The following is a 57,671-nucleotide window of genomic DNA, read 5'->3' as shown; positions in this document are numbered from 1 at the left end:
TGACCGTAACGCCGATATTAGTACCATTTATTCTCGGCTATACACAGCTCGTGCAAGCGGCGCTGCCGGAACAAGCAATTAAAACGAGCGGGGCAAAAGTTATTGGTCTGGGTGTAATTGTGTTAGCTGCTGCTGTAGCGAGCATTTGGATACCTCTGTTATCTATTATTGCTGCTGCTATGGCAATTTTAGTACGGGAGTTTCTTTACCATAGTGACCGGAATGCTGAAATACGCTCTACTTTTTACTTTACGAATAAAGACCACGGTGTGTTTATTTTAGGAATCATTCCCGGGTCTCCAGCTTACAAAATGGGCTTGCAGGTCGGTGAAGTCATTACGAAAGTGAACGGCAAAAATGTAATAAGCGAATCGGAGCTATATGAAGCGCTGCAAACAAACCGAGCGCATTGCAAACTTGAGGTGCTGGATACAAGCGGTGAAGTCCGCCTTGTGCAAAAAGCAGTCTACCAAGGTGAGCATCATGAGTTAGGGATACTATTTATTCCGGAAAAAACGGCTGTTTCGATGGTCAGTTAAATTTGTTGTTACTTCTCAAAATAAATTAGAACGATTTTTCATAATTAATTGTTATAAAAATGGTACCTCTAAAAGAGCGGTACCATTTTTATTTAAACTTTATGGAGTTAATTATGAAACAGAAATTATTAAGATCTCTAGAACCAAATAAAATAACGTACACTTTTGAGTTTAATGAAGGATTAATTAACAGTGGTTCATTTATTGACAGACATTATGTCACTAAAAGGACCTCTATTAAGAGATTCAGGTCAATTTTTTAATAAACTAAAGCTTCGTTAGCTCAACAAGAAAAAGAGGAGCTTATTCACCAATCGCACACGATTGGTGAACAAGTCTAACTAAGATTATCAAACTAAGCTGCGCCGTTAGCTAAATAACTTCAACAAATAAATCTTTAATCTTTTTTTAGACAGCAAGAAAAACGAATTTCAAATTCGGAATCCGTTCTTTGCTAATTATTTTATTACCTCTAACCAAGCGACTGCTTCGCAATGTGTTGGGTACTGAGCATAGACAACTATTTACTTTTACATCTGTTACTTTAAATCGATATTTAACTATACCTATCATTTCTATTTTTGTTTTCTTTACTTGTCTAAAAACCAATTTATCTTTACAAATTTTTCCCTTAAAATTCGTGGATAGATTTTACTATCGTAATTTTTTCGGATGAATTTAAATTGATTGTCACTTATTTTTCTTACGCCTGTAATCTTATAACTCCATTTAGGCTCCAAATTAAATTGTTTAGCAATTGTTGTTGTTTTTACTCTTCCTGTATAATCAAATCCCCCGTACTCTTCATTCCAATACGGCAATAATTGCGTTTCCTTTTTTCCTCTATTTTTATCGAATAATTTGCAAGTGATTAAAAATTTAATTCCTTTAACCCCTATTGTACGCTGCTTCGCTATATCCTCATGGGCAGTTTTCCAAGTGATTGCTTTTTTCAATCTCATTTCAGCACCTTTAGGATATTTAGGGAACATCTTTCTATCAAATAATTCGATAACTATATAATTAAATGCTATTTTATCTCCTCGTGTCCCATATGAGTCAAAACTCACTACATCGATCCATTTCCTATTTGTATCAACATCTGCAATTAGATTTTTTACAATAAATACAACCGTAGCTTCCTCTGATTTCATATAGTCGAAATACTGCGCTAATACATCTTCATTGTTGTAGTTTTCCATTCTTCTTAATCCCTCCTAAATAATAAAAGCCACCAGTAGATAAATACGGAATCCTAAATAAGGAATATCGTATCAATCTACTGGTGGCTATAAAATTGAATTTTATTTATCAAATAAGTAACTTATTTGAACGCCATCTTTAGCAGAAAACTAAAGAAAATTTTCATTTGTTATTTCTAAGATAACACATTTGTTAATTTATAGCAATTTGAAATTACTTTTTATTTCAACAAATATTAAACGAGCTACCAAGCTATTGCTTCACAATGTATGGAGCATATTAACATATTGGTGCTGGTAGGTTTAATTATATTGGTCTGGTTCCTATTAATTGTGGTTTTTAATCATTTTAAGGTAACCTTTCATTTGCTCAATTCAACAAAAGGATATAACTCCCTGTAACAACCAAAAATAAATAGAACACTTCTGAAGTTATAAATTAGGTTGCAAATGACCCAACTGCAAAGAGTAAAACAGTTCTGATAAATCCGCCCAATGCATATCTAGTATCACTTCGTAATAAACTACTGCATAATATTGGGCACCTGAGCTTGCTGTTCCTGTAGAAGTATTTATTGTTCTTTGTAGTATAGGAATCCTGGGAGAATTGCTGATAGACATAGAGGCTAAAAGAAGATAATCAATTATAGTTATCTTCTTTTTTCATTCTTCCAATTATCAAATCAATCTCTCAAATGCAACACGCTCACCGTCCGAAACATGAATAATCCCGCAATAAGAGAAAAGGTTTTTCTCAAGCAGTTTGCACATTGGTATATTTTCTTCATGCGTATCGACTTTAATGCTATGTATTCCTTTTTGGCGGCACAGATCGAAAATATGCTCCATCACAATTGTGGAGAGACCTGAGCCCTTCAGTTCATTGTTGATTGCGAGGCGGTGAATGACGGCATAAGGTTGATTGCTTAACCATTCTCCCTCAAAAATTTTGTCATACGTTTCTTCATCGTCGAATGAAACAGCCACCGTCGCAGCAACACAATTTTCCTTCAGCAAAACATACCCATACTCTTTTGAGATGTCTTCACGAATTGTTTCAGCATTCGGATAGTCTCCTTGCCACTGATCAATTCTTTGTTCTTTAAAATAGCTTTGCGCCTGTTGAATAATAGCAAGAATTTCCGGGATATCGTGCTCGTTTGCTTTCCTGAATTTCATCACAACACCTCTTTTTCTACCATTATATAAAAAAGAATCTGCCTCATGAGACAGATTTTAAATAAACAATAATAAGCTGACAGCCATAACCGCCATCCCTGCAATTAGACCGTAAATGGAGTCGTGTGCTTCATCATATTCTTTTGCGGCCGGCAACAGTTCATCCAGTGATATGAACACCATAATTCCGGCAACAGCGGCGAAGATGACACCGAACATGATATCATTCAAGAACGGCATCAGAATCAGAAAGGCGAAAATCGCGCCGACCGGTTCGGCCAAGCCTGATAGGAATGAAAGCTTGAAGGCTTTTTTCTTACTTTTGGTCGCATAGTAAATCGGTACCGCTACAGCGATGCCTTCCGGAATATTGTGAATCGCGATTGCAATCGCAATGGCGATACCAAGACCCGGATCTTCCATCGCGGAAATGAAAGTTGCAATTCCCTCCGGAAAGTTATGAATGCCGATAGCAAGTGCTGTAAATACGCCCATTCGCATTAATTTCTGTTCTTTAATTTCTGAAGGCGGTCTATTCATATCCTCGACTTTTTTCAATTCATGGGGATTTCCTTGCTTCGGAATGAACTTATCAATTAAGGTGATAACAAGCATCCCTCCGAAAAACGCAATAACTGTTACCCAATAACCGGGCTGCTCACCCATTTCTGAAACAAGCGAATCCTTCGCTTTTACAAAAATTTCAATCATCGATACGTAAATCATGACTCCGGCAGAGAAACCTAAGCTGATAGATAAAAATTTCTTATTAGTTGTTGATGTGAAAAAAGCAATCAAACTGCCAATCCCAGTTGCCAGACCGGCGAATAATGTAAGGGATAAAGCGAAAATTACGTCTCCCATATTTAGGCTCCTTTCATAATGAATGGTTTCATCGAGTTAGCATCGCAAATGCCGGCAATGTTACTATTCTATAAATTATCATTTGATAAATGGTTGCGAACAAAATAGTTTCCTTAACTCAACATTTTCGCATGCTTCCACAACTATGTCAAAAGAAAAAGCGTTTGACGCATTTTTTGTTAAAGTATGCAGTCACACATTATCAGTTGCATGGCCTAGAAAGAATTCAAATCTTCATATTTTTACTGAATAAATTGAGGAGGGTTATATTAAAATAGTTATTATATATAGAAGAGGAGATGAAACAGGATGCTTCAATTTATCGGGATTGGCAGTGCTTTTCATACAGCGTTAGGGAACAATAATGCATTTATTAAAAAAGGGGAAAATCTGTTTTTAATTGATTGCGGCAGTACTAATTTCAGTCGCATAATTGAGAAAGGTGTCTTAAATGGCGTGAAGCATATCACCATATTGCAGACACATCTGCATGCAGACCACGTTGGATCTTTAGGAGATTTAGTAGGATACGCCTTTAATGTGATGGAGCCGAAGCAATCTAATAAAGTAACAATTATCACACCAAAAGCTTTGACGGAGGATGTGAAGGTTATTTTGGCTAAGGAAGGTGTGCCGGAAAACCAATATACGAGCATTGAAATCGAAGACTCATATTCACCGGAAAACCTTCTCGGCATTACATATATAAAACCATATCAAGTGCAGCATGTGCCACATTTAAAGTGTTTCGCTTACCTGCTTGAAATCGACGGCCGGAAAGTATATTACAGCGGCGATTGTAATATGGTACCGGATGACATATTGGAAGAAATGCTTGCCGGAAATATTGATTTATTTTATCAAGATACGAGCAAAGCTGATTTCGAAGGCAATGTTCATCTATCATTGCGAAAACTGACAGAGCTTATCCCGGAGCAGCTGCGCAATCGTGTTTACTGCATGCATCTTGACCAAGCTTTTTCAGTGGAAGAAGCAAATGAGCTTGGCTTCCGTGTCGTTCAATCTATTTAACAGACAGGAGGGTCTTTAAGGCCCTTTTTTTTTCCTATCCATTGTACTTTTTTTTAGTTAACGTGGTAAAATGTTGCGAGGACTATTTTACTAGGTGGATATTACAGGGGTGACAGGATGAAAAAGGTAAACCGAATTGATCAAATCGGGCAGCCGCGGTTTCGTATTGCTGTACATACTTTAGTATGGCTGGCCGAGAAGGAATGTGTTTGTTCGAGTAAGGCGATTGCAGAGCAACTTAATTCGCACGCTACTTTTCTTAGGCGAGTGTTAGCGACCTTAAGCCAAGCGGGAATTGTCGAGGCGAGAGAGGGAAGAGAAGGCGGTTATTGTTTGAAAAAATCTGTTGAAGAAATTTCGTTGTCGGAAGTTTATTTGGCTATCAAGAAGCAAGAGTGTGAAGAGGCCAAGAGTAAAGCACAAGCGGATTGCGATGAACTTGGTTTACAGCTCGATCAAAGATTGGAAGAGATTATGATTGTCGGTGAGCAACTAATTATCGACTACTTGAAGCAATTCACTTTGGCGGACATAATAAGTGACCTTCCATGTAAATAGTAAGAAAGAGCAAACAGATTTTTTTGCAAAGGAATCTGTTTCGTGTATAATGTGTTTGTATTGATTGCAGTTTAAATTTTAACTGTGATTAAATTTTTCTATTTAACTGTGCTAAATTCAAGCTCAGATATTTTTTAGTATTTTAACTGTGCTTATTACAGTTTCAGTAAACTTTATACACAATGGAGGGACTAAATAGTATGTCAAAAGTATTATTCATCAAAGTAAACGATCGTCCGGCAGATCAATCAATGAGTGTGAAAATGTACGAAACATTTTTAGCGTCATATAAGGAAAGTCATCCAAACGATGAAATTATCGAATTGGATTTATTTGAAGAAAACCTGCCTTATTACGGAAACGCTGCAATTACAGCTATGTTCAAGAAAGGTAAAGGTATGGAACTGACTGCAGAAGAAGAAAATTTATCTTCTTTAATTGAAAAATACTTAAATCAATTCTTAAGCGTAGATAAAGCTGTATTTGCTTTCCCATTATGGAATGCGACAGTACCGGCTCCGCTTGTAACATATATCTCTTACCTTGCGCAAGCAGGTAAAATGTTCAATTACACAGCAAATGGCCCTGTTGGTTATGCGGGTGATAAAAAAGTTATGCTGTTGAATGCTCGAGGCAGCGATTATTCTACAGAACAAATGGCGCCATATGAAATGGCTGTAAACTATGTAAAAGCAGCTATCTCATTATGGGGAATCCACAATCCGGAAACTGTTGTCATTGAAGGCCATAACCAATATACAGACCGTGCAGAAGAAATCATTGCAAGCGGCTTACAGGAAACTGCTAAAGCAGCTGCTGCATTTTAATAGTGGGGAGACTTCATTGTGAAGTCTCCTTTTCCTTTATTTGGTAATTTTGTACAATAAAGGGGAGGGGTGGATTTGGATGATGTATGAAGATACGATGTTTAGCATCGCACCAATATTCATAGGTATTGTTTTTGTGATTGTCATCGGCGTTATTGTTGTTTCAATGGTGAAAGGGGTAGCGACTTGGAGCAAAAACAACAATTCTCCTATTCTGGAGGTCCAGTCGAAAGTTGTCACGAAACGGATGAGTGTTCGTGGAGGCGGGGGAGACTCTCATGCCCATACGAGTTATTTTGTGACATTCGAAGTAACGAGTGGAGACCGAATTGAGCTGCAAGTGAATGGTCAACAATACGGGCTGCTAGTAGAAGGCGATTATGGCAATTTGAAATTCCAAGGTACGCGCTACTTAGGTTTTTCTCGTTCCGTTGCTTGAATCGGTGGAAATGTGGATAATTTTTCGAAAAAAGTAACGAGAAATTTAAAAATTCATCCACATTTCAATTTATTCATCCACAAAGTTGGGATAGGTTGCCTCAATAGTCCACATGTCCACAATTATTTTGAGCGAGCACGTGCTCTTGTTAAAGAGTGCGCAATTAGAAATTGGGCGCCATAATAAGTCAACATAATAATTTCTCCAGAATACGTAACATCTCCAATAAACAAATTCCATGCTAAAACGGCATCTGAAATGATGAATAAGATACTCCCAAAATATAAATATTTGTTGCCCGTCTGGAATGCGGCAAAGCCCATGAAGCTGATGACGATCAGGTAGAGGATAACGGGTATAATGAATGCCTCCCCACCGCTACTATTTAACGCTGAAATGAGCGAGTTCCCCATAAAAGCGCCGAAAATGATGAGTGGTACAGTCACAGATAAACGAAGCCAGCTAAACTGCCGTTGTTTCATAAAGGCATAAATATAAAATAAATGTCCGACCAAAAAGGCAGCCAGCCCAGGTAGAAATGAAAAGAAGATGAGTGCATCGCCAAGTGCGCAGAACGAAAGCCCGATTAAGATACTCTTGTCTACAGGTCTTTGCCGAGCTGCATAAAAAATAATCAGCAGCATTGGAATCAGCTTTGTTGTAAGCACGAGAAATAAAAGACTTGTATCGACGAAAAAAAAATATATAATGCCGGACAAAAGAATGCTAATCGGAAAAAAATACTTCAAACTATCACCTCCCTTGCTTAAATATATTCAGCATCTGTCGGTTAACCCCTGCAAACAAAGATAGGATGTTAATAATATTGGCACTTTATTCGAAAAAAGCCTTTCGAGTGAACGAAAAGCCAGCTGATTTGCAGGAATTTTTATTGATGATGATAAAAAATGTCCTCATATTTAAAAGAATGATAGAAAAATAGGCGCTAGAGTCTGGGGATAGAGCGCGAAACGAAATTTTAGAGCGCGAAATGAAAAAATAGAGCGCGAGCGGCCAAAGATAGAGCGTGAAACAAAAAAATAGAGCGCGATCCATCCGGATAGAGCGACAACAAGCGGAATAGAGCGCCGAACCCGGTAATAGAGCGTCAGGCAAACAGTATAGCACTATAAAAGCCTGCCCCATCATACGGGACAGACCATCCAATTATTAAAAATCAACTGCCCGAGCTTGTCTTCGCTCAAAACTGAACAAAGATTTGAACCCGCATTCCTTCGCTAACTCATAGGCGTCGGCAATATTGGCACCTACCGTTTCAGCAGCATGTGAATCAGAGCCGATTGTCAAAATTTCTCCGCCGAGCTCCTTATACAGCTGCAAAATTTGCTTCGATGGCATCGTGTCTTGCAGTGAACCGCGCAATCCTGATGTATTGATTTCAATACCGATGCCGCGCTCAATCGCTTTTTTCAAAATGGCATGCAGTATATCACGATGTTCGTTGAAATCATAAATGCCGATTGTGTCATGGCTGTATCGTTTAATCAAATCAAGATGAGCAATCACATCGATATCAGCTCCGCAAACCATTTTATAAACTTCTTCAAAATAGCAGGCATTAGCAGCTGCCCCCTGCTCCGCGACAAAAAGTCGTAGTTTTGTGTTATCAATGTTGTGAACCGATCCCATAATGAAATCAAGTGGCAATGGTCTCAACGTTTTTGCATATTCTGCTTTCATTAAATGAGGCTCGCATAACTCGATGCCTGCTCTTATCGTCAGCTTGTGACTGAACGTTTGCAGGCATGATTCAATATCGTTGAAGTAGCGGTCAAATTTCATATGTCCGTAAGTTGGTGCGAGCGGGTTGACGGAAAAATGCTCGGTGAAACACATTTCTTTGACACCGTTTTTGATTGCTTGCCGGCAAATGTCTTCCATAACAGCTTTGCTGTCGAAAGAATGAAGGCTATGATGATGATAATCCATGAGTTGTTGCATAACTAGTCCCTCCGGTTGAATGAATTTTTCAGTTTATGGAAGCAAAGGAAGAAACAATTCTTCTATGTGAATTGCGGATATTTATATTTTAATTGAAATCGGTAATGTCCGTTTAGTACAATTAAGTTACACATATTTTGAATTCTATGAAAAAGAGAGTAGTAAGCAGTCGATGCACGAAGCGAGTCGGGGATGGTGTGAGCCCGATTGTCATGTTGCTTATGAAGCGCACTTTGGAGAAGATTGCCTGAGTCAGTAGGGCAATCCGGGGAATCAGTACCTCGTTAACAAACAAAGCCGGTTCAATTACGAACAATTAGAGTGGTACCGCGGGAATTCAAGCTCTCGTCTCTTCATTATAGAGACGGGGGCTTTTTTATATAAAGGAGGAAATCGAATGAAATACGTTCAAGAATTTGCAACTGTACTTTATCCGAATATGAAAGATGAGCTGACAATGGAACAAATTGAACAGCTGATTGAAAAACCGAAATACAGCAACCAAGGTGACTTGGCTTTCCCTTGCTTCTCATTGGCGAAAACACGAAGAAAAGCACCGCAAATGATTGCAGCAGAGATTAGCGAGCAGCTTTCATCACCTTTATTTGAAAAAATTGAAGTCGTTGGCGGGTATTTGAATGTGTTCTTGAAAAAGGATGCGGTTCTTCAAGAAGTACTGCACACAATTTTAAAAGAAAAAGACCAATACGGAAAAAATCATGACGGTGACAACAAAGTTGTGACAATTGACATGTCGTCTCCGAACATTGCGAAGCCGTTCTCAATGGGGCACTTGCGCTCAACTGTTATTGGTAACGCATTGTCGCTTATTTTCCAAAAAAACGGCTATGAAACTGTGAAAATTAATCACTTAGGAGATTGGGGTACACAGTTCGGTAAGCTAATTACGGCTTATAAAAAATGGGGCTCTGAAGAAGCGGTTCGAGAGCATCCAATTAAAGAGCTGTTAAAGCTGTATGTACAATTCCATGATGAAGCTGTAAATGATCCTTCACTAGAGGATGAAGCGCGAAAATGGTTCAAACTTCTTGAAGATGGCGATGCTGAAGCGAAAGAGCTTTGGCAATGGTTCCGTGATGAGTCATTAAAAGAGTTCTCAACGATTTATGACTTGATGGGTATTGAATTCGATTCATTTGCTGGTGAGGCTTTCTATAACGACAAAATGGATGTCATTATCGATTTACTTGTCGAAAAGAACCTACTGACATTATCAGATGGCGCAGAGGTTGTTAACTTGGATGACCAAGAACTGCCGCCTGCTTTAATCAGAAAATCAGATGGTGCGACATTGTATGCAACACGTGATTTGGCAGCAGCTTACTACCGTCAAAACACATATCATTTCAGCAAAGCGCTTTATGTAGTCGGCAATGAGCAGTCGCATTACTTTAGACAATTGAAAGCTGTATTGAAAAAAATGCAATTTGATTGGGCAGATGATGTCGTGCACATTCCATTCGGCATGATGCTAAAAGACGGCCGCAAAATGTCGACGCGTAAAGGGAAAGTCGTGCTTCTTGAGGAAGTACTTAGAGAGTCCATCGATACAGTGCTGAACACAATTAATGACCGTAACCCAGACCTTGCAGATAAAGAAAAAGTCGCTGAAACAGTCGGTGTCGGCGCTGTTGTTTTCCATGATTTGAAAAACTATCGTTGCAATGACATCGAATTTTCACTAGAAGATATGCTTCGTTTTGAAGGGGAGACAGGACCTTACGTGCAATACACACACGCACGAGCATGCTCGCTTTTAAGAAAAGGCGATTGGCATGAGGAAAGCGACATTAATCTGAACGGTGAAGAAGAATGGTCAATCATTAAAGATCTTCAAGAGTTCCCTGAAGTTGTTCGCAAGGCATGTGACAAGTACGATCCATCACTTGTGGCAAAATATGCGATCAACTTGGCGCAAACGTTCAATAAATACTATGGCGAAGTTCGTATTTTAGCGGACGATGCGCAAAAAAACTCACGTTTGACGCTTGTATATTGTGTGACGGTTGTACTGGAAGAAGCACTTCGTCTGTTAGGATTAGGTGCTCCGAAAGAAATGTAATTAAGAGGCTGCCGCAAGCTTTGTGCTGCGGCAGTTTTTTTTCTTCTTGGTGTGCAAATTTAGGGAGAAATAAGCGTGTTTTGCACGACGAATCAACTCAAACGATGGGTTTTAGTTAACAAACTGCCAGTTTTTATGGAAAAGAATTGGATTTGGAACAAGGATTGCGCGGTGAAGAAGCAGATAGCGCCGTGGCAAGGATGGATAGCGTCGTCGCGGCGAATAATAGCGCGGTATTTGAAATTATAGCGTCGTCGTCATCAAAGATAGCGCGGTCCGAAAAGTGGATTGCGTTCTCGTAGACTGGATAGCGCTGTGTACAAGTAAATAGCGCTCTCAGCCTTCAAAAGCAGGAGACCCCAAATGTTAAAAATCGAGGTGCGGATTCATAAATGAAAAAGGACCGGCGCCAGTTTTTAAAAAGATAAGTTAATTTATTTTTCTTGAACTTGGATAGCTGTCTAACCTTACACCTGCCATGCTTGGTCCTAAGCTGCCTCCCCCAAGAAACCAAGTTCGGGTTTCTTGTGTGATTCATCTTAGTCCTCCCGCATGTCTCCTTTTTCATCGAGGCGTATCAAAGTAGTGTTATCATGATGAAAAAGGACCGGTGCCGGTTTTTCGTATTAGAACCAATGTCGAAAAATTTTCATATACTGACTATTACAATCAATGGAGGAACTGGAGGCAGAGGAGTATAATATAATCAAATATATATTAGAATGTGCATGTAGGCAGAGGTGAGACTATTGAAAGACCAATGTGAAATTGAACATATTAATAATAGCGTCGAGCAGATTACAACGCTTAAAGACACGATGAAAGACAAAGATTTTGCAGATGCAGCCAGTCTTTTCAAGGCGTTGTCTGATCCGACACGTGTTAAAATCGCGTATTTGCTGACAATAAAAGAACAGTGTGTGTGCGATGTAGCGGAAGTTGCAGAAGTTTCAACGGCGACAGCTTCTCACCATTTGCGTCTGCTGCGGGACATTGGGATTGCTTCTTATCGTAAGAGAGGTAAACAGGCTTTTTATTGCATCATGGATGAAACAATTAAACAATTGTTAAATTTGACGATTGAAGAAAAGGTCGGTGAACAAAGATGAGCCATGCCAAAACATTCGAGCAAGAGAAACAAGTTTACCGGATTCAAGGGTTGGATTGTGCCAACTGTGCGCGAATATTTGAGCAAAATGTCAAAAATATAGATGGTGTCGAGGATGCAAAGGTCAACTTCGGCGCTGCGAAGATTACAGTCATCGGAGATCATAAATTAGAGCAAGTACAAGAGGCCGGCGCATTTGAGAAGCTGCAAATCAGTCCGGTCAAAGCAAAACAAGAAATGCCGGAAAAAAGCTTTTGGCAAAAATATGGTGTGCTGATTATTTCCTTTATGTTTTTAGTCGCGGGTTATGTCTCTAACTATACAATTGGTGAAGACAGTCTGGTAACAATCGCCTCATTCTTTTTGAGTATCGCAATCGGAGGTTACTCCATTTTTAAAGTTGGTTTGAGAAATTTAACAAAGCTGCAGTTCGATATGAAAACCTTGATGACGATTGCTATTATTGGGGCGGCCATCATCGGTGAATGGAGTGAGGGCGCGGTTGTTGTCATCCTGTTTGCGATTAGTGAGGCGCTTGAGCATTACTCAATGGAAAAAGCTCGTAAATCAATCACTTCGCTTATGGATATAGCACCGAAAACAGCATTAGTGCGCCGAAACGGAAAAGAGATGGAAGTATCCGTTGATGATATCGTCTTGAAGGACATCATGCTTGTCAAACCGGGACAAAAAATTGCGATGGACGGCAAAGTGGTAAAGGGGCATTCCAATGTTAATCAATCGGCGATTACAGGAGAATCGATTCCTGTTGAAAAGAGCATAGGTGATGATGTATACGCCGGAACTTTGAATGCAGAAGGAATGCTTGAGATTGAAGTAACGAAACTAGTCGATGATACAACAATCGCGAAAATGATTCATCTTGTTGAAGAGGCGCAAGGTGAAAGAGCACCGGCACAAGCATTTGTTGATGTGTTTGCGAAGTATTACACTCCGGCCATTATCGTGGTGGCATTTTTGGTAGCGATTATTCCGCCTTTGTTCTTTGGCGGTGAGTGGGTTTCCTGGATTTATCAAGGTTTGGCTGTACTCGTTGTCGGCTGTCCTTGTGCGCTAGTAATTTCAACGCCGGTCGCAATTGTCACAGCTATAGGCAACGCGGCAAAAAAAGGTGTTCTCATTAAAGGCGGTATTCATCTTGAAGAAGTCCGAAAAATAAAGGCGATCGCTTTTGATAAAACAGGCACATTGACTAAAGGTGTTCCTGCAGTGACAAATTATGATGTGCTAAGCGGCGATAATCGGGAAACACTGTTCGGAAAAATTGCTGCACTGGAGGCATTTTCTCAACATCCGCTTTCGCAAGCATTCATAAAAAAAGCCGAGCAAGATACGATTGCATACAAATCTTATGAAATAGAAGCCTTCACATCTGTAATCGGAAAAGGAATTCAAGGGAAAATTGACGGTGAGCAATATTATATCGGCAATGCGGCTTTATTGAAGGAAACTGTCGGAGTTGAACAAGTTGATGCGATTGAGCAACGGTTGAAAGTGTACCAGCATCAAGGTAAAACAGCGATGCTAATCGGCAAGGAAAATCAAATTGTTGCAATTGTTGCGGTCGCTGATGAAGTACGCGAAAGCAGCAAAGAGGTTGTGTCTGCACTGCATGCGCAAGGAATTGAGCATACAATCATGCTGACCGGTGATTCTGCCGAGACGGCATTCAGCATTGCAGATGCTGTCGGAGTCAGTCGAACAGAAGCCAATCTGCTTCCGCAACATAAGCTTGAGAAAATGAAAGAGCTAAAACAGCAATATGAACATGTTGCGATGGTCGGTGATGGCGTCAATGATGCGCCGGCATTAGCGGCTGCCAATATCGGTATTGCCATGGGAGGAGTCGGCTCTGATACGGCGCTGGAAACAGCAGATATCGCTTTAATGGGTGATGATTTGCATAAGCTTCCGTTCGTCATTAAGTTAAGCAAGAAAACTATGAGCGTCATTAAACAAAATATCACGTTCGCGCTTGGATTAAAGCTAATCGCTCTGTTGCTGGTAGTTCCAGGCTGGCTGACATTATGGATCGCCATTTTCGCTGACTTAGGCGCTACCCTATTGGTAACGCTGAATAGCTTGAGATTATTGCGTGTGAAAGAATAGGGAGAAAACTGTACCGGTTCCGGTACAGTTTTTTATTTGGATATAAAGAAATGGAATACCGTTCCCGCACACCGGCTGGCTTAAAGAACTTGAGAATTTTTATTGATTTAACCTCCATATAACAATATACTACCCGAATGAGGAAGACCGTGTGATTTCAATCCGAGCAAATAAATAGGTCAACGGTAATTTAAGCGTTTGAAATCAACAAAAAGCAGAAACTTATGGCTCTGCTTTTTTATTGAACATCAGACCTCGATAAGGGTTATTTTACCAGACGTGTGCTATAATAAAGATGGCAATTCTGTAACAGAAGTCTCGAAGAATCATAAGGAGATGATTTTTATGACTTGGTATTTAGCTGCTATTATATTGCCGGCCCTACTAGTCTATATTTTCACTAAAGTCACTTATAATCATTTCGTCGGGTTGGCATTGAGTGTCGCACTAATCAGTGCATCCGCCTATGCGGGCTATACAGAAACTTGGCCGATCATCATTTTGGATGCTTGCTCATTAACATTCGGCTTATGGCTGTCCATTCGTTACATTAAGCATACTTCATCGCACCAGAGCGCTTAGCTTGGTGCTTTTTGTCATGATTTTAGAGGAAATGAGTTCGAAATAATTTTAAATGGGAAGAAAGTGACGATAAATAGATCGGAAATTGAAAAAATAAGAGTTTGGAGCTGAAAATAGACTGCCGAATCAGCAAGATAGAACGCCAAGTCAAGAAGATAGGGCGCGAAACGAAAAAATAGAGCACCGAGTCGAGTGAGAGAATAGAGCGCTGCCTTGTATAACCGAAAACGAATAAGTGTTCGCTTTTCAGTGGTTAGCTTTCTATTATTTGTGGTACACTGTCTATAAATGAGTACGTTCGTTAATGATATATAAAAAGCAAGATGGAGGTAAGCGTATGAATGAGTTTCAGTTAGTCTCAAAATATTCTCCTAGCGGGGATCAGCCGCAAGCAATCGAAACCCTTGTCGAAGGGATTAAAGCGGGGAAGCGGATGCAGACTTTGCTGGGTGCGACAGGAACTGGGAAGACATTTACGATATCCAATGTCATCAAAGAAGTAAATAAACCGACCCTGGTTATTGCGCATAATAAGACGCTTGCCGGCCAGCTATACAGTGAGTTTAAAGAATTTTTTCCGAACAATGCTGTTGAGTACTTTGTCAGCTACTACGATTACTATCAACCGGAGGCATACGTACCACAGACGGATACGTTCATCGAAAAGGATTCGAGCGTCAATGATGAAATCGATAAGCTTCGGCACTCGGCGACATCTTCATTATTTGAAAGAAAAGATGTCATCATTATCGCCAGTGTATCGTGCATTTACGGCTTAGGTTCGCCGGAAGAATACAGCGAGATGGTTGTTTCTTTGCGCACCGGTATGGAAATTGAGCGCAATCAATTGTTAAGAAGACTAGTAGATGTCCAATACGAACGCAACGATATTGATTTCAAACGCGGAACATTTCGGGTTCGCGGTGACGTTGTGGAAATATTCCCGGCTTCTCGGGATGAGCACTGCATACGCATCGAGTTTTTTGGAGACGAAATTGACCGCATCCGGGAAGTCGACGCGCTAACCGGGGAAGTGTTGGGCGAACGCGAGCATGTTGCAATTTTTCCGGCATCCCACTTCGTAACCCGTGAAGAGAAAATGCGAGTCGCGATTCAAAATATTGAAAAAGAGCTGGAAGAACAGCTGATTTATTTCAGAGAAAATGGCAAGCTTCTGGAAGCGCAACGTCTTGAGCAGAGAACACGTTACGATTTGGAAATGATGAGGGAGATGGGCTTCTGCTCCGGCATCGAGAACTACTCACGTCATCTGACATTGCGTCCGCCGGGATCAACACCTTATACGCTACTTGACTACTTGCCGGAAGACTTCCTGCTAGTCGTCGACGAATCACACGTAACTCTTCCGCAAGTGCGTGGCATGTACAACGGCGACCAAGCCCGTAAAAAGGTGCTGGTTGATTACGGTTTTCGTTTGCCTTCTGCAATGGATAACCGACCGCTGACATTTACTGAGTTTGAAAAGAAAGTCAGCCAGGCGATTTTCGTATCGGCAACTCCGGGCCCATATGAATTAGAGCATACACCGGAAATGGTCGAGCAAATCATCCGTCCGACAGGTCTTCTTGATCCGACAATTGATATTCGCCCGATTCAAGGACAGATTGATGACCTGATTGGCGAGATTCAAGATCGTGTATCGAAAAATGAGCGTGTACTTATTACGACATTAACAAAAAAAATGTCGGAAGATTTGACGGATTATTTAAAAGAAATTGGCATAAAAGTGCAATACTTGCATTCGGAAATCAAAACATTAGAGAGAATTGAAATTATCCGCGAGCTGCGGCTTGGCACATATGATGTATTAGTCGGCATTAACTTGCTGAGAGAAGGTTTGGACATTCCAGAAGTATCGTTAATTGCGATATTGGATGCCGACAAAGAAGGCTTCCTCCGTTCCGAGCGTTCGCTTATCCAAACAATCGGACGTGCAGCGCGAAATTCGAATGGTCACGTTATAATGTATGCGGATAAAATTACGAATTCAATGGATATAGCTATTAAGGAAACGAAGAGACGCCGGGCAATTCAAGAAGAATATAACGAGATTCACGGCATTGTTCCAAAAACAATCCAAAAAGAAGTACGCGACGTCATTAGAGCGACACATGCTGCTGAGGAGCAAGAAGAGCAAGATACAAATGTGAAACTTGATCATTTAAGTAAAGAAGAGAAAGAAAAAGTAATAGCGGATATGGAGAAGGAAATGAAGGAAGCGGCAAGAGCGTTGGACTTCGAACGGGCTGCAGAATTGCGCGATCTCCTATTAGAACTGAAACTGGAAGGATGACAGAAATATGGCAATTGATAAGATAGAAATAAAAGGCGCCAGAGTCCATAATCTGAAAAACATCGATGTTACCATTCCGCGCGATAAGTTGGTTGTTCTGACCGGTCTATCCGGTTCGGGGAAATCTTCATTAGCCTTTGATACGATTTATGCGGAGGGGCAACGCCGATATGTGGAATCTCTTTCCGCCTACGCGCGCCAATTTTTAGGGCAAATGGATAAGCCGGATGTCGACTTGATTGAAGGTTTGTCCCCGGCCATCTCCATCGATCAAAAAACGACGAGCCGTAACCCGCGGTCGACAGTCGGAACGGTAACGGAAATCTATGACTATTTGCGTCTCCTATATGCGCGTGTCGGCAGACCAACATGTCCGACGCACAATATTGAGATTTCATCACAAACGATTGAGCAAATGGTTGACCGTATTATGGAATACCCGGAGAAGACACGCTTTCAAATTCTTGCGCCAATTGTTTCCGGCAAAAAAGGTGCCCACGTCAAAACGTTCGAGGATATTAAGAAGAAAGGTTATGTCCGTGTCCGTGTCGACGGAGAAATTTATGATATTAATGATGAAATTGAATTAGATAAAAATAAGAAGCATAGCATTGAAGTGACAGTTGACCGAATCGTCATGAAGGAAGGTGTGGAAGCACGTCTTGCTGATTCATTGGAAAATGCTTTAAGGTTGGGCGATGGAAAAGTCATCATTGATGTCATCGGTGAAGAAGAACTGTTGTTCAGCGAAAATCATGCATGTCCGATTTGCGGCTTTTCCGTTGATGAACTGGAGCCTAGATTATTCTCATTCAACAGTCCGTTTGGTGCATGTCCGGATTGTGATGGTTTAGGTTTTAAGCAGGAAGTTGATATTGATCTCGTTATACCGGACCGGTCGCTGAGCCTGCATCAGCATGCGATTGCGCCGTGGGAACCGACAAGCTCACAATATTATCCTTCGTTGCTTGAATCAGTGGCGAACCATTATGGAATTGATATGGATACGCCGATTGAGGATATTCCGGAGCATTTATTGGATAAAATTTTATACGGATCAGGTTCAGAAAAGATTTATTTCCGCTACGAATCGGAGTTTGGCCAAGTTCGCGAAAACTATACGGAATTTGAAGGTGTTCTTCGTAATGTTGAAAGACGGTATAGAGAGACGTCTTCAGATTGGGTGCGCGAGCAAATGGAGAAATACATGGCCGATAACCGCTGTCCGACATGTAAAGGCTATCGCTTGAAAAAAGAAGCGCTCGCAGTGCTGATAAACGGCAAACATATCGGAAAAGTAACGGAAATGTCTATTGCTGAAACTAACCAATGGGCAAATAACTTAAAGTTGACTGAAAAAGAAGCCCAAATCGCACATATGATTCTTCAAGAAATTCGAGAACGCCTTGGTTTTCTGGAGAATGTCGGGTTGGATTATTTGACGCTAAGTCGCGCAGCCGGCACATTATCAGGCGGCGAGGCGCAGCGTATTCGCTTGGCGACTCAAATAGGTTCAAGGTTGACCGGCGTGCTTTATATTTTGGACGAGCCATCCATCGGGCTTCATCAGCGCGATAATGATCGACTCATTCATACGCTGCGAAACATGAGGGATATCGGCAATACGCTCATTGTCGTTGAACATGATGAGGATACAATGCTCGCAGCTGATTATTTAATCGACATCGGTCCGGGTGCCGGTGTGCATGGCGGCTCAATTATAGCGGCCGGAACGCCGAAGGAAGTCATGAAGCATCCGGATTCTCTAACGGGACAATATTTATCAGGCAAGAAGTTCATTCCGCTTCCATTGGAACGCCGTCAATCGGACGGGCGTTACTTGGAAATCATCGGAGCAAAAGAGAACAACTTGAAAAATGTCGATGTTAAAATTCCGCTTGGGATGTTCATTAGCGTAACCGGTGTTTCCGGATCAGGAAAAAGTACGATAATCAACGAAATTTTGCATAAGTCATTAGCGCAAAAACTGAACCGTGCAAAAGCAAAGCCTGGTCAGCATAAGAAAATAATCGGAATAGAGCAGCTCGATAAAGTTATCGACATTGATCAGTCGCCAATCGGCAGAACACCGCGTTCAAATCCTGCCACTTATACCGGTGTGTTCGACGATATTCGCGATGTATTTGCTTCTACAAACGAAGCGAAAGTAAGGGGCTATAAGAAAGGCCGCTTCAGCTTCAATATTAAAGGCGGGCGCTGCGAGGCATGTCGCGGTGACGGAATCATCAAAATTGAAATGCACTTCCTGCCGGATGTTTACGTTCCTTGTGAAGTTTGTCATGGTAAACGTTACAACCGTGAAACTTTGGAAGTGAAATATAAAGGTAAGAGCATTTCGGATATTTTGGAAATGACGATTGAGGATGCAGTGACATTTTTCGAAAATCATCCGAAAATTAATCGCAAATTGCAAACCATTAAAGACGTCGGCTTAGGTTATGTGAAGCTTGGTCAGCCTGCAACAACATTGTCAGGCGGGGAAGCGCAACGTGTGAAGCTTGCTTCTGAATTACATCGTCGTTCAACTGGTCGTTCGATGTACATTTTAGATGAGCCGACAACAGGTCTGCATGTAGATGATATAGCACGCTTGCTCGTTGTTCTTCAGCGCTTAGTGGAGAATGGCGATACGGTTCTTGTCATTGAGCACAACTTAGATGTCATTAAAGCAGCGGATTACATCATTGACCTCGGTCCTGAAGGCGGAGATAAGGGTGGTACAATTGTCGCAGCCGGAACGCCGGAGGAAATTGTTCAAGTAGAGGCATCGCATACAGGGAAATATTTAAAACCAGTATTAGAACGCGACCGCGCTCGCATGAAAGAATTACTGGCTGAAAAGACAAAAGCATAATTGGGATAAACATCGAAGAAAAGTCGCAGGCATAGTTTGCGGCTTTTCTTGTTTTCGACAAAATAAAAGATGCCGCAACATATTTCTCAGGAAATAAAGACGAATAATCAAGAATAATGTCTAAAGCACGAAATATAGGGAATTAAAAAGGAATGAAACTTTTTGAATAAACAGCCGTATGATTACTATGAAGATTTAGAGAGGCAGGTTTTGATGGTGGAAGAGAACAAAATACTTTCGTTTTTTAGCTACATCAGTGTGTGTTTCGCACCAGTCATCATACCTTTTATCATTTTACTGGCCAGTTCCAATCAAGCTGTTAAAAAGAATGCGAAATCTAGTCTGATTTCTCAGCTGATTCCGCTCGCTTTTATTCCGTTTATTTTCTTTAGCATTTTCACATCATCAACAGTAACGGATGAAGTGCCGGTTCTAATGATAGTGCTATTTGTTCTATACGGCATTACTAGTTTGGTGGTTTTTATCTGGAACATTGTCAAAGGAATAAAGATATTGGCAAACTAATTATTTGATTTGAGTGGAGGGTTTTTAATGCAAGATGAAAAAAAACGTATACTTAAGTTAGTGGAGGAAGGCAAAATCACCGCTTCAGAGGCGCTGTCTTTATTGGAGTTGCTTGAGGATGAGGCAAAGCAAAACAGTGCGAAAGAGAAAGAAATCGTTAATGATTTATCGACAGTTGTTATTTTAGATGAGGAAGAAAAGAAAGAGCAAGACACGAAGAAGAAAATAGCATCCGCGAAAGATATGATCTTTGATTTTGTTGATAATGTCATGACCAAAGTGAAAGATTTGGATCTGAACCTATCTAAAAGCGCTAACGTCAACCATGCTTTTCAACATACGTATGAGCCTTTCAAAGAAATCGATATTGAGGTTGCGAACGGTAATGTTGAGATTGCAGTGTGGGAGCAAGACGATATAAAAGTGGAATGCGAAGCAAAAGTCTATCGGACAGACAATACTGATGAAGCACGAAAAACGCTTTTGGATGAAGTGACCTTCTCAATTAAGGATAATAAGCTCTACTATATTGTCGGCCAAAAATGGATGCGTGTTAACAGCAAGTTATACTTACCGAAAAATCACCTTGATAAACTTAAAGTGCGTTTATTCAACGGAAATATTTTAGGGAACACATTGGATGTTGACCAATTAAAAATCAAGACGGCTAACGGTAAAATCACGCTGAATGATTTAACGAGCTTGAAAGTCGATTTGGAAACAGCGAATGGCAATATCGAATTGAACGAGCTCAATGCGATTAAAGTGGAATGCGATACGATTAATGGTGCGATTAAGAGCAATGGCTCATTCCAAGAGGCAGATTTTGAAACGTTTAACGGTTTAATCTCGGTAGAAAATTGCGGGGAGAATGTGAAACTATTGAAGGCGAAGTCAGCATCAGGTGCAATTCTTATTACTGTTCCGCAAAACATCCATGCATCCGGAGAAGCCAAATCGTATTTAGGCGGGCTTAAGGTCAATCTGCAAGGCATGAAAATTGTTGAAGAAAAGAATGAAGTTGTTCAAAAAGCTATTAAATTCACGAATGAGCTGGATTCGCAAACAAGCATTTATGCTGAATCAAAAACAGCTTCTGTTTCAATCAAACATAACTAAAATTAACCCGTTTGCCTATACAAGAATGAAAAAATAAATTAAACTTTAAAGAGGCGATTCTTCCAAAGAGGAATCAGCCTTTTCTTATATCATTAATGAAATTTGATAGATAACGTATTGGCTAAAAAGGGTGAAAATAATGAAAATAGGTTTTTTTGATTCGGGTATCGGCGGAATGACCGTCCTTCATCAAGCAATGAAATATCTTCCTAATGAAGATTACATATTTTATGCCGATACCTTGCATGTCCCATATGGTGAAAAACCAAAGCATGAAGTAAGAGAGTATATTTTTCAAGCAGCAGATTTCATTGCGCAGCAAGGTGTAAAGGCGTTAGTGATTGCTTGCAATACAGCGACCAGCATTGCTGTCGAAGACCTTCGCAAAAAATATGATTTCCCGATAATAGGCATTGAACCGGCAGTGAAACCGGCCATCCAAAGTTGTGAGAAAAAGCATAAAAAAGTATTGGTAATGGCAACAGAATTGACGTTGAAAGAAGAGAAGTTTTGTAACTTAGTCAACAGACTGGATCATCAGGATGTTGTTGAAAGCATGCCGATGCCGGGGCTTGTTCATTTAGCGGAAAGATTTGAGTTCAGCGAGGAAGTGGTCGAGTCGTATTTGCAAGAATCGCTAGCTCATCTTGATTTGAATCAGTATGGAACAGTGGTGCTTGGTTGCACTCACTTCCCGTATTTCGAGAAAAACATCCGAAACATTTTTCCGAATGGAACAGATGTAATTTCAGGCAGCATCGGCACAGCCAAAAATCTAAAAAGGATCTTAGAAGCAAACGGCCAAACGAACGACGGAACAGGCCAAATAACCTTCTATCAGTCCGCTAACCTAGTCGAAGACGAATCACTACTGGAAAAATACCGGGGCCTGTTTCGCAGACTAGAAGAACCAAACTACAAAAATAACGCACTCAACCATAAAATCGCTCAATAATTAGCGGTATAATGTGAAAGTGTGAACATAAAGAAAATTCGGGTGGTGCCTGTCACCACCCGTTTTATTTTTCGACAGTAAACGAGAGATTTCGGGTGGTGATAGGCACCGATATTCACCCCTGTTCAAAAACAATATAGGTTTTATACCCCTTTTCTTCTAGGGTGAGGGCTAGTTGTTCGGCTTTTTTCTTTTCTTTGAAGGCACCTGTTTGGACTTTGTATAGTCCGCCGGTTGGGGATTGGGAGACTGCGGGTTCGTTCGTTTTCTTTTTCAACCGGTATTTTTCAGCTATTCCTTTGGCAATGGCTTCTGCACATGCCCGGCGGAACGTTTCAGTTTTCAGAAGTCTCATTTCCCCCTCATTTGTCATAAACCCGCACTCTACTAAAATAGCAGTCATTTTTGTTTCACGGAGGACGTGAAAATTGGCTTGTTTGACGCCGCGGTTGCGCAAGCCTGTTGAGATGAAAAGCTGTCTTTGCACGAGCTCTGCCAATGTGATGGTCTCGCTGTCAGCATCCGGATGAACATACGTTTCAATGCCATGCGCGCTATTCCAAGACTTTCCGTCACCATACGCATTAGCATGAATCGACACAAAGCAATCAGCCTTCAAGGAATTAGCTTGATCGGTTCTTGCTTTTAGAGGGACATCCCGTTTGTCGCTGTGGGTAAAATATACGGAAACATTTTGATAAGCGGTAAGCAGATCTCTCGTATAGATTGCGATAGCCCGATTAATTTCATATTCTCTTACTCCGTTAGGACTTCTTTTGCCGGCAGTTTCATAGCCATGACCAGCATCTAAAACGATTTTCATCCTCTTTCCCCCTTGTAAATAGTTCAATCTATAATATGACTGCTCGTACAAAAGGGAACAAATTAACGAATAAAAGTCGGAAATTTGAGGTATGCGCAATACAGACTCCATAATTCACCTTGTTATAGAATACAAATAAAGAGAATAGAGAAAGTTAATGATGAAATGTTATGAATATCCAAAATTGACATATTCGGTTCTTATGTAATTAGTGCTAAAATAAAAAAAACATCTTGTTTTGTGAAGAAGGAGGGCTTTTCATTGCCTAAAGTTCGTACAAAAGATTTATTATCAAAATTCAATTTACAATTAATCAGCGGTGAAGAAGGCATTAACAGACCAATTTCAACGAGTGACCTATCCCGTCCAGGTATTGAAATGGCCGGCTTTTATGAATATTATCCAGCTGAAAGATTGCAGCTGCTCGGAAAAACTGAGCTGACTTTCTTTAATAAGCTTGGTCCGAAAGAAAGAAAGCATCGTATGGACATGCTGTGCACTGATATTACACCAGCAATCATTGTGACAAGAGGTCAAGAAATTCCTGAGGAATTAATTGAAGCTTCTATACGTGAGTCGGTGCCGGTGCTGTTGTCTGACATGACGACAACACGCTTATTCAGCCGTCTGACGAATTATTTAGAAGGGAAGCTTGCTCCGACTACAGCAGTGCATGGTGTATTAGTAGATATTTATGGAGTAGGTGTATTAATCACTGGTAAAAGCGGTGTCGGGAAAAGTGAGACAGCTCTTGAACTTGTGAAGCGCGGCCATCGATTGGTAGCAGACGATTGCGTAGAAATTCGTCAAGAAGATCAAGACAAGCTAGTCGGCGGAGCGCCTGATTTAATCGAGCACTTACTGGAGATTCGTGGGCTAGGCATCATTAATGTTATGACGCTTTTCGGAGCAGGAGCGGTACTGAACCGAAAAAAAATCTCGCTCATCATCAATCTTGAGATTTGGGAGAAAAACAAGCATTACGACCGTTTAGGTTTGGATGATGAAAAGCAAAAAATTATCGATACAGAATTGCCTCGTCTGACAGTTCCGGTTCGACCTGGACGAAACTTAGCTGTTATTATAGAAGTAGCATCCATGAATTTCCGCCTGAAAAGGATGGGAATGAATGCGGCTGAACAATTTGCGAACAAGCTTAGTGAGGTTATTGAAGATGGGGATTCAGATGACCTGTAAGCTGCGTGAGCACAGGGAAGAGAGGTATAAAATTGAATGGCGATTGAACCTATTAACCCGGTCGCGATTGATTTAGGGATACTCCAAATCAGATGGTACGGATTGATCATCGCAACGGGTCTATTATTGGGGCTGTTTCTGGCGCTGAGAGAATCGGAGAAAAGAGGTATTGCAAAGGATACCTTTTTAGATATGATTCTTTTTGCTGTACCGATTTCGATTATAAGTGCCCGAATCTATTATGTGATTTTTCAATGGGATTATTATTCACAAAATCCCGGTGACATCATTAAAATTTGGAATGGCGGAATTGCTATCCACGGTGCATTAATTGGCGCTGTTTTAACAGCAGTCGTTTTTGCTAAAGTAAGAAAAGTTTCATTCTGGAAACTGGCAGATATTGCTGCTCCAAGCATTTTGCTAGGACAAGCAATTGGACGTTGGGGCAATTTCATCAACCAAGAAGCTCATGGCGGTGAAGTGAGTAGACAGTTTTTAGAAAATTTATTTTTGCCTGATTGGATTATCAACCAAATGTACATTGAAGGTCCGGTTGGAGAGTTTGCTTATTATCATCCGACATTCTTGTATGAATCATTATGGAACTTTGTCGGCGTTGCGTTATTGCTTCTATTGCGCAAAGTAAATCTAAGAAGAGGCGAACTGTTCTTGACGTACGTGATTTGGTACAGTGTAGGCCGTTTCTTCATTGAAGGCTTGCGTACGGACAGTTTAATGCTGACCGGCGACTTGCGTACGGCGCAAGTATTGTCGCTTGTGCTGATTGTCGGTGCGGCTGCGACATTGATTTTCCGCAGAGTGAAGGGATATAGCAAGGAACGTTACTTAGATGCATAATTATAGGTTTGGAAAGTCAATCTAGAGGATGTATGTGCACAGCAACAAAGGGGGAGCAAAATGTGAGGCAAATATCATGGAAACAAGGCTTGTCTTCAGGGTTAAAAACAACTTGGTTGCTTGGTAAAATCATTTTTCCGATTACGTTCATCGTCACTGTATTAGGTTATACACCGGTATTGAAGATGATAGCGGATTTTGTTTCTCCCGTTATGAAGCTGATTGGCTTGCCGGGAGAAGCTGCTTTGCCGCTTGTGTTGGGGAATTTCCTGAACTTATATGCCGGCATAGCCGGGATTCTGTCTTTGGAATTGACAGTGAAAGAAGTGTTCATTCTAGCGACGATGCTTTCCTTTTCCCACAATTTGATCATTGAGTCAGGTGTCGCAACGAGTGTCGGTGTAAAGCTATGGGTTGTATTGACAGTCCGAATCGGGCTTGCCTTCATCTCGGCGCTGTTGATTAACCTGCTTTGGTCGGGAGGCAGCGATATAGCGGAATACGGTTTTGTGCAGGTACAGACTGCGCAGGCTGACGGAGCTTTGGAAATAGCGCTGCTCGCTGCCGAAAAAGCGGCTTTTGGCGTTCTCCAGCTTGCTGTTTTCGTTATTCCGATCATGCTTATTGTGCAGATTATGAAAGACTTGAAGTGGATGGACTTTCTTTCAGCAAAGATGGCTCCGTTTATGCGATTTTTAGGTATGAGTGAAAATACATCATTCACGATGCTGACAGGCTTGACAGTCGGACTTGCTTACGGAGCTGGCGTTATGATTCAGGCGGTCAAAGAAAATGGCGTCAGCAGAAAAGATGCGACGCTGGCGATTATATTCCTTGTTTCCTGTCACGCTGTCGTGGAGGATACAGTCATTTTTATTCCATTAGGGATTCCAGTGTTGCCTTTGCTGCTTATAAGAGTGACGGTAGCTGTTTTACTGACGGTGGTGATCGGTCGTTTATGGAACCGGGCGGAAGTGGCCAAAAGAAAGGAAACAGAAACAACCTATGGGCTCTAACATTACAACTGTGTTATTTGATTTAGATGGCACGCTTATTAACACGAATGAACTGATTATTGCATCATTTTTACATACGTTAAATCATTATTACCCGAATAAGTATGGAAGAAATGATGTAATTCCGTTTATCGGGCCGCCATTGACGGAAACATTCGGTCAGATTGATCCGGAGCGAATAGAGGAGATGGTAGTTCGTTATCGTGCGCATAATCAAGAGCATCATGATACATTAGTAAAAGAATATGAAGGTGTTTTTGAAGCGGTTTCAGCTTTGAAAGAAGCGGGCTTCAAGCTTGGAATTGTTACGTCGAAAATACGGGAAATGTGCCATCGCGGCATGAAACTGGGTCGTTTGGAAGGCTTGTTCGATACCGTTGTCGCAATTGATGACGTGACGGTTGCCAAACCTGATCCGGAGCCGATTTATAAGGCGCTTGAGCAGCTTCATTCGAAACCTGCTGAAACGTTAATGGTCGGCGATAATTATCACGATATTTTAGCGGGGAAAAATGCCGGAACGATGACGGCGGGAGTGGCTTGGACGATGCAAGGACAAGAATTTTTGCAATCGTTCAAGCCCGATTATATGTTAAATGATATGAGAGACTTATTACGAATTTTAAGGGTTGAGGGTATTGAGAAAAACGGTACGCTATGAAGTCGAGGGAGCGAATTCGCTCTGGCACGTTTATAAGACGGTCCCTTTTTGGAAGGTTGTCCGTAATTTTGTTGTCATTCAACTGGCACGCTATACACCTTTTTTAAGCTTGAAAAATTGGATGTATAAAACTTTTCTCGGTATGAAAGTCGGTGACCGGACGTCGTTTGCCTTAATGGTCATGCTCGATGTCATGTTTCCGGAAAAAATATCGGTCGGGAAAAATACGGTCATCGGCTACAATACGACAATATTAGCGCATGAATATTTGATTAAGGAATACCGTCTCGGGAAAGTTGTAATTGGGGATGAAGTAATGATTGGCGCCAATACAACGATATTGCCGGGAGTTACAATCGGCGATGGCGCTTTTGTTTCAGCCGCTACCCTTGTTCACAAGGATGTGCCGGCCGGAGCATTTGTCGGAGGCAATCCGATGAGAATTATTTATACGAAAGACCAACTAAAGGAACGCTGGAGGGACGATCCGATTTACGGTTTCAGTAAAGAAGCTTAGTGGAGAGCCGTTAGGACTTATTGTCTTAACGGCTCTTTTTTGTGGTATAGGAATTAATGTAGGTTATAAGTGAAACACTGTGCACAAACGGGCAAGTCAGGAGGAAGCGCCTTTGTGACGCTCACCTAATTAAGATGGTACTGAACTTGGCTTAATTATGTGGAAATGTGGATTAATTGTGTACAAAAGCAGATTAATTATTCGTCCGGGGATAAATTTATGTGCGATTGTTAGTCGGGCTGGAGGGATTATTCCTTGGAAACCACCAATCTTCAGCAGAACTTTATCAGCTCCTTTCCTTGACTTCAAAACGACTGGAGAGTAAACTACATATAACTTCATTGTATTAGCGAACTAAAGTATAAATAATATTCGGAATTATAGTATTATATAGATAAGTAATGATAAAAAGTAGGTGAACTGTTTGTCTAAGCTGTTTATGTTTGAGAAACCATTGGGTATGAGAGATACGCTTCCTCTTCTTTATGAGACGAAGATGAAGGTTCGAAGTAAGATGCTGCAGGAAATGACGAGCTGGGGCTATCAAATGATTGCGACGCCGGCTTTGGAATATTATGAAACGGTCGGGAAGGAGTCGGCCATTCAGGATCAACAGCTGTTCACATTAATTGATCAGCAAGGGCACACGCTTGTATTGCGTCCGGATATGACGGCACCGATTGCCCGTGTCGCTGCTTCTAAACTATTAAAATATCGAATTCCAGTCAGGTTGGCTTATGCGGCTAACGTGTATCGCGCTCAGCAGCGTGAAGGCGGGAGACCGGCTGAATTTGAACAGATTGGCATTGAGTGCATCGGCCACTCGACAGTCAGCGGCGATGCTGAATCGATTGCTTTGCTCGTATCGGTATTGCGAATAGCTGGACTGGAGAACTTCAAAATTTCTGTAGGTCACATTGGCTACATTAAGCAGTTATTTTCGGATGTGCTGCATGATGAGGAGCGGGCGGAACAGTGCTTGAAGTTCCTTTATGAAAAAAATTATGTCGGTTATCGCGAGCATGTGAAAAAACTGGCGCTTTCCGAGGCGCAAGAGCAAAGACTGCTGCAGCTTCTGTCGCTAAGAGGCTTAGAGGAAGTTTGTCAGCAGGGAAGAGCGCTTCTTGAAAATGAAGCAGGCTTACAGGCGATTAATGAACTAGAAGAACTGTATAAGCAACTGAAGGATTTTGGTGTTCATAAGTATGTCAGTTTCGATCTGTCATTAGTGTGCCATATGAGCTACTATACCGGTTTATTATTTGAAGTGTATGCTGATGGAGTCGGTTCGCCAATCGGCAGCGGCGGAAGATATGATAACTTATTGAGTAAGTTTAATTACAAAGCACCGGCGACCGGATTTGCTATTAGTACAGACCGTCTGTTAGAGGCGCTGGGCAATTTGGAAGAAGAGAAGGACAGCTATTGCATTTTATTTGATGAACAACATAGACAAGCCGCGATACAAGCTGCTGCAACGATGAGAGCGGAAGGAAAGGTCGTCGTGCTCCAAGATATCCACGGTGTGAAAGACGTTCTAGCCTTCACGAGCAGTTTTACAGCGGTGGAATATATGACGGACAGCGAGGGGGGAAAACAGTGAGAGAAACATTGACGATTGCAATGCCGAAAGGAAGAATTTTTGAGGACGCAGCTGATTTGCTTCGTGCTGCTCATTTTCAGTTGCCTCCTGAGTTTGACGATAACCGCAAACTCATTTTAGAAATTGAAGAGGAGAAGCTTCGCTTTATTCTTGCTAAGCCGATGGATGTTGCCACATATGTGGAGCATGGAGTAGCGGATTTAGGTATTGCCGGCAAAGATGTCATGATGGAGGAAGAGCGTGACGTTTATGAATTGCTGGATTTGAAAATCAGTCCTTGTTACTTGGCTGTTGCCGGTCTTCCTGATACGAAGCTGAGCGATGTGGCTCCGCGTGTAGCAAGCAAGTATCCGAACGTTGCTTCAAGCTTTTTCCGTGAGCAAGGTGAACAGGTGGAAATTATTAAGCTGAACGGTTCGATTGAATTAGCCCCCCTCATCGGTTTAGCGGAACGGATTGTGGATATTGTATCAACAGGGCAAACATTAAAGGAAAACGGACTTGTGGAATATGAGAAAATTTGCGATATCACATCGCGCCTGATCGCAAATCCGGTTTCATACCGTACGAAAGAACAACGTATTACAGAGCTTGTCAATCGTTTGGCAGCTGTCATTTAATATACACAGAAACGGGGACTGACGATGGAAATTATGACTTTGAATAGCTCCCTTTCATTAAAACGCTCGGTTGATGCAGGAACAGCCGAACAAAGGAAGGTAGTTCAGGACATTATTGCGGATATAAGTGAAAACGGTGATGAAGCTGTCCGGAAGTATACGGAGAAGTTTGATGGTATTCGTCTTGAGAATATAGCTGTTTCACAGGAAGAGTTGGATGAGGCGTTCGCGGCAATGGATGAGGATATGCTGGAAATCTTAAAGGAGGCCGCTGACAATATTTCGAATTTTCACGAAAAACAGAAGCGAAATTCATGGATGCATGCTGAGGAAAGCGGCACAATTCTTGGGCAAAAACTGACACCGCTTGATTCAGTCGGGGTATATGTGCCAGGCGGAAAAGCTGCTTATCCTTCTTCTGTATTTATGAATGTGCTTCCGGCCAAAGTTGCCGGAGTGAAGCGCATCGTCATGGTATGTCCGCCGAATGTAGATGGCACGTTGCCGCAATCGGTGTTAGTCGCAGCATCAATCGCTGGTGTTACTGAGATTTATAAAGTAGGCGGAGCACAGGCAATTGCTGCATTAGCATACGGCACGGAAACGATTGCGAAGGTCGATAAAATTACCGGACCGGGCAATATTTATGTCGCGCTGGCAAAACGCGAAGTATATGGCGATGTTGATATTGATATGATCGCCGGCCCAAGCGAGATTGCGATACTAGCTGATGATACAGCATTTGCTGATGAGGTCGCAGCCGATATGCTTTCACAGGCAGAGCATGATGAGCGTGCTTGCAGTGTGCTTGTTACAACGAGCAGAAAGCTGGCAGAAGAAACGGCACAAGAGCTGGAAACGCAACTGCAAAAGTTGCCGCGTCAAGATATTGCTCGTCGTTCCATTGAGGACTTCGGAAAAATTGTTGTTGCTTCTAATTTGGAAGAAGCAATTACAGCCATTAATGAAATGGCACCGGAACATTTGGAACTGCTTATAGATGAGCCAATGAGCGCGGTAGGGAAAATTCGCCATGCCGGCGCAATTTTCATCGGGCGATACAGTTCTGAACCGGTCGGGGATTACTTTGCTGGGCCGAACCATGTGCTTCCTACAAATGGCACAGCGCGATTCTCGAGTCCGCTTAATGTCGATGATTTTCAAAAGAAATCTAGCATCATTATGTATAGTAAAGATGACTTTGAACGTAATGCGCATAAGATTGCGGCGTTTGCTAGAATGGAAGGTTTAGAGGCACACGCAAGAGCAATCGAAGCGAGAAATAAAGACAAGTAACGCGAGGGGGAGTAAGTAAAATGAAGCGCGAAGGGAAAGTATACCGAAAAACGAATGAAACGGAAATCCAGCTGGCGTTTGAGCTCGACGGAGAAGGCAAATCAGCGCTGAAGACAGGAGTTCCGTTCATGGATCACATGCTTGATTTAGTGGCCAAGCACGGACAGTTCAATTTGGACATCGATGCGAACGGCGATATTGAAATCGATGATCATCATACGACAGAGGATATCGGTATTTGTCTTGGACAGGCGATTCTTCAGTCTCTTGGCGATAAAAAGGGAATTAAACGATACGGGAATGCATTTGTTCCGATGGATGATGCGTTAGCGCAGGTTGTCATTGACTTAAGTAATCGTCCTCACTTGGAATTCCGTGGAGAATGGCCGTCTCAAAAAGTAGGAACGTTCGATACAGAGCTTGTGCATGAATTTTTATGGAAGCTGGCTCTTGAAGCAAGGATGAACCTTCACGTCATCGTACATTACGGACGAAATACACATCATATTATTGAGGCTATTTTCAAAGCATTTGCCCGTGCGCTTGATGAGGCGACTTTAATAGATGACCGCGTAAAGGGTGTGCCGTCATCGAAAGGAATGTTGTAGATGATAGGGATAATCGATTATGGGATGGGCAATTTGTTCAGCGTCAGCAAGGCACTTGAAAGATTGGGTGCTTCCTATTTTATTAGCGATGACCTCGCAGAGCTTGCTAAAGCGGACGGCCTGATTTTGCCAGGTGTCGGATCTTTTAAGGATGCGATGATTCGTCTGAAGGAAATGAAACTTGATAGGTTTATTGAAGAGTATGTTGAAAATGGCGGTTTTCTGCTGGGCATTTGCTTAGGAATGCAGCTGTTATTCGATGAAAGCGAAGAGAATGGCTTCAGTGAGGGACTATCGTTGTTGCCTGGGAAGATTGGCCGATTCAGCGGCATAGCTGCAGACAATACAACATATAAAGTACCGCATATGGGCTGGAATAAGCTGCAATATTGCCGTGAGGCTGCGATTTTGGAAGGCTGCTATGAGGAGCATGTTTATTTCGTACATTCCTACTACTTGCAGACAGACAATCAAGAGGTAGTGATTGCGACAGCGAATTACTATGAATCTGTTCCGGCGATTGTCGGGAAAGGTCGTGTGTTCGGGATGCAATTTCATCCGGAGAAGAGCAGTCAGTTAGGCATGAAGCTTTTGAAAAACTATTTACAGCTTGTCGAAAAGAAGGTGGAGGCATGACAACATTTACAATCTATCCTGCGATCGATATGCGCGGCGGTAAATGTGTGAGGTTATATAAAGGCGATTACAATCAGGAAACAGTTTATGGAGACAGCCCGTTTGAAATGGCAAAAAGCTTCGCGGACCAAGGAGCAAAGTGGATACATATGGTCGATTTAGACGGAGCGAAGGCCGGTAAGCCGGTTAATCATGAGCATGTCATCAGAGTGGCAAAAGAGCTTGATGTAAATGTGCAAATCGGCGGCGGCATCCGTACAGAAGAAGATATCGTTTACTATATAGAAAATGGCGTCAATCGTGTCATTCTAGGCAGTATTGCTGTATCAGATGTAGAGTTCACAAAAAGCATGCTGCAAAAATACGGCGAGAAAATTGCCATCGGGCTTGATGCGAAAGATGGACTAGTGGCGACGCACGGCTGGCTGGAAACATCGAAAGTGACCGTGGTAGAGCTAGGTAAAAAGCTGGCGGAATACGGTGCTGAAGTATTTATTTTTACCGATATCGCAACAGACGGTACATTAGCCGGTCCGAATATTGAAGCAACACGACTGCTGGCCGAAGAAACAGGGAAAAGTGTCATTGCTTCCGGTGGCATCAGCTGCCTTGAAGATGTTGAGCAATTAGCTAAACTTCAATCAGCGGGCGTGTCGGGTTCGATTGTCGGAAAAGCAATCTACAGCAACCGTTTTACAGTAAGAGAAGCGCTTGATTGCGTGCAGGCTGGGGGAGAAACGCTATGATTACAAAAAGAATTATCCCATGTTTAGACGTAAAGGAAGGGCGCGTTGTAAAAGGTGTGCAATTCGTCAGTTTGCGCGATGCCGGCGATCCGGTTGAATTGGCTAAGTTTTATGATCAGGAAGGCGCAGATGAGCTTGTTTTCCTTGACATTTCAGCTTCGCATGAAGGACGGAAAACGATGGTTCAAGTCGTCCGGGACGTTGCTTCACAGCTCGCGATTCCATTTACGGTCGGCGGCGGAATTAATAGCCTGGAAGATATGAAACGAATCTTGCGTGCCGGAGCGGATAAAGTCTCTTTAAACACAGCGGCTGTTGAAAATCCGCAGCTGATTAATGAAGGTAGTGATTTTTTCGGTGCGCAATGCATCGTTGTGGCCATCGATGCAAAGTACGATGAAGCGCGCAAATCTTGGAATGTTTATACGCATGGCGGTCGTCGCGAAACGGAACGTGATGTGATTGAATGGGCGAAAGAAGCAGTATCAAGAGGAGCCGGCGAAATTCTGCTGACGAGCATGGATTGTGACGGTGAAAAGGCCGGCTTTGACTTGGCTTTGACGAGAGCGGTCAGTGAAGCTGTGACAGTGCCGGTAATTGCATCAGGCGGTGCCGGCAATGCCGGGCATTTCAAAGAAGCTTTCAAAGAAGGTAAAGCAGATGCAGCTCTTGCGGCATCGATTTTTCATTATAAAGAAACATCGGTTAAAGAGGTTAAGGGATATTTGCAACGAGAAGGAGTGATTGTACGATGAAGGATGTACAACTGAAGTTTGACAGTAACGGATTGATCCCGGCGATTGTTCAAGATGCGGCGTCGAAGCAAGTACTGACACTGGCTTACATGAATGAAGAATCTTTGAAAAAGACAATTGAAAGCGGCGAAACGTGGTTTTACAGCCGTTCGCGCCAGGAGTTATGGCATAAGGGAGAAACGAGCGGCAATACGCAAACAGTTCAATCAATTTCCTTTGATTGCGACCAAGATGCACTTGTCGTACAGGTTAATCCGAAAGGGCCTGCATGTCATAACGGCACATCTACTTGCTTTGCGGAAAAGTTATATGAAGCTGAAACGCCAGCGGCAAAAGCGGATGTTTCGTTTTTATATGAGCTTGAAAACATCATTGCTGAGCGTGAACAACAAAGACCAGAAGGGTCATACACAACGTATTTATTTGAAAAAGGCGTTGATAAAATATTGAAGAAAGTCGGTGAGGAATCAGCTGAAGTGATTATTGCAGCGAAAAATCGTGATCATGATGAGCTGCAATGGGAAAGCGCTGATTTAATCTTCCACTTGCTTGTGTTGCTGAAGGAACAAAACTTGCCGTTCTCAGATGTTTTGGTTGCTCTTAAACAGCGCCATGAAGCGAAAAAATAACTTCTTACTTAATTGTGAGCTTAAAGAAAAAATCTAAAAAAAGCCAAACTGTGCAAAAATTGTACAGTTTGGCTTTTTGACTTTGCGTGTATAAAGGTTTTAGACTAGAGCTCTGCAGTTCTTTTCCATATGCGAATATGGTATAATATTGTAGTTAACCAACTTTTTATTGGAGGATTACATGAGTAAAAACTCTAAATACGAACAACAGGCTAAGATTTTTGCTTTTCATCCAACAGGTGAATATTATTTCTCAAAAGGATTAAAGGCTTATCATAGACGTGATTTATATAAAGCGAAGAAATACTTGGAACGAGCAATGGAATTAGAACCGTTGGAACCGATCATCGCATGCCAGCTGGCGATTGTTTGTACGGACATCGGCGAATACGGCTATTCCAATACAATATTAGAAAATATTATAACCGATTTGGACCCATTTATGAGTGAATGCCATTACTTCTTGGCTAATAACTTTGCTCATCTTGGAATGATCAAGGATGCTTACTTGCATGCTAATAAATATTTGAAGCTGGACAATAAAGGTGAATTTACGGATGATGCCGAGGATTTATTGGATTTGCTGACTATGGAGAGCATGGAAAGCGGCGAAGATCTCGAAGAATATGATTCAACGGCTACAGAACGTGAAGAGGCAAGGTCTCTATTAGAAGCAGGCAATTTCCCAAAAGCTATTGCCGCATTGCAGAAAATGATTGATGATCAACCGGAATCATGGTTTGCATACAATAATTTGGCGCTTGCATATTTCTATTCAGGAAATAAAGAAGAAGCGTTTCGCACAGTAGAGGAAGTACTCGAGAAGAACCCTGGAAATCTGCACGGTCTTTGCAATTTAGTCGTTTTCCATCATTATGAAAAAAATATGGATCGGGTAGTTGAAATTGTGTCTGCTTTAATGAAAGTGCGCCCAATCAATTTCGATCAGCAATATAAGCTGGGGGCGACTTTTGCCTTAATCGGGCGCTTTGATTTAGCTTATATGTGGCTGAAGCATTTGCAGAAGAATGGATTTGCCGGCGATGACACATTTTATTACTGGGTTTCAACTTGTGCATACCATTTAGGCTACGAACAAAGCGCCCATAAGGCGTGGAAGAAAGTAATCGAATTGAATCCTGATAAAGCAGGATTAGAGCCTTGGGGTGAAATTGTATCCGGAATTAATGGATTTGAGCACCAAGTGCCCGTTGTGGTGAAGAAACTAGAGAGTGACTTAACTGAGGAAAGACTTTTCGGCCTATTTCTTTATAAACATTGCTTCCATAAGGACAATACAGCTTTAATTGAAGCAATCAAGAGCAATGATCGCTTCACAGAAATGGAAAAAGCGTATTTATCATTCATTGAGAGCAATGGCTCTGTTAACAACGATACGTATTTTTTAGATATAGTTGCAGAAATGCTGTATACACGTTACAATCCGATCACATTAGTGGAGGCAGGCTTATATTTCATATGGTTCTCTGTTTGGGAAGAAGGAAAAAAAGCGCAAATGGCATTTTCAAATCCTTCTGCATGGGCCGCGGCTGTTGTGTATACATGGAGAAAAATGCGAAACGAGCAGTTGAGTCAAAAAGAAGCAGCACAAATGTTTGATGTATCTGTATCGACTATCCAAAAATATGTAAAAAAAGTGAATGGCCTGCTTCATTGAGCATTTTCTTGGACTGCCTACTTTTGGTTATATAGGATAAAAGGTAGGAAATACTAACGTAAACCACTACGATAAGGTATAACGTTTAATGAGGGAGTGACATAAATGACGGAAGAAAAAATTTATGATGTTGTCATTATCGGTGCCGGACCGGCGGGAATGACAGCTGCTGTTTATACATCACGTGCCAATCTATCTACAGTGATGCTAGAAAGAGGCGTGCCGGGCGGACAAATGGCGAATACAGAGGAAGTAGAAAACTATCCCGGATTCGATCATATTTTAGGGCCTGAATTATCGACAAAAATGTTTGACCATGCTAAAAAATTCGGGGCAGAGTATGCTTACGGAGATGTGAAAGAAATCATTGATCATAAGTCATACAAAGAAATCAACTGTGGATCGAAGTCTTTCAAAGCAAGAGCTGTCATTATCGCAGCTGGAGCTCAATATAAGAAAATCGGCGTTCCAGGCGAGAAAGAGCTTGGTGGCCGTGGCGTTTCTTACTGTGCAGTATGTGATGGCGCATTCTTCAAGAATAAAGAGCTGATTGTTGTCGGCGGTGGAGACTCTGCGGTTGAAGAAGGTGTTTATCTAACTCGTTTCGCTTCAAAAGTGACAATCGTTCATAGAAGAGATGAGCTTAGAGCGCAAAAAATTCTTCAAGACCGCGCATTTGCTAACGAAAAAATTGATTTCATCTGGAACCATACAGTGAAGCAAATTAACGAAAGCAATGGTAAAGTAGGAAGCGTAACGCTTGTATCAACAGTTACTGGCGAAGAGCAAGAAGTGAAAACAGATGGTGTTTTCGTTTACATCGGCATGGAGCCTTTAACAAAACCATTTGCTTCCCTTGGAATTACAAACGAAAACGGTTATATCGTTACAAATGAGCGTATGGAGACAAAAGTGGACGGCATTTTCGCAGCGGGTGATATTCGTGAAAAAACACTTCGTCAAATCGTTACAGCGACTGGCGATGGAAGCATCGCTGCTCAAAATGCGCAACACTATGTAGAAGAACTGATCGAAGCGGAAAAACAAAAAATCAATTCTTAATACTGCTGTAACAACAATGCAATCAAACTGGGTTACAATAAAGAAACAAAATAACCCCCTTTTAAATAAAAGTTGAGGATGTCATGGAATGAAGGCGTATATACGTCTTTGCGATGACACCCTCTTTTTTTGTGTCCGGTTGCTGGTATACATGGTGTTAATAATTGGATAATGAGTTAAAAAATTTTACGAGTCCTAAAAAACCTTAATGGATAAGCAAAACATGAAGGAATGACACACACGGTTCTTTCAGAAATACATTAATAATAGTATAATGTAGTGAATACGACATCTGAAAAATGTCATTTTTTTCATATTGTTTATTTTGAAGATAAAAACAGCCATACAATGGCTGAACGTAAAAGAAGAACTTCTGCTGCTTGGTCAGTCAGGATCATTTTTATAGATATAGATTAGAAAGCAACGGCTCTCCTGTTTTATAAAGGAGAAGTGTTTTTTCGGATTATTGAGGTGATTATTGTGCAGAGGGTTACGAATTGTGTCTTGGTAAATGAAGGCCGAATCTTGCTTTTGCAGAAGCCGAGAAGAGGCTGGTGGGTTGCCCCCGGCGGTAAGATGGAGCCTGGAGAATCAGTTAAAGAAGCCTGTGTAAGAGAATTTAGAGAAGAAACGGGTATTTATGTGAAAAATCCTAAAATAAAAGGCATTTTTACTTTTATTATAAAGGATGGAGATCAAGTTCAATCGGAGTGGATGATGTTTACATTTGTTGCTGATGAATTTGATGGGCAAAACCTGAAAGAAAGCGAAGAAGGCATCATCGACTGGGTTTCGGCTGATGATATTTCAGAGTTGCCAATGGCTGAAGGCGACTATCATATTTTAGATTATATGATTCATGGAAGCGGACTTATATACGGCACATTTACATACACACCGGACTTTAAACTTCTATCGTATCGTCTCGATCCGAATTAATTTATTTTAATATGATGACTAAGAGTCCGGGAGGCGAAATTCGGCTCAAAGGACTGTGTGTATGATAGGTCGAAAGAAGAAAGGGTGATTTGTAATGACTGAGATAAATAAAGACACCGATCTTGTGATCATTACCGGTATGTCAGGTGCCGGGAAAACAGTGGCTGTGCAAAGTTTTGAGGACTTAGGCTACTTTTGCGTCGATAATCTTCCTCCGACATTGCTGCCAAAATTTTTGGAGCTGATGAAGGAATCCGGCAATAAAATGAATAAGGTTGCTCTAGTAATGGACTTGAGAGGAAGAGAGTTTTTTGATCATTTATTCCAGGCTCTTGATAATTTGCTGGAAGAAAACTGGATGAAACCTCAAATCCTTTTTCTTGATGCAGATGATGAAGTACTTGTGCGCCGCTATAAAGAAACAAGAAGAACGCATCCCCTCGCTCCACTCGGCTTGCCTTTAGATGGCATTAAGCAAGAAAGAAAACTGTTGGATGGTTTAAAAGGAAGAGCACAAACCATTTATAACACATCCAATATGAAGCCAAGGGAATTAAGAGAGAAAATTTTAAAGCAATTTGCAACGGACAGCCGTCCCGAATTCACAGTGAATATTATGTCATTCGGATTTAAGCACGGGCTTCCGATTGATGCTGATACAGTATTCGATGTCCGATTCTTGCCGAATCCGTATTACATTGAGGATATGCGCCCTAAAACAGGCCTTCAAGAAGAGGTATCAAGCTATGTATTGAAATGGAATGAAACAAGTAAATTCCTTGAGAAAGTGATTGATTTGCTGACTTTTGTACTTCCTCATTATAAGAGGGAAGGCAAGGCGCAGTTTGTCATCGCGATTGGCTGTACGGGCGGTCAGCATCGTTCCGTAACGATTGCTGAGTACTTGGCTCAACATTTTAAGGGGCAATACCATACAACTGTTTCACACCGAGATATTAATTTAAGGAAGGAACAAATTCATGGTTAAATATATTCAGCAACCTCAACAGCCTAAAATCGTCATTATCGGCGGAGGTACAGGTCTTCCTGTACTTTTGCGGGGCTTGAAGCAGTATCCTGTCGATATTACGGCTATTGTAACGGTTGCAGATGACGGCGGCAGCTCCGGAAGGTTGCGTGATGACTTTCATATTCCGCCTCCGGGTGATGTCCGAAACGTTCTGGCAGCTCTTTCAGATGTTGAGCCGCTCGTCGAGAAAATGTTCCAGCACCGGTTTGTGCAATCGGAACTGTCTGGACATTCTCTCGGTAATTTGATTTTGGCGGCGATGACCTCGATTACTGGTGATTTTGTGCATGCCATTCAAGAAATGAGCAAGGTTTTAAATGTCCGAGGTAAGGTTTTACCTGCAGCCAATCAAAGCGTTGTATTGCACGCCGAGCTTGAGGACGGTTCTTATATTTCGGGTGAGTCCAAGATTCCTTATTCCGGCAAAAAGATTAAGCGGGTCTTTTTGACCCCATCTGAGGTGAAGCCGCTTTCAGAAACAATCACGGCTATTCGCCAGGCTGATTTAATCGTTGTCGGGCCAGGGAGCTTATACACGAGTATCTTGCCAAATCTTTTAGTACCGAGAATCGGCTACGAGGTATGCAACGCAAAAGCAAGAAAGGTTTACGTATGCAACTTGATGACGCAAGCGGGAGAAACACTGAACTACTCAGCAAGTGATCATGTGAAAACCATCTATGATCATATCGGATGTGCTTGCATTGACACTATCCTTGTCAACAATGAGGAAGTTCCTCCGCAAATCCAATTGAGGTATAAAGAGGAGCTGGCACAGCCTGTCCATTTTGATGTGGCGAAGTTATTGGAACTTGGAATGGAAGTTGTGCAAGAACAAATTTTAACGTATGAACAAGAATATATCCGCCATGACACGAAGAAAGTGGCGAATATACTGTACAAAATGTTGGTAAATGAAACAAAATCCATGTTTGGATCGTAAATAAAAGTGCGTAGCTGATAAGGCCTGTCATTTCCTTATCAGCGCAATGCGTGCAATAATAGGAGGTGAGAGAGTGTCTTTTGCTTCAGAAACGAAAAAGGAGCTAACGACTCTTGAATTGAAGCCTTGTTGTTCCAAGGTAGAGTTATCAGCATTAATTAGGATGAACGGTTCTCTCTCATTCTCTAACAGAAAGCTCGTCATAGATGTTCAAACGGAAAATGCGGCTATTGCGAGAAGAATCTACACCCTTCTCAAGAAAAATTACGAAGTGAATGTAGAATTGCTCGTCCGGAAAAAAATGAAGCTGAAAAAGAATAATATTTACATCGTACGGTTTGCGGAAAAAGCTCAGGAAATTTTAATGGATCTCCAAATTCTTGGAGAGGGCTTTACGATTAACCATTCGATTTCAAAGGAGTTTGTTTCGAAAAAATGCTGCAAGCGCTCCTACTTGCGCGGTGCTTTTTTAGCTGGGGGATCTGTTAATAATCCCGAAACTTCAGCCTACCATTTGGAAATTTATTCTTTGTACAAAGAGCATAATGATGCATTATGTGAACTGATGAACGGATTTGAGCTTCGTGCAAAAACACTGGAGCGAAAAAAGGGCTTCATCACTTATTTGAAGGAAGCAGATAAAATTTCTGAATTCCTGAGAATCGTCGGCGCTCATACAGCCATTTTCCGGTTCGAGGATGTGCGAATTGTCCGCGACATGCGCAATTCTGTAAACAGGCTCGTAAACTGTGAAACTGCAAACTTGAACAAAACAATTGGCGCTTCACTGAGACAGGTTGAGAACATTCAATTTATAGATCAAACAATCGGTCTGGACATATTGCCGGACAAGCTGCGAGAAATCGCTGAACTGCGGGTAGCATATCAAGATGTTACCTTAAAGGAATTAGGTGAGATGGTTTCCGGGGGGAAAGTCAGTAAATCAGGAATCAATCATCGCCTTCGCAAAATCGACGAAATCGCTAATAAGTTAAGAGCAGGGGAAAATATCAAGTAAACGAGAGAGGGAGAAATGATCATGGTTGAAAAACAAGTGGAAGTGAATTTAAAATCAGGATTGCAAGCCAGACCGGCCGCGATATTTGTACAAGAAGCTAATACTTTCAACAGTGATGTTTTCATCGAAAAGGATGGCAGGAAAGTAAATGCCAAAAGCATCATGGGCATCATGAGTCTTGCCGTAAGCACAGGGACAATCATTACAATCAGTGCAGAAGGAAAAGACGAAGAAAAAGCAGTTGCCTATTTAACGGAGTTTGTGCAAAAAGAATCGCTGTAATCCATAATGTTTGCTTTAAAACCGGCCTACTTGATAGTCCGGTTTTACTTTTTGTTTAGAGAGCAGTGCATAATGATTTTCAGGAAGCGGCTTGGACAGATTATTTGCAAGTTTGGACTGATTACCAGGCGATTTTGGACCGATTAATTAAAGTTCCGATTGAATTTTTTAAGATTTGGACTGATTAATTTTAAATTCGGACAAATTAAAGTGAAATGTGGATCGATTGACTGTATTGGGGGGATTGATTCCGATAATTACAGGGATAACATCAAGAGATGCATCCGATTATCTTCATTTCCAACTAAATATATGAATAAAAAACCGCCTCAATCAATGAGACGGCTCTGATTATTATTTATTTTTTTTATCTTCTAAAGCGTTGCGAGTGATAACTTGGTCGATTAAACCATATTCTTTCGCTTTTTCAGCTGACATGAAGTTATCACGGTCTGTATCTTTTTCTAATACTTCAAGTGGTTGACCTGTGCGTTCTGCCAAGATGCGGTTTAATTTATCGCGCATTTCAAGAATACGACGAGCAGCGATTTCAATTTCAGTCGCTTGACCTTGAGCGCCGCCAAGTGGTTGGTGAATCATTACTTCACTGTTTGGAAGAGCAAAACGTTTGCCTTTTTCACCTGCTGCAAGAAGGAATGCGCCCATAGATGCAGCCATACCAATACAGATTGTTGAAACTTTTGGTTTTATGTATTGCATTGTATCATAGATGGCCATACCGGCTGTAATGCTTCCGCCAGGGCTGTTAATGTAAATTGTAATATCCTTTTCAGGGTTTTCAGCTTCTAAGAACAGCAATTGCGCCACAATGGAATTGGCAACATTGTCATCAATTGCACTGCCAAGCATGATAATGCGGTCTTTTAGAAGACGAGAGTAAATATCATATGCTCTCTCCCCACGATTTGTTTGTTCGATTACTGTAGGAATTAAATTCATGTATGTCATCCTCCTCAAATTTACTTGTACTACTTAGAATAATATCTGTAATACCATGATACACTTTTTGGTCAATTTAGGTCAAACAAAAGGCAAATGTATTTTCCTCTTTTATTCGACATTTTTCAGAGCAAGGGCTGTTAATTTTTATGAGTCCTTTAACATCTTATCCAAACCCAATTCCTTTAAACCTTTTTAACGGAGAATGCTTCTGCAAAAACGTGGATAAACAACCACGAGTAAAAATGAAAAAGAATCGGCGTCCAGCTTCAGCACTCAGCACTTAATGCTCTTCCGCAACCTCCCTACGATAAGTCAACATCGAATCACTGACGTTCTTCGTGTTTCCTATATTCGGCGGCCTCCAGTTCATACGTTGCTAAACGGGGCACTTCCGCTTTTGTTCTTGTCTAACCTTACGCCTGTCATGCTAGGTCCTAAGCTAATCCACCCGAGAAACCAAAAGTGGGTTTCTCGTGCGTTTTATCTTAGTCCTGACGCATGACTCCTTCTTTGAATGGTAGAGAAATAAGTTTGGAGTTATACAATAATATTCATCAATTATCTATTGATTCAAAAAGTAAAGAAGGACCGGCGACAGTTTTTCCAGTTGCAAAGTTTCTGAATGTACAATATAATTAACAGCGGACTAACATATGTTTTAGGTCCAGTTTGTTGTTTGCCCTCGTAGTTTAATGGATAGAACATAAGATTCCGGTTCTTACGATGGGGGTTCGATTCCCTCCGAGGGCGTTCATTGAAAAAGAGAATTACAGAAAAACGGTGTGGCCAGATGGTCACACCGTTTTTTTATGCCCATCGCTAGTAACTGAATCTTAGTTTCTGATATAAGGCATTGGTGTTGTATCACTGCCTTCTTCCTGTTCTGAAGACATGGGAAAGAGATTTTGTATTTTTTCCGACATGAAAAAACATTATTTGCAGTGCATAAGCAGTAATATAGTAAGTAACAAACAGAGTTTGAAAAGAGGGGGTGCTTTATGAACTTAAAGCCAGATTTATTTCAGCAGCAAACAATGAAGCTGGCGATGACACAGGACTTGAGTCAGGCAATAGCTCTGCTTCAATATTCATCTCAAGATTTAGCCGCTTTTTTAGAGGAAAAGGCTTCTGAAAACCCTTTGATTTCTCTTGAATTCAACAGCTATGTAAAAGGTCGCCAAAGACCGAAAAAAAACAACGTGAATTATACGGGATCAAAAGATTGGCTCGAGCAAATCGGGGAGCAAAAAGATTCTTTGGAGGACTACTTGTTTTCCCAAGTAAACGTAAATGCTATTAATGCGAATGAGAGAAAAATTTTAAAAACATTAATAAGAAATCTTGATGGGAACGGCTACTTGCGGATTACAGTTCAGGATTTAGCGGAGCAATGCAAGAAGCCGGAGAAACAAATTGAAGAGGTATTGCATAAATTACAACAGCTTGATCCTGCAGGAGTGGCTGCCAGAGATTTGCGGGAATGCCTATTGCTGCAGATTAAACGGCTGAATTGCCCGGCGTATACGTTAGAGGTCATACGAGATTTCTTTATGCCTTTTGCAGATAAGAAATGGAAGGATATCAGCAAGAAACTTGATATTACATTAAACGACATACAGTGTATATCTGATTTCGTTCAAACATTGCAGCCGCGTCCATGTGCAGGCTTTTCCGCTGAAACACCTGCCTATATTGTTCCGGATGTTGTCGTGGAGCTGCTGAAGAATCAGTTGATTGTCAGGATGCCGGAAGATAACTTAGCGAAGCTGAAATTAAACAACCAGTACTATGAGGAATTAAAAGTCCATAGAGATAAGCAGGTGAAACAGTTTTTGCAGGAAAAGCACCAGGAATATCAGTGGATTTTACGGGGCATTCAGCAGAGACGTGAAACAATATTTAAAGTTATGTCGATTATTGCCGAAAAACAAAGTGAGTGCATGCGAAAAGGTTTTAACTTTTTAAGGCCGATGACGATGAGGGAAGTGGCTGATGAACTGGATGTTCATGAATCGACAGTGAGCCGGACAGTTAGAGATAAATATGTGCAGACCCCGTTTGGAACGGTTGAGTTGAGAAGTTTTTTTACATCCGGTCTCCAATCTTTAAATAATGAGGATGTATCAGCTATGGAGGCGAAGAGCGCTATCCGGTCTATTATCAAAGAAGAGGATAAGAAAAAGCCTTTATCCGACCAGGAAATTGTCGATCTATTGAAGAACAGCAAGAGCATCGTTTTATCGAGGAGAACCGTAGCAAAATATCGGGAGCAATTGAAAATTCCTTCATCTTCAAAAAGAAGACGATTTTAACATTACAGGAAAAGGAGAACGAAATGAAGCAACAGTTGACGTTATACTCAAAGCAAAATTGTCATCTTTGTGAAGTTGCAAAGGAAGAATTAGAGAAAGTAAAAAAGCAAATCGGCTGTTCATATGAAGAAATCGATATTTATGAAAATGACGAATTGCTTGAGTTGTATGGGTTAATGATACCTGTGGTACAATACAATGGAGAAATCATTCAGTATGGGCAAATTACCCATCATGCTATTACTAGTTTTCTGAATAATGGAACATAATTTTAGGGGCAAATGCATATTGAAAAATGAAATAACCCTTGTTAAAATAAGTTTTGAAGCCAGGGCGATATTTTTTTGGGTACGATGGGACATAATATGTCTAACATGGACAAAAAGTGTCCAACCATATATGAAAGGAAGAAAAGCTTCATGAAAAATCTTCTTGCAATCCAAAAAAAATTATTGCCGGATTTGATAGAAGTTATGCAGAAAAGGTATCAAATCCTTCGTTACATAAATTTTATGCAGCCTGTCGGAAGAAGGAGCTTAGCTTTGAGCTTGGACATGACTGAACGTGTAGTACGAAGTGAAGTGGAGTTCTTGAGGGCGCAAAACTTAATCGAAACGCATACGAGCGGCATGACGATGACTGAACAAGGTTATCACTTGCTGGAAAAGCTTGAAAGCGTGATGCGTGAAATGTCTGGAATCGATTCACTTGAGAAACAATTACAAGATGAACTTTGTGTGAAAGAAGTAATTGTAGTGCCAGGGAATAGCGACTTATCTCCTTGGGTGAAAAGTGAACTTGGAAAAGCTGGAGCAAAGCGAATGAAAAAGTTGCTTACTGGAGACAATATTATCGCTGTCACCGGTGGAACAACGATGGCAATGCTTGCTGATATGCTCAATCCGGTTCCAAACAGCAAGGATTTGCTGTTTGTCCCAGCAAGGGGCGGTCTTGATGAAGATGTGCAAAATCAGGCAAACACAATCGCTGCCAAAATGGCCGATAAAATGAACAGCTCTTACAGAATGCTGTACATTCCGGATCAAATCAGCGATGAATCGTACTTGACCATCATGAATGAACCTTCCATTAAGGAAGTTATTTCTCTCATTAAACAATCGGATATCGTCATTCACGGTATCGGTGACGCCGCAAGAATGGCTGAACGAAGAAATACTTCAAATGCTGACATGAAAAAAATAAAAGATGGGAAAGCTGTAGGAGAGGCTTTTGGATTTTACTTTAATGAGCATGGCGAAATTGTTCATAAAGTGCAAACGGTGGGAATCCAGCTCGAAAACCTTGGAGATGTTAAGGATATTATCGCAATCGCTGGCGGAACATCGAAAGCCAAAGCTATACGCGCTTACATGAAGAGTGCACCCGACAACACTATTCTCATCACAGATGAAGCAGCAGCAACAACGTTATTAAAGGGCTAGTCCCTTTTATATAAAAAATATGCAGTTCCTAATTAAAAGGAGGAAACTTCAAATGGCAGTAAAAGTAGGTATTAATGGATTTGGACGTATCGGACGTAACGTATTCCGTGCGGCTCTTAACAACCCAAACGTAGAAATCGTTGCAATCAACGACTTAACAGATGCTAAAATGTTAGCGCATCTTTTACAATACGATTCAGTTCACGGAACTCTTAGCGAGAAAGTAACTGTTGACGGCGACAGCATCGTAGTTGCTGGTCAAAAAATCAAAGTAGTTGCAGAACGTGACCCAGCTCAAATTCCTTGGGCAGAACTTGGTGCAGAAGTAGTAGTTGAATCTACTGGACGCTTCACTAAACGCGCTGACGCTGCTAAACACTTAGAAGGCGGAGCTAAAAAAGTTATCATCTCTGCTCCAGCTTCTGACGAAGATATCACAATCGTTATGGGTGTAAACAACGATCAATACGATCCAGCTAAACACCAAGTTATCTCTAACGCTTCTTGTACTACAAACTGCTTAGCGCCATTCGCTAAAGTTCTTAACGAAAAATTCGGTATCAAACGCGGTATGATGACAACTGTTCACTCATACACAAATGACCAACAAATCTTAGACTTACCACACAGCGACTACCGTCGTGCTCGTGCGGCTGCTGAAAGCATCATCCCAACTACAACTGGTGCTGCTAAAGCTGTTGCTCTAGTATTACCTGAACTAAAAGGTAAATTAAACGGTATGGCTATGCGTGTTCCAACTCCAAACGTGTCTGTAGTAGACTTAGTTGCTGAGTTAGAAAAAGACGTAACAGCTGAAGAAGTAAACGCTGAGCTAAAAGCTGCTGCTGAAGGTGAATTAAAAGGAATTCTTGAGTACAGCGAGCTTCCATTAGTTTCTCGCGACTACAACGGAAACACTCACTCTTCTTCAATCGATGCATTATCTACAATGGTAATGGAAGGTAACATGGTTAAAGTTCTTTCTTGGTACGATAACGAAACTGGTTACTCTAACCGTGTAGTAGACCTAGTTGACTTCATCGCTTCTAAAGGTCTTTAATCCTCATTCCGTATGTTTCATTAAATAACATAACAAACCAATAGTAGAACATATTGGATAAAATGTGTTATTCTGATTATAATAGAGGTGAGAAAAAGGGGAGAGGGTTATAGGCCCCCTCCCCCTTTTCTTGTGATGTAAGAAAGTGAAGGAAATTCATCTTTGTTCTTACGCATACCCTTCTTGGAGGGAGAGCAAAACATTCTTTCATTTCTTATCATAAGAAGACTCCATTAGCTTTTTCTCCTTTCTTAAATAATTGCGGTTATTTTATGAACAGATGGAAAATATAAGTACATATTCTGTACGCTGTTATTCATTCTTTTTAGTTTTAGAAGGAGGTCTTTCGATATGAACAAGAAAAGTATTAAAGATATCGATGTTAAAGGTAAACGCGTATTTTGCCGTGTAGACTTTAACGTACCTATGCAAAACGGTGTGATTACTGACGACACTCGTGTTCGCGCTGCACTTCCAACAATCCAATACTTAATGGATCAAGGTGCAAAAGTAATCTTAGCAAGCCACATGGGCCGTCCAAAAGGTCAAGTTGTGGAAGAGCTTCGCTTAACTCCAGTTGCGAAAAAACTTAGCGAGCTTCTTGGAAAAGAAGTAGCAAAAGCTGACGAAGCATATGGAGAAGCTGTAGAAGCACAAATCGCTAAAATGAACGACGGCGATGTATTATTGCTTGAAAACGTTCGTTTCTACCCAGGCGAAGAGAAAAACGATCCAGAATTAGCGAAAGCATTCGCTAACCTTGCGGACATTTTCGTTAACGATGCATTCGGTGCTGCTCACCGTGCGCACGCTTCAACTGAAGGTATCGCTAAATACATCCCAGCTGTTTCTGGTTTCTTAATGCAGAAAGAATTAGATGTATTAGGCAAAGCAATGTCTAACCCAGACCGTCCTTTCACTGCTATCATCGGTGGTGCTAAAGTTAAGGATAAAATCGGCGTTATCGAGAACCTTCTTGATAAAGTGGACAACCTAATCATCGGCGGTGGCTTAGCTTACACTTTCATCAAAGCAAAAGGCTATGAAATCGGTACTTCTTTATTAGAAGAAGACAAAATTGATCTAGCTAAATCTTTCATGAAACAAGCTGAAGAAAAAGGCGTGAAATTCTACATGCCAATCGATGCTGTTATCGCTCCAGAATTCGGCGAAAACGTTGAATCTAAAGTGGTAGATATCGATGCTATCCCGGCTGATTGGATGTCTCTTGATATTGGACCTAAAACAGCTGCATTATATGCAGATGTAATCAAAAACTCTAAACTTGTTATCTGGAACGGACCAATGGGCGTATTCGAATTCGATAAATTCGCTAACGGTACAAAATCAGTTGCACAAGCACTAGCTGATTCAGATGCATACAGCGTAGTTGGTGGAGGAGATTCTGCAGCAGCTGCTGAGAAATTCCACTTAGCTGACAAAATGTCACATATCTCAACTGGCGGCGGAGCTTCACTTGAATTTATCGAAGGTAAAGAGCTTCCGGGCGTAGTTGCTTTAAACGACAAATAATATTTGTTAAAAGCTCTTTAAGAAAGGTTATGACACATACTAGATAAGGGCCCTGCTACTATGTGACGTGATTTTTCATAAATGCTGCTTTCATACAATAATTTGCTTAAACTTGATGCCTTTGCTTAGAGACGAAACGATAGAAGGGGACGCCTTTCTGTTTGTGATGTCCTATACGCAATTGCTCGCGGCTTTTTTAAGAAAGGAAGGTATTCAATGCGTAAACCGATCATCGCTGGAAACTGGAAAATGAATAAAACACTTTCTGAAGCATTAAGCTTTGTGGAAGAAGTAAAAAACGCAGTTCCTTCTAATGATGCAGTAGATTCAGTAGTCTGCTCTCCAGCATTATTTTTAGGACAATTAGTAGAAGCGACTAAAGGAACTAACCTTGCTGTAGGCGCTCAAAACATGCACTTCGAAGAAAATGGTGCTTTTACTGGCGAAATCAGCCCAGTTGCACTTGCTGACCTTGGAGTACAATACGTAGTTCTTGGACATTCTGAACGTCGTGAAATGTTCAACGAAACTGACGAAACAGTAAACAAAAAGACTTTAGCTGCTTTTAAACACGGTTTAACACCAATCGTTTGCTGCGGTGAAACTCTTGAAGAACGCGAAAGCGGAAAAACAAACGAGCTTGTTGGCGCTCAAATCGAAAAAGCGCTAGCTGGTTTAACAGCTGAACAAGCAAAAGCTACTGTTATTGCTTATGAGCCAATCTGGGCAATCGGTACTGGCAAATCTTCAACAGCTTCTGATGCTAACGAAGTATGTGCTCACATCCGTTCAGTAGTAGCTTCTCAATTCTCAACTGATGTTGCAGAAGCAATCCGTATCCAATATGGCGGAAGCGTAAAACCAGAAAACATTAAAGAATACATGGCTCAACCAGACATCGATGGTGCTCTAGTTGGCGGAGCTGCTCTTGATCCAAAATCTTTCCTTCAATTATTGGAGGCAGGCAAATGAGCAAGGCACCTGTAGCATTAATTATTCTTGATGGTTTTGCATTACGTGATGAAACTAAAGGTAACGCGGTAGCGCATGCGAAAAAACCGAACTTCGACCGTTACTGGAATCAATACCCTCATGCAACTTTACGTGCTGATGGTGAATTCGTTGGTCTTCCGGAAGGCCAAATGGGTAACTCTGAAGTAGGTCACATGAACATTGGTGCTGGCCGTATCGTTTACCAAAGCTTAACTCGCGTGAACGTGGCAATTCGTGAAGGTGAATTCGACAAAAATGAAACTTTCTTGAATGCTATGGATCATGTGAAAAAGAATGGAACAAATCTTCATTTGTTTGGTCTATTATCAGACGGTGGCGTACATAGCCATATTGAACATATGTATGCTCTTCTTAAGCTTGCTGCTAAAGAAGGCGTAAAAAATGTTTACGTACACGGCTTCCTTGATGGTCGTGACGTTGGTCCACAAACTGCTGAGAAATATATCAAAGCGACTGAAGAAGTAATAAAAGAAACAGGCGTTGGCGAATTTGCAACGATTTCCGGCCGCTACTACAGTATGGACCGCGACAATCGTTGGGAGCGTGTAGAAAAGTGCTACCGTGCAATGGTTTACGGTGAAGGCCCTACTTACACAAATCCAATCGACTGCGTAGAAGATAACTACAATAATGGTGTCTTCGATGAGTTCGTTCTTCCTTCTGTTATGACAAAAGAAGACGGATCTCCGGTTGCAACAATTCAGGACAATGATGCAGTTATTTTCTATAACTTCCGCCCTGACCGTGCAATCCAAATCTCAAACGTATTCACAAACGAAGACTTCCGTGGCTTCGACCGTGGCGAAAAAGCACCGAAGAACTTACACTTCGTATGCTTCACACACTTCTCTGAAACAGTTAAAGGCTATGTAGCATTCAAACCTACAAACCTTGATAACACTTTAGGTGAAGTGCTGTCACAAAACAACTTAAAACAACTTCGTATCGCTGAAACAGAGAAATACCCTCACGTAACGTTCTTCATGAGCGGCGGCCGTGAAGCGGAATTCCCTGGCGAAGAGCGTATCCTGATTGCATCTCCAAAAGTTGCAACTTACGATCTGAAACCAGAAATGAGCGCTCCTGAAGTGACAGAAGCATTATTGAAAGAGATTGAAGCAGACAAGTTCGACGCAATCATCTTGAACTATGCGAACCCAGATATGGTAGGTCACTCTGGTATGCTTGAACCAACTGTAAAAGCAATCGAAACAGTGGACGAAGGTCTTGGTAAAGTAGTAGATGCAATCATCGCTAAAGGTGGTTATGCAATTATTACAGCTGACCATGGTAACTCTGATGAAGTTATTACATTAGAAGGCAAACCAATGACTGCCCACACAACTAACCCAGTTCCTGTCATCGTAACGAAAGAGGGAGTAACTCTTCGTGGAGATGGTAAACTGGCTGACCTAGCACCAACAATGCTTGATTTATTAAATGTAGAAAAACCAGTCGAAATGACAGGCGCTACATTAATTAACAAATAATCAAATTCAAACAGAAAAAAAGGAGAGTTTTTAATATGCCATTTATTCAATTCGTATACGGCCGTGAAGTTCTAGATTCACGCGGTAACCCAACAGTAGAAGTAGAAGTAATGACTGAGTCTGGTTTCTTCGGACGCGCTTTAGTACCATCAGGTGCTTCAACAGGTGAATACGAAGCAGTTGAGCTTCGTGACGGCGACAAATCTCGCTACCTTGGTAAAGGTGTTCAAAAAGCTGTTGACAACGTAAACAACATCATTGCTGAAGCTATCATCGGTATGGACGTTACTGACCAAGTTGGTATCGACCGCACTATGATCGAATTAGACGGAACAGACAACAAAGGTAAACTAGGTGCTAACGCAATCCTTGGTGTATCTATGGCTGTTGCTCACGCTGCTGCTGATTCTGTAGGTTTACCATTATACCGTTACCTTGGCGGATTCAACGCTAAACAACTTCCAACTCCAATGATGAACATCATCAACGGTGGTTCTCACGCTGACAACAACGTTGACTTCCAAGAGTTCATGATCTTACCAGTTGGAGCTCCAACTTTCAAAGAAGCTATCCGTATGGGTGCTGAAGTATTCCACGCTCTTAAAGCAGTACTTCACTCTAAAGGTCTTAACACAGCTGTAGGTGACGAAGGTGGATTCGCTCCAAACCTTGGTTCTAACCGTGAAGCTGTAGAAGTAATCATGGAAGCTATCACTAAAGCTGGATACACTCCTGGTAAAGATGTATTCTTAGGTATGGACGTTGCTTCTTCTGAGTTCTTCAACAAAGAAACTGGCAAATACGATCTAGCTGGCGAAGGACGCACTGGTTTAACTTCTGAAGAGCTTGTAAGCTTCTACGAAGAATTAGTAAACGAATTCCCAATCATCTCTATCGAAGATGGTCTTGACGAAAACGACTGGGAAGGTCACAAATTATTAACTGAGCGCATCGGCGACAAAGTTCAATTAGTTGGTGACGATTTATTCGTAACAAACACTAAAAAATTAGCTGAAGGTATCGAAAAAGGTATCTCTAACTCAATCCTAATCAAAGTTAACCAAATCGGTACTTTAACTGAAACTTTCGAAGCAATCGAAATGGCTAAACGCGCTGGCTACACTGCAGTTGTATCTCACCGTTCTGGTGAAACAGAAGATGCTACAATCGCTGACATCGCTGTTGCAACTAACGCTGGTCAAATCAAAACTGGTTCTATGTCTCGTACAGACCGTATCGCTAAATACAACCAACTTCTTCGCATCGAAGACGAGCTTGGCGATTTAGCAGTATACGATGGTTTAAAATCTTTCTACAACATCAAACGCTAATTAGTGGTTGATGGAGTGGGCTTGATTGAGCCATCAATATAATATAGGAAACCTCCAATTCGCAGGTGCTGATCACACTTGCGGGTTGGAGGTTTTTTTGTATGCTCAATAAAGTTTATTAGAGGAAAGATTATAACAGAAGGAAGTTTGAAACTAGTAGGATAGTGGGTAGAGCGATAAGGGGAGCGTGATTTACTTATGCCTAAAGACGGAGATAGCTTTGTAAGTGATGGTCAATTATGGAGATATAGTACTGATACAGGGGAATGGGAGTTAGAACATGACGTTATAGATGATATTGCATATTACTTTGAGCATAAGGAAGAAATTAAGAAAGAAAAGGAAGCTCGAAAGAAAGCGGAAGAAGCCGAAAAGAAAAAACGTGCATTAGAGGAACGGATAAGACGTGAAGCTGAATTGAAAGTAAAAACGGAAAACAAAAAGAAAGGTGCAATACATAAAGCTGTAAGAGATGCCAAAAAGAAACACGATGCAGAAATGAAAGCAAAGGCGATTGAGAAAGTGAAAGCAGAGATTAAACGAGCTAAGAAAGTGAAGCGTGGATAAAGCAGATGATGTATATCAACTTTCTTACAAATTTAATGAACAAGCTCAACCGGCTAACCCTGAAATTGGCGACACTTACACAGCTGTGGAAATCCATGATGCTCATTATAATTACACTGGTTCCGGAACTACCATTAACAAAGCACCAGGTCAAAATCTTGATTTGACTAATGGTGCATCATTCACACCTAATGTAAATGAAAATAATGAGTATGATTTATTTGCACACTTTAGCATTACAGTGACTACTTATGAATATCAATTAGTACCTGTAGTTGCTGAATAATACGGTGCCAATTAGTGTTTTGTAAGTAACCTATTTCTAAAAGCCTCTTTTCTGTTTATGCGAGTAATCCGTAAGCGGAAGCGGGGCTTTAAACGTTGAAAAGAAAACAGACGCTAAATGCTAGCGTCTGTTTTTTTTGCACACTTACTAGAAATGCTTAATGTTGATAGTATTCCACTTCGAAATGAGCAAAGATATTAAATTGTCCGTCCGCATCTTCAAAAGCTTTATCAAATTGTTGATTAGCTTCTTTACCTGGGCTAGCAGATTTAAATAATCCATCGCTAATTGCCAAATGTTCGTTTGTTACTTCAATTTCATACTCATATCCGTCGATTGTGACTGTGTCATACATGTCATAGTGGACGGTATATGTTCCGTTACCGTTGTCTGTGACAGTATACGTACCGATGACAGTTTCACCGTTTTTAGGGTTGCCCGCTACGATTTTAAATGTATTTTCAGTTCCGTTGTATGGGTTGTACATGAACCATGTACCTTTTTTCATGATATTTGTTCCTAGTCCAGTGGCACTATCTCCGCTCAATTCTGGAGCATTAGGAGCATAGACTTTGATGGCATCAAGATCGAAACCATCTGTACTTTGGTCATAGGTAGCCGCTTGACGTTCAGTGCCTAATCGATAAGTTTCAGTTGTAATATCAATCAGTTTGACACCTTTTGCATAGACAATTTCATCAGGCAAATTGATGTCAGCAGTGGTGATATTACTATCAACACTAGTATTAATCTTATTAGCAAAGTCTTCTGCTGTGAAATAGTCTGAGCCGAGTTTTGTATTAAGCTGATCTGCGATACTATCTGGAGGCAGATTTTTAATCAAATCTGATCCCACTTTGTTCCAAGCAATTCCGACATAATAGTCTCCGTCATATTGAACTTTATTTCCGTTAGCATCCTTAATGACTGCTCCTGTCAAATATACTTTTACAGCTTCAGGATGCCAAGTACCCCATGTTACTTCAGCAAGTTGAATGTCATAATGACCGTCAACATTGTAGAAATCTTGTGCAAATGTATAGGTCGTATAATCATGTGATGCGACTGCATAAAAGGCATTTTCATTACCAATCTGTGTCGTGTCAAATTCACCAAGGGCATTTGCCGGATTTAAACGAACTTCATTGGTTGTTAAAACATTAACGGGATTGCCGGCTGTAAAATCTTTAGCGTACATTTCAGTGCAATTGTCTACAGATACAGCTCCTACTAGCGGCGCTGCTAATGATTGTAAAAGTAAAGCAGAGGCCGCTGTTACATATACTTTTTTGCCTAACATTTTTCTCTCTCCTTTTTGTGTACAATGCGCATTTGTACTATCTATTCTCTACCCACATACATAATACAAAAAACACATTTTATTCAAATGTGAAAAAAGTTTGAAAATTATTTGGATGTTTTGTGTTGTCACCGTTATAGGCAATTACCATAAGATAAACAGATGATTAAATGTGTGATTTACTTCATCCTTATTTCCTACTAAATCCTCTCTTCTCACACCTCTGAGAAAAGGTTTTTTTGCTTAGCAATACGGGTAGAAAAAATATATTAAAGTGTTGGCAAGCAATTGATAGAGAGGTGTTCAGAATGGAGGGATATTTACAGTTCGGATTTTTTGTTAGCTTTGTCATAACAGTCATTATGCTCAATGCTGCAGCCATCTGTTTTATCATTGGCAACATGAGGTGGAAGCGGGTGCTGCAATGGTCGCTCGTTCCGATTGCGTTAGTTTGTATATGCGTCATTGCTTATCCGTAAGAAATAAAAGACTCTCGAGGGAATCCTTGAGAGTCTTTTTGACTGTCTAATGGTTTGTGTAAAAATATTTGATTGATATTGCTTATTTTTTCACAATAATGAATTTAGTGAAGATTTTGTGGGTTAATTTTAATAATAAACTAAATATTCCGGTATTTGTTTGTTTTATGAAATTTATATTATTAGAATGAAGTTATACAAGAAAACTATTTTTATATAGAGATGAAAAAGGATGAAAAAATATATTCGATATTTTGTATTTGTGGTTTTGCTGTTTGTTTTTATTGGTTCGGGGATTTTATTATTTAGCAATTTCAAGGATAGTTTTCAAAATCACCAGCTAGAGGAGCAGTTCAATCAGGAAAAACAAGAGTTGATAGAAAATCAGAATGATTTCTCAGAATTATTGATAACTAATGATGAAACAATCGGGTGGATATCGATAGATGGAACATCCATTGATTATCCGATTGTCCAAACGAGCGATAACAGTTATTACTTAACGCATGATTTTAATCATTCAGATTCTAAGCAGGGAAGCATTTTTATGGATTATCGCAATAACTCAGAATTTGGTGACATTCATACCATTTTGTACGGTCATAACATGAAAAACGGCACCATGTTCCATGCCTTGAATGATTATAGTAACCAGGTTTTCTTTGAAGAACATCCTTTTATTGAAACGTTTAGTCCGGATGGTTATAGAAAATGGAGTATATTCTCCACCTATAACACAGATACGGACTTTAATTATCTGCAAATTAAATTTGCAACAATTAGTAGCTATGAGGACTTTCTAAATACTATTTTGTCAAAATCTGATTTTCATAATCAAGAAATCCAAGTAATTAAAGATGATCATATATTAACGCTTTCAACGTGCAGCGATGATTATGAGAACGGCAGAAGAGTGGTTCATGCAAAATTAATTGAAGAGGTGATAAATAATGAATAAATTGACAGTCGGGGGTATCCCCCCATGATTTATGCCGCAACATAGGTCAATAAAAAACTGAAGGAGGAGTGGCGATGAAAAGAGGCAGTCAGAAGACAGGCTTAAGAAGTGATCTGAACTATAAGCAGAGACACCATCTCGTAAAGATGATGTCGATTATTACGCTTCTGTGTTTAATGGTGCAGACATTTCTTAGTCCCATCTCTCAGTATGTTAACGCTCAAGGAACTGTGCTTGGATTAAGTTTGAGTGCAGCATCTGTCAATGAATCAGAAGTATTTGTTGCAACGTTGACAGATAAGAGCGATGAATCAAGTGGTCCGTATAGTTTTACAGTACCAGAAGGTTTGACGATTTCAGGTGTTTTGGAAGGACAAGGAAATATAGAGGAAATCAGTAATGATAATCAAACACTACAATTCAATTGGGCTGAGAATGGCAGTAAAGTAGTGAAGGTCCAAGTGCAAGCTCAAAAAGCCGGTAATTACCAACCGACATTTACTTCTTCTGATTCATCTACAACAGCAACTGTTACTGTTCTTGCGCCTGAAACAGAATTAGTAGTAGACGGACAAGAAACAGTTGAAACAGAAGCAACAACAGAAGAAAGCAGTGATGATGAGGAGGGTGACTCGGGAAGTATTCAAGAAGAGGAAACAGCATCTTCTGAAGATGACTTAGCGATTGTTGAAGAAGAGGAAGCAGCATCTTCCGAGGGTGGAGAAGGCATAACACCTTATGCTACTGAAAGATTGTATCATTTAGACGTACTTTATAAAGTAAACTTCAAATATATTCTAGAAGAAGACGGGGTTCAAACAGAGCTTCCTGTCAAAAATGTTTCGTTTACGAATTTTAAAGTTACAGCCGATGGTAATTCGGTTACAATGACAGGTCCATCGAAAGACCCTAACAGGAATGACCAAGAGTATACAAGTAGAGATAGACGGATGAATTTAACGGAAGATTCAAACATTGTAGTAACAGGAACGCTTAATTATACTGTTACGCTTGCTGATGGTGATCAGTCCTTTTCACAGCCATTCACTTATACATGGGATCATAAAAATTATTGTGGAGGCAAGGGTACAAGCAAAGGGATTGATGTTGAGATTTCTACTGAAGAGATGCAAGAAATTGTTAACAAAGGTTCAGTGGAAATTACCAAAAATGCAAGTGCTACTGATGGTACAAAGCTTGATGGCACATTCACCTTTAAATTAAAAAATAGCAAAAATGACCAGGTAGGAGAAACCATCTCTATTACTACAACTAATGGTACAGGGAGTGTTACTGTAGACAAACTTGACCCAGGCACATATACAGTAGAGGAAGTATCTTATACTGATGCTATTAGCGGGTATGTGTGGGATAGTGTCACCTCTAAACCTAGTAATGGGCAGGTTACTGTCACTAAAGGTGGAACTGCAAGCATTATATTTAATAATAGCTATAAGGAACCATTAGGATCATTGACTGTTGAGAAAACCGATTCAGTGAGTAAAGAGGCACTCGAAGGAGCTACCTTCAAATTAGTAGGTAAGGACTTCGAACAAACATTAACAACTGATAAAGACGGTAACTTAGTATTCACAGGATTAGCATATGGAGAGTACAAGTTGACTGAAATAAAAGCTCCAGAAGGCTATGTGAAAGATGACACTGTTTGGACCATCACAATTGGTGCAGGAGAACAACGTCATGTGACGCAACCAGTTGCGAATAC

Annotated in this window: 55 protein-coding genes, 1 tRNA gene and 1 other annotated feature (1 of these 57 running past the window's edge); of the genes, 48 read left to right on the top strand and 8 right to left on the bottom strand. The window is 41.0% G+C overall.

Annotation, left to right across the window (positions count from 1 at the left end; all coding sequences use genetic code 11):
• A protein-coding gene (locus IEO70_RS09440) for a PDZ domain-containing protein (RefSeq protein WP_190998133.1) crosses the window boundary here: on the top strand, positions 1-539 show its 3' end. Its footprint begins 655 nt before the window's first position; the window shows 539 of its 1,194 coding nt (coding positions 656-1,194); its start codon lies beyond the left edge, outside the window; the stop codon is at positions 537-539.
• Between the two features lie 590 nt (positions 540-1,129).
• Here the strand turns inward: IEO70_RS09440 and IEO70_RS09435 are convergent.
• The 3 genes from IEO70_RS09435 to zupT all read right to left on the bottom strand — a co-directional run bounded on the left by IEO70_RS09435 (position 1,130) and on the right by zupT (position 3,784).
• The gene (locus tag IEO70_RS09435) at positions 1,130-1,741 is read right to left on the bottom strand and encodes a hypothetical protein (RefSeq protein ID WP_190998132.1); all 612 of its coding nucleotides are present in this window, start codon (positions 1,739-1,741) and stop codon (positions 1,130-1,132) included.
• Between the two features lie 678 nt (positions 1,742-2,419).
• Positions 2,420-2,920, bottom strand: coding sequence for a GNAT family N-acetyltransferase (locus IEO70_RS09430; protein ID WP_190998131.1), 501 nt, complete (start codon positions 2,918-2,920; stop codon positions 2,420-2,422).
• Between the two features lie 57 nt (positions 2,921-2,977).
• On the bottom strand, positions 2,978-3,784 hold the full coding sequence (gene zupT, locus IEO70_RS09425) for a zinc transporter ZupT (protein WP_190998130.1): 807 nt from the start codon (positions 3,782-3,784) through the stop codon (positions 2,978-2,980).
• 309 nt (positions 3,785-4,093) lie between these two features.
• Here zupT and IEO70_RS09420 point away from each other — a divergent pair, with 309 nt between their 5' ends.
• The 4 genes from IEO70_RS09420 (at position 4,094) to IEO70_RS09405 (ending at position 6,640) form a co-directional block, all read left to right on the top strand.
• On the top strand, positions 4,094-4,816 hold the full coding sequence (locus IEO70_RS09420) for an MBL fold metallo-hydrolase (protein WP_190998129.1): 723 nt from the start codon (positions 4,094-4,096) through the stop codon (positions 4,814-4,816).
• A gap of 117 nt (positions 4,817-4,933) precedes the next feature.
• The gene (locus IEO70_RS09415; RefSeq protein WP_190998128.1) at positions 4,934-5,374 is read left to right on the top strand and encodes an Rrf2 family transcriptional regulator; all 441 of its coding nucleotides are present in this window, start codon (positions 4,934-4,936) and stop codon (positions 5,372-5,374) included.
• 182 nt (positions 5,375-5,556) lie between these two features.
• Positions 5,557-6,201 (top strand): FMN-dependent NADH-azoreductase, encoded by a 645-nt coding sequence (locus IEO70_RS09410; RefSeq protein ID WP_328820902.1) that lies wholly within the window; start codon positions 5,557-5,559, stop codon positions 6,199-6,201.
• Between the two features lie 79 nt (positions 6,202-6,280).
• A complete protein-coding gene (locus IEO70_RS09405) occupies positions 6,281-6,640 on the top strand; it encodes a DUF2500 domain-containing protein (protein ID WP_190998126.1) in 360 nt (119 codons plus the stop codon).
• 122 nt (positions 6,641-6,762) lie between these two features.
• Here the strand turns inward: IEO70_RS09405 and IEO70_RS09400 are convergent, their stop codons facing one another.
• Together IEO70_RS09400 and IEO70_RS09395 are read right to left on the bottom strand one after the other, a co-directional pair.
• Entirely contained in the window at positions 6,763-7,389 is a 627-nt protein-coding gene (locus tag IEO70_RS09400) for a lysoplasmalogenase (RefSeq protein ID WP_190998125.1), read from the bottom strand.
• A gap of 421 nt (positions 7,390-7,810) precedes the next feature.
• On the bottom strand, positions 7,811-8,602 hold the full coding sequence (locus tag IEO70_RS09395) for a histidinol-phosphatase HisJ family protein (protein ID WP_190998124.1): 792 nt from the start codon (positions 8,600-8,602) through the stop codon (positions 7,811-7,813).
• A gap of 137 nt (positions 8,603-8,739) precedes the next feature.
• Positions 8,740-8,958: a binding site (T-box leader), on the top strand.
• A gap of 41 nt (positions 8,959-8,999) precedes the next feature.
• On the opposite strand from IEO70_RS09395, the gene argS reads away from it, so the two are divergent.
• The 9 genes from argS (at position 9,000) to murI (ending at position 22,293) form a co-directional block, all read left to right on the top strand.
• On the top strand, positions 9,000-10,685 hold the full coding sequence (argS, locus tag IEO70_RS09390) for an arginine--tRNA ligase (RefSeq protein ID WP_190998123.1): 1,686 nt from the start codon (positions 9,000-9,002) through the stop codon (positions 10,683-10,685).
• Between the two features lie 749 nt (positions 10,686-11,434).
• Positions 11,435-11,794 carry an ArsR/SmtB family transcription factor gene (locus IEO70_RS09385; RefSeq protein ID WP_235973562.1) on the top strand — a complete coding sequence of 120 codons (360 nt, stop codon included), beginning with the start codon at positions 11,435-11,437 and terminating at the stop codon, positions 11,792-11,794.
• Positions 11,791-13,923: a heavy metal translocating P-type ATPase gene (locus IEO70_RS09380; protein WP_190998122.1), complete on the top strand. Its 2,133-nt coding sequence runs from the start codon at positions 11,791-11,793 to the stop codon at positions 13,921-13,923. The genes IEO70_RS09385 and IEO70_RS09380 overlap by 4 nt, the downstream gene beginning before the upstream one ends.
• Before the next feature lie 345 nt (positions 13,924-14,268).
• Positions 14,269-14,505 carry a CsbA family protein gene (locus tag IEO70_RS09375; RefSeq protein ID WP_190998121.1) on the top strand — a complete coding sequence of 79 codons (237 nt, stop codon included), beginning with the start codon at positions 14,269-14,271 and terminating at the stop codon, positions 14,503-14,505.
• Between the two features lie 337 nt (positions 14,506-14,842).
• A complete protein-coding gene (gene uvrB, locus IEO70_RS09370) occupies positions 14,843-16,819 on the top strand; it encodes an excinuclease ABC subunit UvrB (protein WP_190998120.1) in 1,977 nt (658 codons plus the stop codon).
• A 7-nt stretch (positions 16,820-16,826) separates the two neighbouring features.
• A complete protein-coding gene (gene uvrA / locus IEO70_RS09365; protein WP_190998119.1) occupies positions 16,827-19,694 on the top strand; it encodes an excinuclease ABC subunit UvrA in 2,868 nt (955 codons plus the stop codon).
• 162 nt (positions 19,695-19,856) lie between these two features.
• Positions 19,857-20,219: a hypothetical protein gene (locus IEO70_RS09360; protein ID WP_190998118.1), complete on the top strand. Its 363-nt coding sequence runs from the start codon at positions 19,857-19,859 to the stop codon at positions 20,217-20,219.
• A 27-nt stretch (positions 20,220-20,246) separates the two neighbouring features.
• Positions 20,247-21,338: a DUF4097 family beta strand repeat-containing protein gene (locus IEO70_RS09355; protein WP_190998117.1), complete on the top strand. Its 1,092-nt coding sequence runs from the start codon at positions 20,247-20,249 to the stop codon at positions 21,336-21,338.
• 139 nt (positions 21,339-21,477) lie between these two features.
• Entirely contained in the window at positions 21,478-22,293 is an 816-nt protein-coding gene (gene murI, locus IEO70_RS09350; RefSeq protein ID WP_190998116.1) for a glutamate racemase, read from the top strand.
• 115 nt (positions 22,294-22,408) lie between these two features.
• On the opposite strand, the gene IEO70_RS09345 is transcribed toward murI, so the two are convergent.
• Positions 22,409-23,116, bottom strand: coding sequence for an N-acetylmuramoyl-L-alanine amidase (locus tag IEO70_RS09345; protein WP_190998115.1), 708 nt, complete (start codon positions 23,114-23,116; stop codon positions 22,409-22,411).
• 261 nt (positions 23,117-23,377) lie between these two features.
• Here IEO70_RS09345 and hprK point away from each other — a divergent pair, with 261 nt between their 5' ends.
• The 20 genes from hprK to IEO70_RS09245 all read left to right on the top strand — a co-directional run bounded on the left by hprK (position 23,378) and on the right by IEO70_RS09245 (position 41,210).
• The gene (hprK, locus tag IEO70_RS09340; protein WP_190998114.1) at positions 23,378-24,313 is read left to right on the top strand and encodes an HPr(Ser) kinase/phosphatase; all 936 of its coding nucleotides are present in this window, start codon (positions 23,378-23,380) and stop codon (positions 24,311-24,313) included.
• A 36-nt stretch (positions 24,314-24,349) separates the two neighbouring features.
• A complete protein-coding gene (gene lgt, locus IEO70_RS09335; protein ID WP_190998113.1) occupies positions 24,350-25,171 on the top strand; it encodes a prolipoprotein diacylglyceryl transferase in 822 nt (273 codons plus the stop codon).
• A 62-nt stretch (positions 25,172-25,233) separates the two neighbouring features.
• The gene (locus IEO70_RS09330) at positions 25,234-26,187 is read left to right on the top strand and encodes a nucleoside recognition domain-containing protein (RefSeq protein ID WP_328820901.1); all 954 of its coding nucleotides are present in this window, start codon (positions 25,234-25,236) and stop codon (positions 26,185-26,187) included.
• Complete coding sequence (ppaX, locus tag IEO70_RS09325; RefSeq protein WP_190998111.1) at positions 26,177-26,848, top strand: pyrophosphatase PpaX; 672 nt, start codon at positions 26,177-26,179, stop codon at positions 26,846-26,848. Before IEO70_RS09330 ends, ppaX begins: the two co-directional genes overlap by 11 nt.
• Complete coding sequence (locus IEO70_RS09320) at positions 26,826-27,365, top strand: acyltransferase (protein ID WP_190998110.1); 540 nt, start codon at positions 26,826-26,828, stop codon at positions 27,363-27,365. The genes ppaX and IEO70_RS09320 overlap by 23 nt, the downstream gene beginning before the upstream one ends.
• Positions 27,366-27,789: 424 nt before the next feature.
• The gene (locus IEO70_RS09315; RefSeq protein WP_235973561.1) at positions 27,790-28,968 is read left to right on the top strand and encodes an ATP phosphoribosyltransferase regulatory subunit; all 1,179 of its coding nucleotides are present in this window, start codon (positions 27,790-27,792) and stop codon (positions 28,966-28,968) included.
• Positions 28,965-29,588 carry an ATP phosphoribosyltransferase gene (gene hisG, locus IEO70_RS09310; protein WP_190998109.1) on the top strand — a complete coding sequence of 208 codons (624 nt, stop codon included), beginning with the start codon at positions 28,965-28,967 and terminating at the stop codon, positions 29,586-29,588. The genes IEO70_RS09315 and hisG overlap by 4 nt, the downstream gene beginning before the upstream one ends.
• 24 nt (positions 29,589-29,612) lie before the next feature.
• Complete coding sequence (gene hisD / locus IEO70_RS09305; protein ID WP_190998108.1) at positions 29,613-30,884, top strand: histidinol dehydrogenase; 1,272 nt, start codon at positions 29,613-29,615, stop codon at positions 30,882-30,884.
• A 20-nt stretch (positions 30,885-30,904) separates the two neighbouring features.
• Positions 30,905-31,492 (top strand): imidazoleglycerol-phosphate dehydratase HisB, encoded by a 588-nt coding sequence (hisB, locus tag IEO70_RS09300; RefSeq protein WP_190998107.1) that lies wholly within the window; start codon positions 30,905-30,907, stop codon positions 31,490-31,492.
• The gene (gene hisH, locus IEO70_RS09295) at positions 31,493-32,128 is read left to right on the top strand and encodes an imidazole glycerol phosphate synthase subunit HisH (RefSeq protein WP_190998106.1); all 636 of its coding nucleotides are present in this window, start codon (positions 31,493-31,495) and stop codon (positions 32,126-32,128) included.
• Entirely contained in the window at positions 32,125-32,874 is a 750-nt protein-coding gene (gene hisA / locus IEO70_RS09290; protein ID WP_190998105.1) for a 1-(5-phosphoribosyl)-5-[(5-phosphoribosylamino)methylideneamino]imidazole-4-carboxamide isomerase, read from the top strand. The genes hisH and hisA overlap by 4 nt, the downstream gene beginning before the upstream one ends.
• On the top strand, positions 32,871-33,629 hold the full coding sequence (gene hisF / locus IEO70_RS09285; RefSeq protein WP_190998104.1) for an imidazole glycerol phosphate synthase subunit HisF: 759 nt from the start codon (positions 32,871-32,873) through the stop codon (positions 33,627-33,629). The genes hisA and hisF overlap by 4 nt, the downstream gene beginning before the upstream one ends.
• The gene (gene hisIE, locus IEO70_RS09280) at positions 33,626-34,258 is read left to right on the top strand and encodes a bifunctional phosphoribosyl-AMP cyclohydrolase/phosphoribosyl-ATP diphosphatase HisIE (RefSeq protein WP_190998103.1); all 633 of its coding nucleotides are present in this window, start codon (positions 33,626-33,628) and stop codon (positions 34,256-34,258) included. The genes hisF and hisIE overlap by 4 nt, the downstream gene beginning before the upstream one ends.
• A gap of 181 nt (positions 34,259-34,439) precedes the next feature.
• On the top strand, positions 34,440-35,936 hold the full coding sequence (locus IEO70_RS09275; RefSeq protein ID WP_190998102.1) for a tetratricopeptide repeat protein: 1,497 nt from the start codon (positions 34,440-34,442) through the stop codon (positions 35,934-35,936).
• A 105-nt stretch (positions 35,937-36,041) separates the two neighbouring features.
• A complete protein-coding gene (gene trxB, locus IEO70_RS09270) occupies positions 36,042-36,998 on the top strand; it encodes a thioredoxin-disulfide reductase (RefSeq protein ID WP_190998101.1) in 957 nt (318 codons plus the stop codon).
• 480 nt (positions 36,999-37,478) lie between these two features.
• Entirely contained in the window at positions 37,479-37,937 is a 459-nt protein-coding gene (locus IEO70_RS09265; protein ID WP_190998100.1) for an NUDIX hydrolase, read from the top strand.
• A gap of 94 nt (positions 37,938-38,031) precedes the next feature.
• On the top strand, positions 38,032-38,925 hold the full coding sequence (gene rapZ / locus IEO70_RS09260) for an RNase adapter RapZ (protein WP_190998099.1): 894 nt from the start codon (positions 38,032-38,034) through the stop codon (positions 38,923-38,925).
• Positions 38,918-39,910 carry a gluconeogenesis factor YvcK family protein gene (locus IEO70_RS09255; RefSeq protein ID WP_190998098.1) on the top strand — a complete coding sequence of 331 codons (993 nt, stop codon included), beginning with the start codon at positions 38,918-38,920 and terminating at the stop codon, positions 39,908-39,910. Before rapZ ends, IEO70_RS09255 begins: the two co-directional genes overlap by 8 nt.
• 73 nt (positions 39,911-39,983) lie before the next feature.
• Complete coding sequence (whiA, locus tag IEO70_RS09250; protein WP_190998097.1) at positions 39,984-40,928, top strand: DNA-binding protein WhiA; 945 nt, start codon at positions 39,984-39,986, stop codon at positions 40,926-40,928.
• Positions 40,929-40,949: 21 nt separating this feature from the next.
• Entirely contained in the window at positions 40,950-41,210 is a 261-nt protein-coding gene (locus IEO70_RS09245; RefSeq protein WP_190998096.1) for an HPr family phosphocarrier protein, read from the top strand.
• A gap of 354 nt (positions 41,211-41,564) precedes the next feature.
• On the opposite strand, the gene clpP is transcribed toward IEO70_RS09245, so the two are convergent.
• On the bottom strand, positions 41,565-42,170 hold the full coding sequence (gene clpP, locus IEO70_RS09240) for an ATP-dependent Clp endopeptidase proteolytic subunit ClpP (RefSeq protein WP_190998095.1): 606 nt from the start codon (positions 42,168-42,170) through the stop codon (positions 41,565-41,567).
• Between the two features lie 681 nt (positions 42,171-42,851).
• On the opposite strand from clpP, the gene IEO70_RS09235 reads away from it, so the two are divergent.
• The 11 genes from IEO70_RS09235 (at position 42,852) to IEO70_RS09185 (ending at position 53,208) form a co-directional block, all read left to right on the top strand.
• Positions 42,852-42,923 (top strand) — tRNA-Arg (locus tag IEO70_RS09235).
• A gap of 248 nt (positions 42,924-43,171) precedes the next feature.
• Positions 43,172-44,485 carry an RNA polymerase factor sigma-54 gene (rpoN, locus tag IEO70_RS09230; RefSeq protein WP_190998094.1) on the top strand — a complete coding sequence of 438 codons (1,314 nt, stop codon included), beginning with the start codon at positions 43,172-43,174 and terminating at the stop codon, positions 44,483-44,485.
• A gap of 23 nt (positions 44,486-44,508) precedes the next feature.
• Positions 44,509-44,754, top strand: coding sequence for a glutaredoxin family protein (locus IEO70_RS09225; RefSeq protein ID WP_190998093.1), 246 nt, complete (start codon positions 44,509-44,511; stop codon positions 44,752-44,754).
• A gap of 150 nt (positions 44,755-44,904) precedes the next feature.
• Positions 44,905-45,927 carry a sugar-binding transcriptional regulator gene (locus IEO70_RS09220; protein WP_190998092.1) on the top strand — a complete coding sequence of 341 codons (1,023 nt, stop codon included), beginning with the start codon at positions 44,905-44,907 and terminating at the stop codon, positions 45,925-45,927.
• Between the two features lie 52 nt (positions 45,928-45,979).
• Positions 45,980-46,987, top strand: a complete 1,008-nt coding sequence (gene gap, locus IEO70_RS09215) for a type I glyceraldehyde-3-phosphate dehydrogenase (protein WP_190998091.1) — start codon at positions 45,980-45,982, stop codon at positions 46,985-46,987.
• Positions 46,988-47,338: 351 nt separating this feature from the next.
• On the top strand, positions 47,339-48,520 hold the full coding sequence (locus tag IEO70_RS09210; RefSeq protein WP_190998090.1) for a phosphoglycerate kinase: 1,182 nt from the start codon (positions 47,339-47,341) through the stop codon (positions 48,518-48,520).
• A gap of 216 nt (positions 48,521-48,736) precedes the next feature.
• Positions 48,737-49,492, top strand: coding sequence for a triose-phosphate isomerase (gene tpiA / locus IEO70_RS09205; RefSeq protein WP_190998089.1), 756 nt, complete (start codon positions 48,737-48,739; stop codon positions 49,490-49,492).
• Complete coding sequence (gpmI, locus tag IEO70_RS09200) at positions 49,489-51,024, top strand: 2,3-bisphosphoglycerate-independent phosphoglycerate mutase (protein ID WP_190998088.1); 1,536 nt, start codon at positions 49,489-49,491, stop codon at positions 51,022-51,024. The genes tpiA and gpmI overlap by 4 nt, the downstream gene beginning before the upstream one ends.
• Positions 51,025-51,059: 35 nt before the next feature.
• Positions 51,060-52,355 carry a phosphopyruvate hydratase gene (eno, locus tag IEO70_RS09195; RefSeq protein ID WP_190998087.1) on the top strand — a complete coding sequence of 432 codons (1,296 nt, stop codon included), beginning with the start codon at positions 51,060-51,062 and terminating at the stop codon, positions 52,353-52,355.
• A gap of 198 nt (positions 52,356-52,553) precedes the next feature.
• Complete coding sequence (locus IEO70_RS09190; RefSeq protein ID WP_190998086.1) at positions 52,554-52,922, top strand: hypothetical protein; 369 nt, start codon at positions 52,554-52,556, stop codon at positions 52,920-52,922.
• Complete coding sequence (locus IEO70_RS09185) at positions 52,915-53,208, top strand: hypothetical protein (protein WP_190998085.1); 294 nt, start codon at positions 52,915-52,917, stop codon at positions 53,206-53,208. The genes IEO70_RS09190 and IEO70_RS09185 overlap by 8 nt, the downstream gene beginning before the upstream one ends.
• A gap of 157 nt (positions 53,209-53,365) precedes the next feature.
• Here the strand turns inward: IEO70_RS09185 and IEO70_RS09180 are convergent, their stop codons facing one another.
• Positions 53,366-54,508 carry a hypothetical protein gene (locus IEO70_RS09180; RefSeq protein WP_190998084.1) on the bottom strand — a complete coding sequence of 381 codons (1,143 nt, stop codon included), beginning with the start codon at positions 54,506-54,508 and terminating at the stop codon, positions 53,366-53,368.
• A gap of 308 nt (positions 54,509-54,816) precedes the next feature.
• Between IEO70_RS09180 and IEO70_RS09175 the strand changes: the two genes are divergently transcribed.
• From IEO70_RS09175 to IEO70_RS09165, 3 genes are all read left to right on the top strand, one after another.
• Entirely contained in the window at positions 54,817-54,987 is a 171-nt protein-coding gene (locus tag IEO70_RS09175) for a hypothetical protein (protein WP_190998083.1), read from the top strand.
• A 232-nt stretch (positions 54,988-55,219) separates the two neighbouring features.
• Positions 55,220-55,945: a class B sortase gene (gene srtB, locus IEO70_RS09170; protein ID WP_190998082.1), complete on the top strand. Its 726-nt coding sequence runs from the start codon at positions 55,220-55,222 to the stop codon at positions 55,943-55,945.
• 74 nt (positions 55,946-56,019) lie between these two features.
• The coding region (locus tag IEO70_RS09165; RefSeq protein ID WP_235973559.1) for an MSCRAMM family protein at positions 56,020-57,671 on the top strand (1,652 nt) is incomplete at its 3' end.

Origin of the sequence: Peribacillus faecalis, from assembly GCF_014712675.1 — a bacterium.
Taxonomy (GTDB): Bacteria; Bacillota; Bacilli; order Bacillales; family DSM-1321; genus Bacillus_AD; species Bacillus_AD faecalis.
Note: the sequence above shows the minus strand (reverse complement) of the source record. Positions and strands in the feature narration are given on the sequence as shown.

Excerpts from the sequence above, each read along its gene's own strand:
- zupT (WP_190998130.1), bottom strand. The coding sequence starts at position 3,784 with ATGGGAGACGTAATTTTCGCTTTATCCCTTACATTATTCGCCGGTCTG.
- lgt (WP_190998113.1), top strand. The coding sequence starts at position 24,350 with ATGGCGATTGAACCTATTAACCCGGTCGCGATTGATTTAGGGATACTC.
- hisF (WP_190998104.1), top strand. The coding sequence starts at position 32,871 with ATGATTACAAAAAGAATTATCCCATGTTTAGACGTAAAGGAAGGGCGC.
- IEO70_RS09380 (WP_190998122.1), top strand. The coding sequence starts at position 11,791 with ATGAGCCATGCCAAAACATTCGAGCAAGAGAAACAAGTTTACCGGATT.
- tpiA (WP_190998089.1), top strand. The coding sequence starts at position 48,737 with ATGCGTAAACCGATCATCGCTGGAAACTGGAAAATGAATAAAACACTT.
- argS (WP_190998123.1), top strand. The coding sequence starts at position 9,000 with ATGAAATACGTTCAAGAATTTGCAACTGTACTTTATCCGAATATGAAA.
- IEO70_RS09415 (WP_190998128.1), top strand. The coding sequence starts at position 4,934 with ATGAAAAAGGTAAACCGAATTGATCAAATCGGGCAGCCGCGGTTTCGT.
- hisB (WP_190998107.1), top strand. The coding sequence starts at position 30,905 with ATGAAGCGCGAAGGGAAAGTATACCGAAAAACGAATGAAACGGAAATC.
- hisD (WP_190998108.1), top strand. The coding sequence starts at position 29,613 with ATGGAAATTATGACTTTGAATAGCTCCCTTTCATTAAAACGCTCGGTT.
- IEO70_RS09225 (WP_190998093.1), top strand. The coding sequence starts at position 44,509 with ATGAAGCAACAGTTGACGTTATACTCAAAGCAAAATTGTCATCTTTGT.
- IEO70_RS09375 (WP_190998121.1), top strand. The coding sequence starts at position 14,269 with ATGACTTGGTATTTAGCTGCTATTATATTGCCGGCCCTACTAGTCTAT.
- IEO70_RS09190 (WP_190998086.1), top strand. The coding sequence starts at position 52,554 with ATGCCTAAAGACGGAGATAGCTTTGTAAGTGATGGTCAATTATGGAGA.
- rapZ (WP_190998099.1), top strand. The coding sequence starts at position 38,032 with ATGACTGAGATAAATAAAGACACCGATCTTGTGATCATTACCGGTATG.
- murI (WP_190998116.1), top strand. The coding sequence starts at position 21,478 with ATGAAAATAGGTTTTTTTGATTCGGGTATCGGCGGAATGACCGTCCTT.
- IEO70_RS09220 (WP_190998092.1), top strand. The coding sequence starts at position 44,905 with ATGAAAAATCTTCTTGCAATCCAAAAAAAATTATTGCCGGATTTGATA.
- IEO70_RS09395 (WP_190998124.1), bottom strand. The coding sequence starts at position 8,602 with ATGCAACAACTCATGGATTATCATCATCATAGCCTTCATTCTTTCGAC.
- IEO70_RS09175 (WP_190998083.1), top strand. The coding sequence starts at position 54,817 with ATGGAGGGATATTTACAGTTCGGATTTTTTGTTAGCTTTGTCATAACA.
- hisIE (WP_190998103.1), top strand. The coding sequence starts at position 33,626 with ATGAAGGATGTACAACTGAAGTTTGACAGTAACGGATTGATCCCGGCG.
- IEO70_RS09355 (WP_190998117.1), top strand. The coding sequence starts at position 20,247 with ATGCAAGATGAAAAAAAACGTATACTTAAGTTAGTGGAGGAAGGCAAA.
- IEO70_RS09255 (WP_190998098.1), top strand. The coding sequence starts at position 38,918 with ATGGTTAAATATATTCAGCAACCTCAACAGCCTAAAATCGTCATTATC.
- uvrB (WP_190998120.1), top strand. The coding sequence starts at position 14,843 with ATGAATGAGTTTCAGTTAGTCTCAAAATATTCTCCTAGCGGGGATCAG.
- uvrA (WP_190998119.1), top strand. The coding sequence starts at position 16,827 with ATGGCAATTGATAAGATAGAAATAAAAGGCGCCAGAGTCCATAATCTG.
- trxB (WP_190998101.1), top strand. The coding sequence starts at position 36,042 with ATGACGGAAGAAAAAATTTATGATGTTGTCATTATCGGTGCCGGACCG.
- IEO70_RS09210 (WP_190998090.1), top strand. The coding sequence starts at position 47,339 with ATGAACAAGAAAAGTATTAAAGATATCGATGTTAAAGGTAAACGCGTA.
- IEO70_RS09435 (WP_190998132.1), bottom strand. The coding sequence starts at position 1,741 with ATGGAAAACTACAACAATGAAGATGTATTAGCGCAGTATTTCGACTAT.
- IEO70_RS09275 (WP_190998102.1), top strand. The coding sequence starts at position 34,440 with ATGAGTAAAAACTCTAAATACGAACAACAGGCTAAGATTTTTGCTTTT.
- IEO70_RS09345 (WP_190998115.1), bottom strand. The coding sequence starts at position 23,116 with ATGAAAATCGTTTTAGATGCTGGTCATGGCTATGAAACTGCCGGCAAA.
- IEO70_RS09410 (WP_328820902.1), top strand. The coding sequence starts at position 5,557 with ATGGAGGGACTAAATAGTATGTCAAAAGTATTATTCATCAAAGTAAAC.
- gpmI (WP_190998088.1), top strand. The coding sequence starts at position 49,489 with ATGAGCAAGGCACCTGTAGCATTAATTATTCTTGATGGTTTTGCATTA.
- srtB (WP_190998082.1), top strand. The coding sequence starts at position 55,220 with ATGAAAAAATATATTCGATATTTTGTATTTGTGGTTTTGCTGTTTGTT.
- IEO70_RS09430 (WP_190998131.1), bottom strand. The coding sequence starts at position 2,920 with ATGAAATTCAGGAAAGCAAACGAGCACGATATCCCGGAAATTCTTGCT.
- ppaX (WP_190998111.1), top strand. The coding sequence starts at position 26,177 with ATGGGCTCTAACATTACAACTGTGTTATTTGATTTAGATGGCACGCTT.
- gap (WP_190998091.1), top strand. The coding sequence starts at position 45,980 with ATGGCAGTAAAAGTAGGTATTAATGGATTTGGACGTATCGGACGTAAC.
- hisA (WP_190998105.1), top strand. The coding sequence starts at position 32,125 with ATGACAACATTTACAATCTATCCTGCGATCGATATGCGCGGCGGTAAA.
- IEO70_RS09245 (WP_190998096.1), top strand. The coding sequence starts at position 40,950 with ATGGTTGAAAAACAAGTGGAAGTGAATTTAAAATCAGGATTGCAAGCC.
- eno (WP_190998087.1), top strand. The coding sequence starts at position 51,060 with ATGCCATTTATTCAATTCGTATACGGCCGTGAAGTTCTAGATTCACGC.
- IEO70_RS09420 (WP_190998129.1), top strand. The coding sequence starts at position 4,094 with ATGCTTCAATTTATCGGGATTGGCAGTGCTTTTCATACAGCGTTAGGG.
- rpoN (WP_190998094.1), top strand. The coding sequence starts at position 43,172 with ATGAACTTAAAGCCAGATTTATTTCAGCAGCAAACAATGAAGCTGGCG.
- IEO70_RS09405 (WP_190998126.1), top strand. The coding sequence starts at position 6,281 with ATGATGTATGAAGATACGATGTTTAGCATCGCACCAATATTCATAGGT.
- clpP (WP_190998095.1), bottom strand. The coding sequence starts at position 42,170 with ATGAATTTAATTCCTACAGTAATCGAACAAACAAATCGTGGGGAGAGA.
- hisH (WP_190998106.1), top strand. The coding sequence starts at position 31,493 with ATGATAGGGATAATCGATTATGGGATGGGCAATTTGTTCAGCGTCAGC.
- IEO70_RS09180 (WP_190998084.1), bottom strand. The coding sequence starts at position 54,508 with ATGTTAGGCAAAAAAGTATATGTAACAGCGGCCTCTGCTTTACTTTTA.